The sequence below is a fragment of the Candidatus Enterococcus wittei genome, assembly GCF_002140175.1.
Lineage (GTDB): Bacteria > Bacillota > Bacilli > Lactobacillales > Enterococcaceae > Enterococcus_B > Enterococcus_B wittei.
The window spans coordinates 772857-815252 of record NZ_NGMO01000002.1 but is presented as its reverse complement, the minus strand read 5'-3'; the positions used below and the strand labels follow the sequence as shown (position 1 = coordinate 815252).

The 42396-nt window shown below is 36.6% G+C and carries 35 protein-coding genes and 1 riboswitch; of the genes, 17 read left to right on the top strand and 18 right to left on the bottom strand.

The annotated features are described in order from the left end of the window. A partial coding sequence (locus A5844_RS14250) for a hypothetical protein (protein ID WP_179190561.1) occupies window positions 1-447 on the bottom strand: 447 nt, incomplete at its 3' end. Between the two features lie 1400 nt (window positions 448-1847). Here A5844_RS14250 and A5844_RS07845 point away from each other — a divergent pair. Next, complete coding sequence (locus tag A5844_RS07845; RefSeq protein ID WP_086284643.1) at window positions 1848-3353, top strand: IS1182 family transposase; 1506 nt, start codon at window positions 1848-1850, stop codon at window positions 3351-3353. 464 nt (window positions 3354-3817) lie between these two features. On the opposite strand, the gene A5844_RS07840 is transcribed toward A5844_RS07845, so the two are convergent. Next, complete coding sequence (locus tag A5844_RS07840) at window positions 3818-5356, bottom strand: RICIN domain-containing protein (protein WP_086284642.1); 1539 nt, start codon at window positions 5354-5356, stop codon at window positions 3818-3820. A 507-nt stretch (window positions 5357-5863) separates the two neighbouring features. Here A5844_RS07840 and A5844_RS07835 point away from each other — a divergent pair. From A5844_RS07835 to A5844_RS07800, 7 genes are all read left to right on the top strand, one after another. Then, the gene (locus A5844_RS07835) at window positions 5864-6877 is read left to right on the top strand and encodes an NAD(P)H-dependent glycerol-3-phosphate dehydrogenase (RefSeq protein WP_086284641.1); all 1014 of its coding nucleotides are present in this window, start codon (window positions 5864-5866) and stop codon (window positions 6875-6877) included. A 39-nt stretch (window positions 6878-6916) separates the two neighbouring features. Continuing rightward, entirely contained in the window at window positions 6917-7789 is an 873-nt protein-coding gene (gene galU / locus A5844_RS07830; protein ID WP_086284687.1) for a UTP--glucose-1-phosphate uridylyltransferase GalU, read from the top strand. 89 nt (window positions 7790-7878) lie between these two features. After that, window positions 7879-8238: a hypothetical protein gene (locus A5844_RS07825; protein ID WP_086284640.1), complete on the top strand. Its 360-nt coding sequence runs from the start codon at window positions 7879-7881 to the stop codon at window positions 8236-8238. A 786-nt stretch (window positions 8239-9024) separates the two neighbouring features. After that, window positions 9025-9624 (top strand): SIS domain-containing protein, encoded by a 600-nt coding sequence (locus A5844_RS07815; RefSeq protein WP_086284638.1) that lies wholly within the window; start codon window positions 9025-9027, stop codon window positions 9622-9624. A 611-nt stretch (window positions 9625-10235) separates the two neighbouring features. Next, window positions 10236-11975, top strand: a complete 1740-nt coding sequence (gene yfcC, locus A5844_RS07810) for a putative basic amino acid antiporter YfcC (RefSeq protein ID WP_086284637.1) — start codon at window positions 10236-10238, stop codon at window positions 11973-11975. 94 nt (window positions 11976-12069) lie between these two features. Beyond that, window positions 12070-13269 (top strand): beta-aspartyl-peptidase, encoded by a 1200-nt coding sequence (gene iadA / locus A5844_RS07805; protein WP_086284636.1) that lies wholly within the window; start codon window positions 12070-12072, stop codon window positions 13267-13269. 135 nt (window positions 13270-13404) lie between these two features. Continuing rightward, window positions 13405-13626, top strand: a complete 222-nt coding sequence (locus tag A5844_RS07800; protein WP_086284635.1) for a CsbD family protein — start codon at window positions 13405-13407, stop codon at window positions 13624-13626. 13 nt (window positions 13627-13639) lie between these two features. On the opposite strand, the gene A5844_RS07795 is transcribed toward A5844_RS07800, so the two are convergent. Further along, complete coding sequence (locus A5844_RS07795) at window positions 13640-15193, bottom strand: IS1182 family transposase (protein ID WP_256924535.1); 1554 nt, start codon at window positions 15191-15193, stop codon at window positions 13640-13642. 169 nt (window positions 15194-15362) lie between these two features. Next, window positions 15363-17099: a fibronectin type III domain-containing protein gene (locus A5844_RS07785; RefSeq protein ID WP_086284633.1), complete on the bottom strand. Its 1737-nt coding sequence runs from the start codon at window positions 17097-17099 to the stop codon at window positions 15363-15365. Window positions 17100-17303: 204 nt separating this feature from the next. On the opposite strand from A5844_RS07785, the gene A5844_RS07780 reads away from it, so the two are divergent. The 4 genes from A5844_RS07780 to A5844_RS07765 all read left to right on the top strand — a co-directional run bounded on the left by A5844_RS07780 (window position 17304) and on the right by A5844_RS07765 (window position 23126). Next, window positions 17304-18209: a helix-turn-helix domain-containing protein gene (locus A5844_RS07780; RefSeq protein WP_086284632.1), complete on the top strand. Its 906-nt coding sequence runs from the start codon at window positions 17304-17306 to the stop codon at window positions 18207-18209. A gap of 447 nt (window positions 18210-18656) precedes the next feature. Next, complete coding sequence (locus tag A5844_RS07775; RefSeq protein WP_086284631.1) at window positions 18657-19310, top strand: lytic polysaccharide monooxygenase; 654 nt, start codon at window positions 18657-18659, stop codon at window positions 19308-19310. A gap of 331 nt (window positions 19311-19641) precedes the next feature. Further along, window positions 19642-21357, top strand: a complete 1716-nt coding sequence (locus A5844_RS07770; protein WP_086284630.1) for an ABC transporter ATP-binding protein — start codon at window positions 19642-19644, stop codon at window positions 21355-21357. A 2-nt stretch (window positions 21358-21359) separates the two neighbouring features. Further along, a complete protein-coding gene (locus A5844_RS07765) occupies window positions 21360-23126 on the top strand; it encodes an ABC transporter ATP-binding protein (protein WP_086284629.1) in 1767 nt (588 codons plus the stop codon). A 56-nt stretch (window positions 23127-23182) separates the two neighbouring features. On the opposite strand, the gene A5844_RS07760 is transcribed toward A5844_RS07765, so the two are convergent. Beyond that, window positions 23183-23719, bottom strand: coding sequence for a folate family ECF transporter S component (locus tag A5844_RS07760; protein WP_086284628.1), 537 nt, complete (start codon window positions 23717-23719; stop codon window positions 23183-23185). 36 nt (window positions 23720-23755) lie between these two features. Beyond that, a riboswitch (THF riboswitch) is annotated at window positions 23756-23854 on the bottom strand. 192 nt (window positions 23855-24046) lie between these two features. Then, window positions 24047-24478 carry a methylglyoxal synthase gene (mgsA, locus tag A5844_RS07755; protein ID WP_086284627.1) on the bottom strand — a complete coding sequence of 144 codons (432 nt, stop codon included), beginning with the start codon at window positions 24476-24478 and terminating at the stop codon, window positions 24047-24049. A 183-nt stretch (window positions 24479-24661) separates the two neighbouring features. Here mgsA and A5844_RS07750 point away from each other — a divergent pair, with 183 nt between their 5' ends. Further along, a complete protein-coding gene (locus A5844_RS07750; RefSeq protein ID WP_086284626.1) occupies window positions 24662-25771 on the top strand; it encodes an ABC transporter ATP-binding protein in 1110 nt (369 codons plus the stop codon). 82 nt (window positions 25772-25853) lie between these two features. Here the strand turns inward: A5844_RS07750 and A5844_RS07745 are convergent, their stop codons facing one another. The 5 genes from A5844_RS07745 to A5844_RS07725 form a co-directional block, all read right to left on the bottom strand. After that, entirely contained in the window at window positions 25854-26480 is a 627-nt protein-coding gene (locus A5844_RS07745; RefSeq protein ID WP_086284625.1) for a hypothetical protein, read from the bottom strand. A gap of 259 nt (window positions 26481-26739) precedes the next feature. Beyond that, entirely contained in the window at window positions 26740-27624 is an 885-nt protein-coding gene (gene rsmA, locus A5844_RS07740) for a 16S rRNA (adenine(1518)-N(6)/adenine(1519)-N(6))-dimethyltransferase RsmA (protein ID WP_086284624.1), read from the bottom strand. After that, complete coding sequence (gene rnmV / locus A5844_RS07735) at window positions 27617-28186, bottom strand: ribonuclease M5 (protein WP_086284623.1); 570 nt, start codon at window positions 28184-28186, stop codon at window positions 27617-27619. The genes rsmA and rnmV overlap by 8 nt, the downstream gene beginning before the upstream one ends. Next, window positions 28179-28955: a TatD family hydrolase gene (locus A5844_RS07730; RefSeq protein ID WP_086284622.1), complete on the bottom strand. Its 777-nt coding sequence runs from the start codon at window positions 28953-28955 to the stop codon at window positions 28179-28181. The genes rnmV and A5844_RS07730 overlap by 8 nt, the downstream gene beginning before the upstream one ends. Before the next feature lie 149 nt (window positions 28956-29104). Then, window positions 29105-30421, bottom strand: a complete 1317-nt coding sequence (locus tag A5844_RS07725; RefSeq protein ID WP_086284621.1) for an APC family permease — start codon at window positions 30419-30421, stop codon at window positions 29105-29107. A 169-nt stretch (window positions 30422-30590) separates the two neighbouring features. On the opposite strand from A5844_RS07725, the gene A5844_RS07720 reads away from it, so the two are divergent. Continuing rightward, window positions 30591-31187 carry a hypothetical protein gene (locus A5844_RS07720; RefSeq protein ID WP_086284620.1) on the top strand — a complete coding sequence of 199 codons (597 nt, stop codon included), beginning with the start codon at window positions 30591-30593 and terminating at the stop codon, window positions 31185-31187. A gap of 29 nt (window positions 31188-31216) precedes the next feature. Here A5844_RS07720 and metG read toward each other — a convergent pair whose 3' ends face one another. Then, the gene (metG, locus tag A5844_RS07715) at window positions 31217-33226 is read right to left on the bottom strand and encodes a methionine--tRNA ligase (protein WP_086284619.1); all 2010 of its coding nucleotides are present in this window, start codon (window positions 33224-33226) and stop codon (window positions 31217-31219) included. A gap of 276 nt (window positions 33227-33502) precedes the next feature. Here metG and A5844_RS07710 point away from each other — a divergent pair, with 276 nt between their 5' ends. Both A5844_RS07710 and A5844_RS07705 read left to right on the top strand, forming a co-directional pair. Further along, the gene (locus tag A5844_RS07710) at window positions 33503-33781 is read left to right on the top strand and encodes a hypothetical protein (RefSeq protein ID WP_086284618.1); all 279 of its coding nucleotides are present in this window, start codon (window positions 33503-33505) and stop codon (window positions 33779-33781) included. A gap of 90 nt (window positions 33782-33871) precedes the next feature. Further along, a complete protein-coding gene (locus A5844_RS07705) occupies window positions 33872-34693 on the top strand; it encodes an NUDIX domain-containing protein (RefSeq protein WP_086284617.1) in 822 nt (273 codons plus the stop codon). Between the two features lie 158 nt (window positions 34694-34851). On the opposite strand, the gene A5844_RS07700 is transcribed toward A5844_RS07705, so the two are convergent. The 5 genes from A5844_RS07700 to opp3b are packed head-to-tail and all read right to left on the bottom strand — an operon-like array spanning window position 34852 to window position 39873. Beyond that, a complete protein-coding gene (locus tag A5844_RS07700; protein WP_086284616.1) occupies window positions 34852-35859 on the bottom strand; it encodes an RNA-guided endonuclease TnpB family protein in 1008 nt (335 codons plus the stop codon). 12 nt (window positions 35860-35871) lie between these two features. Further along, window positions 35872-36825: an ABC transporter ATP-binding protein gene (locus A5844_RS07695; RefSeq protein ID WP_086284615.1), complete on the bottom strand. Its 954-nt coding sequence runs from the start codon at window positions 36823-36825 to the stop codon at window positions 35872-35874. After that, window positions 36800-37882 carry an ABC transporter ATP-binding protein gene (locus A5844_RS07690; protein WP_086284614.1) on the bottom strand — a complete coding sequence of 361 codons (1083 nt, stop codon included), beginning with the start codon at window positions 37880-37882 and terminating at the stop codon, window positions 36800-36802. The genes A5844_RS07695 and A5844_RS07690 overlap by 26 nt, the downstream gene beginning before the upstream one ends. A 5-nt stretch (window positions 37883-37887) precedes the next feature. Then, window positions 37888-38931, bottom strand: coding sequence for an ABC transporter permease (locus tag A5844_RS07685; RefSeq protein ID WP_086284613.1), 1044 nt, complete (start codon window positions 38929-38931; stop codon window positions 37888-37890). After that, entirely contained in the window at window positions 38932-39873 is a 942-nt protein-coding gene (gene opp3b, locus A5844_RS07680) for an oligopeptide ABC transporter permease (protein WP_086284612.1), read from the bottom strand. Between the two features lie 80 nt (window positions 39874-39953). Here opp3b and A5844_RS07675 point away from each other — a divergent pair, with 80 nt between their 5' ends. Continuing rightward, window positions 39954-40298: a DUF3899 domain-containing protein gene (locus tag A5844_RS07675; RefSeq protein ID WP_086284611.1), complete on the top strand. Its 345-nt coding sequence runs from the start codon at window positions 39954-39956 to the stop codon at window positions 40296-40298. Window positions 40299-40389: 91 nt separating this feature from the next. Here the strand turns inward: A5844_RS07675 and A5844_RS07670 are convergent, their stop codons facing one another. Further along, window positions 40390-42054, bottom strand: a complete 1665-nt coding sequence (locus A5844_RS07670; protein WP_086284610.1) for a peptide ABC transporter substrate-binding protein — start codon at window positions 42052-42054, stop codon at window positions 40390-40392. Between the last annotated feature and the right edge of the window lie 342 nt (window positions 42055-42396).

The window sequence follows — 42396 nt, the reverse complement described above, 5'->3', positions numbered from 1 at the left end:
GAATGGGATCAAATCGGTTCTACTATTGTACAAGTCTACACTGGCTCCATTACTGAATGGGATCAAATCGGTTCTACTATTGTATAAGTCTATATTGGTTTCATTATTGAATGGGATCAAGTCAGTTCTATTATTTGACAAGTCTGGACCGATTCTTGGATAATGCCCCCCTTCTATTTCTGCAACAGAGTTTTTTAAGTCTCTAAGTTGTCGATTTTGCTGTAAGGCAATGAATAGTAACAAACTCGAATAAAAAAGCGTTGCTATCAAGGGATATTTACCTATTCCTTTGACTGTAGGCCGTTGTCCCACCCCTTGGGCTATACGGTTGATATCGGCTTGATTGATCGGTCTTTGGTTATGATAATTATTCATTTGGTTGTAGTGCTGACCTGATCTTTGTCTATAATTATTTACAAAATAAACCTGTGAAACTCTGTTTGGCATTTTCTCCACTCCTTAACTTAAGATTAAATTTGCATTTGTATTCCCTTAATAACAATGATATACAGAACCGGTACTCGCTAGTTCCTTGAGCTTCGAGCATCAAATACATATTGAGAATTTAATTGAAATGAATGATTGAATCAACCTTTAATCTTCCTTTAAGAATAAGTAATCGATGGGGAATAAATCCCCTTTTTTTCATTTCTTCAATCATCCAAACTAAATCACCCATAATAACTTTGGGTAGTTGCCCTCTAACTCCAAAAAAAGTTTGTTTGCTACCATATTCATATTGTTGGTAAAATCTAGCAATAAAGAAGTCTGTAGCTATTATTCTAAATTGGGAACAATAACTCTAAATTTCTTTTGATAGAAAGTAACATTTGTTGCCTGTCTTTTTTATACAACTCTTGGTTCTATTCTGTCCTTATAATTAGTTGCCCCACTTATCGGAAATACAAATTTCATCTCAAAGTATAGTTTAATTTGACTATAGTAAGTTGTACTATAATTTCCCATATTCAAATAAAAAAACACTTATTCAGTTCAGATGTTATGCTTTTTTCATCGTGTTATTCCAATAGCGTTATGACTTGATTAAGGATTAAAAATTAAGTGGATTTTTTTCTATCTATCTTCTCATCTGTTGTATTATTTATCTTATATTTTTTGTTGATATTCTTTGTATATATTAAATGCTGTGGTTTTTATTATTCTTGTAACCTTTAGTTTCATTTCTTTAGAAAAACAAAGAATATATTTCTAATTTTGATAAAATAATTCTATAATTTCTGATTCTGGTAGGCTCTCCTGACATCTTTTTATTTCAAATTTCCAGTTCCCAAATAAAAAAACACGCATTTGGTTCAGATGTTATGCCTTTTTTTACCATTTTGTTCTAATGGCGTTATGACTTGATTAAGGATTAAAAATTAAAGGGATTTTTTCTATGTATTTTCTCATTCATCATGTTATTTCTATTTTCTTTTTTGTTGAAATACTTTGTATATATTACCTGTTGGAATTTTATTGCCTTTGTGACTATCATTTGCATTTCTTTAGAAAAAATTAAAAAATTGATAGCTTATTTAAAAAAAACGGTTCTATCTTTTCTAACATAAGTGTACTTCAGTGCTATCTGTTTTATGGATCAAAAAAAGAAAAAAACACCATGAAATTCTTTGAAATTAATTTGATAAAGAGCCACAAGATGTCTGACACCGTCCATCAAAGATAAGTCAAATAGCCAATTTATTATCGATTTTCTTACTAAAATAAAAAAAGAACAGAAAGAAAGGTATCCTTTCTTTCAGACTGTAGACAAAGAAAAAAATTTCTTTGTTCTACAGTTTTTTTGTTACAATTAAAGAAAACGTTTGCTTTTCGAGGAGGAATGTATAATGATGTCCAAACAATCAATGGATAGTCGAATGGAAGAAGCCAAAATTTCGCTAGATGCACTTGTTCCTAAAAATCATTTGGTCCGTAAAATTGACAAATCATTGTCATTTGATTTTATTTATCCAATTGTTGAATCAACTTACTCGACCATTGGTCGTCCTAGTGTTGATCCTGTCGTCTTAGTAAAATTAGTATTCATTCAATATTTATTTGGGATTCGTTCGATGCGTCAGACCATTAAAGAAGTTGAAACAAACCTAGCTTATCGTTGGTTTCTTGGGCTTAGTTTAATTGATAAAGTTCCTCATTTTTCGACTTTTGGTAAAAACTATGCACGGCGTTTCAGAGAAACCGATTTGTTTGAACAGATATTTATCGTTATTCTTGAACAAGCAGTTGATGCTAGATTTATTCATGAAGAAATTTTGTATATGGATTCAACTCATATTAAAGCGAATGCGAACAAACGTATTTTTACAAGAGAAATGGCACATAAAGAAGCCATTTTATACCAAAAACAATTGGAAGAAGAAATTAATGAGGCAAGAATTGCCGAAGGCAAACGCCCTTTTGGTTCAATCATTCGTCAGGAGGTGGTAGAAAGGAAAATTAGTGTCGCAGATCCAGAAAGTGGTTATTATGTAAAAACAGAACGAGAAAAACAGTTTGCTTATTCTGCTCATACCGTTTGTGATGAAAATGGTTTTGTATTAGATGTCATGATTACGCCTGGAAATCTACATGACAGCCGAATGCTCGTGCCACAAATTGAACGTGTTAAATCGCGTGGTTTCTCCTTTTATGGTGTAGCTGCTGATGCTGCGTACAAAACACCTTGGAATACCAAGTATTTAATCGACCAAAAACTACGGCCCATTTTTCCTTATACTCGACCCAAAGGAAACAAAGAACGTTTTAAAAAGAAAGATTTTGATTATGATTCCCATTATAATTGGTACTTATGCCCCAATGATCAAACACTTCAGTTTCGCACAACTACTCGAGATGGCTATAAAAAATATGTATCTAAATCTTTTATTTGTGAAACTTGTCCATTATTGAAAAATTGTACAGAAAGCCAGAAACACCAAAAAGAAATACATAGACACATTTGGGAAGATTACTTAGATGAAGCAGAACATTTACGCCATACGGCGTATAATCGCGAAAAATATAAAAAAAGAAAAGAAACGATTGAACGCGTTTTTGCAGACGCAAAGGAAAAGCATGGAATGCGCTACACCAAGTATCGAGGCTTGGAAAAAAATCAGGTGCATACGATGCTTGTTTTTGCCGCAATGAACCTGAAAAAATTGGCCACTTGGCAGTGGAAGCATATGTCTTCATATCTTTTATTATACAAAAATAGACAAAAGTATCAGTCTACACTCTTAGTAAAGAGGAAACTGATGCTTTTGTCTACAGTCTGCAGCAAGCGCAAGCTTGCTGTTTTTTTCGCTATACTTTTTGATGTAGATGAATTCCATCCTTTTCTTTTTTATTGATAAAAAATAGAAAAGGCACCTAGAAGATCTATAAAATTAAATTGGCGAACCAAGTCATAAAGAGAGTTCAAGATATCCATACTCGATTTATGAAGATACCTTAAATATCTAGTTTTAATTCTTTCCTTTGAGATTTGCCTAGTCTACACACTTTGACTATAGACTCTATCAAGATTTACGTTACATAGGTAAAAAACGTGAGTTCGAAACATTTAAAGGATTTTAGAACATAGGGAAAACGTTTCTTTTTAAAAGCTATGATACGATCATTAAAATCTTTAAAAGGTTGCTTCCATACATCGTTATCCTTGCTTGTGGTACATAAATGTTCCCTAAAATAGTTGAATAATCGTATCAGAAGATTAAAATAAAAAGGAGCAAAAAGAAAAGGTTTCTTCCTGCTCACTAATTATTTTAAGATCTCTCTTTACTAATACCCATTGATAAAGGTTCCCTGTGTACTACTAGTCAAGCATAAATTTTTGTAGATCTGTTGTTCCAAAATCAGGTGAAGTAATTAAAGTACCACCGATTCCAGCATCATTCAGCTTTCCGCTATAAGCATTTAAAGTAAGAATTTTGCCACTGCGAACATTTCTAAACTTATATAAAGGAATAGTTCCATATGCACTTCCTGCACTTACTACTCGCCATTGGGCTCGACTATCTGAAGTACTTAGACTTCCTGTTCTCAATTGAGAAAATCCATTCCATTTATTATCTGATTCATACATCAAAAAATTGTTTGCTCTATTTTTGATTGTAAAGCAATTTTTAGTATCAGAAAATACAAATTTCCATTGTTGATTAGTGGCTCCGGTTTCATGAAAATAGATTAAATCATCACTCTCCGCTGAATCATCTAATACTCTGCTGTTATTAAGAGAATTAATGAGGTGATAGGAACTCCCAACCCTATTAACTAAATCTTTTTGCTGTGAGTAATCTGTTGCGTCATTCACAGTAGTAATTCCTCTGGCATTGATTGCAATTGTATCGATCAGTTGTTTGTTTTCCCAAACATTTCCAACCACCTTATATATTTTCATTTCGTTTTTAGAGTGATCTACTTCTGCGGTTAGATAAGATTTCTGTGAGGCACTACCAGAAGAATAAATCGGTACATTGCCAAAATACTCCGGATAGGAAACCTTGCCTAAATTATAATGATAATGTCCTGTGAAAATTGCACGTAGCGTTCCATTATTATAGTATTTTTCTATAATTGATTTGAATTTTCCTTCTGAATCATTTCCCCATTTCCAGTCATTAGGTTTATGTATGTAAAGTATAGCCGGTTGATTTGCATTCTTTGCTTCTTCTAACTGTTTCTCAATATAATTCATTCCCGATGTTAGCCAATAAACGTACTCACCCTTAGTGGATGAATTGCTCATCGTTGGATAGTTGTTCGCTGTAATCATTCTAAAATCACCGATTCTTTGTGAATAATCTAGGCTACCAACAAACTTATATTGGAAAGGATAACTTTCAATCCATGTATCTTTTGAAATCTGATAATATGGATTAAAATTATACATCTTTTTAAATGACAACTGCCAGGCGTTATCAAATAAAGTATCACCATAATTATTTTCAATATCATGATTCCCTAAACCATAAGAATAAGGCATTTTTAGAGTTTGGAATAATTGTTCCATTTTATTCCACTGCCAATCATGTCCGTAGGCTGTCACATCTCCATTGATATGTGTATGTATTACCTTATTTCCGATGCTTCTAGAATAATCGTTAATACTATTATACTGGTTTAAAATCAACCATTGAGATTCAGCATTCTTCTCACTATCTGATTGACTAACTTGAGCATCTGTTTTTGCTGTCCATGGATATTGTGGATCAGATGTAGCAACAAAAGCATAATCGATATCTGCTAATACATTGCTACCTCCCAGCAATGCGCCTACTAAAATACTTGTACTAAAAATAACACTCTTAACATTTTTTTTTATGGATCCTCTAGAATAATTCCTATAGTCCATGATTTACTCCCCTAATTCTCATTTTCTTTGGCATACTCCTTTTTTGTTTTTTATTTACCCGTCTTTACTCCAAACTTTTTGATGAAGAGCCCTTCTACTCCTTCAAAATAGTCGTTGTTTAAGCAATGGAAATAAATAAGAAGGAATATTCAAAATAGACTTATTTTGAGATTCCTTCACTTTCGGGATTGTTTTCTTCAGTTAAAACGGACTTATTCTACTATTAAAGAACTGGTGGTGTGACTTGCCACATAGTACTAACCTCCTTCAAGCATTGCTGTTTTACATGGATAGTATATTTGTCTGGAACCGAAAATGTTCAAAGTGTATAGTATTGCAACATTTTAATTGTTCACCTAGAATGAAAGTAACGTGAGAAAATGTCTGGTTATTTCATTTTTTTGTAGGAGAGTCCTAAATAAACCATTAAAAGAATGAAAATAAGTCCAGTATTTTAGAAAGCTATACTATAATAGGGAATATCAAGTGGAATTTGGAGGAACTTTCATGAAACAAAAAATTGCAGTTCTAGGTCCTGGCTCTTGGGGGACTGCTTTAGCACAAGTATTAGCGGAAAATGGACATGATGTTCGTATTTGGGGAAATATTCCTGAACAAATAGCTGAAATCAATGAGTATCATACCAATCAGCAATATTTGCCAGATTTGCATCTTCCTGAATCGATTGTTGGCTATACAGAGCTAGCAGATGCAATTCAAGATGTAGATGCGGTATTATTTGTGGTCCCAACAAAAGCAATCCGAGTGGTTGCACAAGAATTGATTCGTAAGTTAACGACAAAACCAATCATTATCCATGCGAGTAAAGGTCTTGAACAAGACACGCATAAACGTATTTCTGAAGTGATCGCTGAAGAGATCCCAGAAGAAAAGCGACAAGCAATTGTTGTTCTGTCTGGACCAAGTCATGCAGAAGAAGTCGCTGTTCATGACATTACAACGATTACGGCTGCTAGCTTAGATCAAAAAGCTGCCAGATATGTCCAGTCTTTGTTCATGAACGATTATTTTCGAATTTATACAAATAATGATGTGATTGGGGTAGAAACTGGAGCAGCATTGAAAAACATTATTGCCATCGGCGCAGGAGCAATCCATGGATTAGGCTTTGGAGATAATGCAAAAGCAGCTATCATGACGAGGGGATTGGCAGAAATCAGCCGCTTAGGGGTTGCCATGGGAGCTAATCCATTGACATTCATAGGGTTAAGCGGCGTAGGTGATTTGATCGTTACCTGTACGAGCGTTCACTCACGAAATTGGCGAGCAGGAAATCTACTCGGTCAAGGAAAAAGATTAGACGAAATCTTAGCGAATATGGGGATGGTCGTTGAAGGTGTTTCTACAACAAAAGCAGCGGTCGAATTGGCAGAACAACTAGGGGTTGAAATGCCGATCACGCAAACGATTTATAATGTGTTATATCATGGAGAAGATATTAATAAAGCCGCAAAAGAAATTATGTTGCGTGATGGAAAAATAGAAAACGAATTTCAGTAAACGAATAGGATGGATGGAATGGATAAGTCGAGGAAGAAGATAAAAGTAAAAAAAGCAGTGATTCCTGCCGCTGGTTTGGGTACCCGTTTTTTACCTGCCACGAAAGCAATGGCAAAAGAGATGTTACCGATTGTCGATAAACCGACGATTCAATTTATCGTCGAAGAAGCATTACAATCTGGTATTGAGGATATTCTGATAGTAACTGGGAAAGAGAAACGTCCGATCGAGGACCATTTTGATTCAAACGTTGAGTTGGAAATGAACTTACGAGAAAAAGGGAAAAACGATTTACTTAAACTGGTGGAAGAAACAACGAAAGTCAAGCTTCACTTTATTCGTCAATCTCATCCCAATGGACTAGGTGATGCAGTCCTACAGGCAAAAACCTTTGTAGGAAATGAACCTTTTATCGTTATGTTGGGGGACGACTTGATGGTGGCAGAAACCCCATTGACGGAACAATTGATAAAAGCTTATGAACAAACAGGATCAGCGACAGTTGCTGTCATGGAAGTTCCTCACGAAGATACTTCAAAATACGGGATTATTCATCCGGGAACAGAAGAACAGTCTGGATTATATCAAGTCCAACAGTTTGTTGAAAAACCGGAGCCTGATAAAGCACCAAGTAATTTAGCCATCATTGGTCGTTATTTACTTACACCAGAAATATTTGATATTTTAGAAACACAAAAGCCAGGTGCTGGAAATGAGATCCAACTAACTGATGCGATTGATGAATTAAATAAAAGTCAACGAGTGTATGCCAGAACATTTACAGGAACACGTTATGATGTAGGAGATAAATTTGGTTATATGAAGACAAGTATTGAATACGGCTTAAAACATCCAGAAATTAGTGAACCGCTTAAACAATACCTCATTGATTTAAGTAAGTCCTTCGAATAAAATTATTTCTAGAAAAAATATATAAAGGAACCAAATCATCTGCAGATTTTCTAGAGTAAGAGAATAATAGTAGAGGTGTGTTACACAAGATGGAAATATTAATCTTTATTGCGCAAACTTTCCTTGATGGATTGAAATGGTTGATGGAGGGAAGCAACTGGTTGTTTTTATTGCCGATTTTATTCATTTGTTTGTATATCATGGTGAGTATGGCCAAGAAAAAAGAAACATTATTGATTTTCATTTGGTATCTAGCAGCGATTTCTATTGGTTGTTTACTCATCGTCCTTTTATGGGGGGGATTGGAGGCTTTGTTGTTTGCTTCTATTTTTATCCTTTTATATTTAGTAGTTTATCTCCCTTATGGACTAAATAAACTCCACGTGACTAAAAAAGGAAGACATGCGGCATCGTATCGATCAAGAAAACAAATACGATCAGAAAAATAAACGACGTTCGTCACTTATTGGATAGGCTAGAAAATTGCTTCGTGGTGGAGGAAACCACCTGTTCATAGGATTAGGTGATCAGTATTCAAAAAAATCCGAAAAAATCTCGAAAGTAGGACAAACTACCATCGGATTTTTCGGATTTTTTGAAGAAATTATTTTCAATAAAGTGTTGATCAGAACCACGAAAATAAGGCATTTAATCATCTTTAAAAAATTTACAACTAGTGTTTTTCAAGTTCGCCCTTGAACTTATTAAGAAGATTACTTACAATGAGTGAAGATAGAAACTGCTAAATAAAAAAAGGCTCCTTGGTAGTTAGCGGCAACTAGCTACCAAGGAATGACCAGTCACACGTTTACACCCTGACCGATCATTTTGCCATAGTCAATGCGAGGCATCAACCTTATTCATTGTACCTAATTTTAAGGGAATTTTCTACTTCTAGATGGAATTTTTAAGGGATGCTTGTCATTTAAGTGACTATGCCAAGAAAAGATACTTTTTAACCGTGAACAAGACAGAAACAATTGAGCGTGTTTTTTGTGGATTGCTTGGTCATGGTAAAAAGCTATCGCTTATTTCTGTTACAAGAAAGTAGTCATCAATCAGACTTTTATCAACGCTGCTACGTTTATGAAATTGCATGTTTGAAGAATACCTTTGTATATAGATAAATGGTTTAGGTGAAAGATGAGACTGGGAAGTTATTCCTAGCCTCATCTTTTTTGTATTCTTTTGGTAGCTGTCTCTATTACGAAAGTACAGATAAAGAGGAGAATAATATGAACTTACATTATTTTGATTTCTGTCAACAGCTTGAGAGGAAGCTAAGAATCGAAGAACCACTGATGAATCAAGCAGGACGTTGGATCGCAAAACAAATTAAAGAAGGTGGACATTTACAGATTTTTGCAAGCCGAACACTTCAAGGTGTAGCTTATGAGTTTTGGCAGCAATGTCCAGAATTGGTACCTACCCATTGGATACATCACCCAGCCGCTGGGATTTATGAAATGATTGAAGGAACTGGACAAGCGATTATTGATCAAATTACTTTCAAACCAACCGATATTTTTTTGCTACTATCCAATGAAGGAAGAGCTCCAGCAATCATCGAATTAGCCCAGTGGATCAAAAAACAAGGAAATTTATTAATCGTTATTACGGGATTTGATTTGTCACGAAGTATCAAAGCACAACATAGCAGTGGATTGAGGTTATTTGAGCTGGCAGATTTAGTATTAGATAATTGCGCCAACTTAAATGATGCTGTTCTTACGATACCAGGATTGGATTTGGCAATCTGTGGTACTTCTTCCATCGCTACGATGCTCCTGCTGCAACAAATTCTCTATTTCTCGGTATATCATCTCATCAGCTAGTACGTAAGATAAGTCTTGAAAAAGAGACAAGAAAGAATTTTTTATAAAAATTCTTTCTTGTCTCTTCATACACGTTGATGAAAGAGTCTTCCCCAAAACTCTTTACACCTCAATTATAGTACATTTGTTATCAATTTTGCAATGATGTTACTTAATGAAAATCAAAAATTAAAAAAATATATATATAACCTATGTTATATATAAGTGTCCTTGGAACTTAAAACATATAAATAGTCAATCTATAGTGAAACTTGTTTTTTGAGTAAAAAAGAAAGTAGTAGGATATGGTGTGGTGATTTTTTGTTTAAATTTGTCTTAGTTTAAATGTATAAATATTTGAAGGAGGATTAAAAACGACACTTCGCTTGCATCGATAAATGAAAATTAAACTATCGACTTATCTTTGATTATAAAAGAATAAAAAGAATTCTAATCAAATTATAGATTAGAATTCCTTGATAAAATAGTTTTCTCTATAAAAAATCCTGTTTACATTAGCTAGAATAAAAAAATTTTTTAATTGTTTATTCATGTGAGGAATTTATTTTTACTGTATAATCTATTTGCTTATTCATTATTGTAAAAAATGTACACAGAAAGGAAGACTACTTTTGAAGAAAAAAAATTCTTCGGGAAAAATAAAGCGTGACTTTACAAAAATGACTACTCCACATACCTATGTGATTATTTTTGGTGTAGTTGTTTTTGCTTGGTTGCTGACATTTATTGTTCCAGCTGGTAAATTTAGCACGGAAGATATCAAGTATCAAGATGCAAATGGAGAAACAAGTACCAGAACAGTGTTGCGTCAAGATTCTTTTCGCTATGCTTATGCATTAGATAAATCCTATGTTTTCGATCAACTGGAAGAATTGCAAAATAATCCAAGTGAACGAGAGAAACTTGATGTACCTGAACAAGGATTAAAAGAGGTTATTGATGATGGTGAAAAGAACCTGACACAAGAAAAACTCGATGAAATCTCTTTAACAGATGATGTGCTTTACAATCAATATGGTGAAAGTATTTATGATACATCAAAGAAACTACACAAAACAGCTAAATTATGGGGAACAGATGACACTGGAGGCTTCGGATTTTTAAATTTCGTATTTGAAGGTCTTGTTTCTGGTGATAAATATGGATCTGCTGTCGGAATTGCTGCTCTTATCTTAGTCGTTGGTGGTGCTTTTGGTATCATTATGCGTACAGGGGCTATTGATGCAGGAATTTATGCTTTTATCAGCAAAACCAGAGGGCTTGAACGTTTAGCTTTGCCATTATTATTCTTTGCCTTTTCATTTGGTGGAGCTACATTTGGTATGGCAGAAGAGGTCATCCCATTTTCGATGGTCATGGTACCGTTCGTCATTGCATTAGGCTATGATTCCATTGTGGCAGTCACCGTCACATATGTCGCTTCACAGGTCGGAAATGCGACTTCTTGGATGAGTCCATTTAGTGTTGCTGTGGCTCAAGGGATTGCTGGGATTCCTGTCTTATCTGGTGCAACTTTCCGTTTAATCATGTGGGTGGTTGTTACAGCTTTATCTGCTGGTTATTTGATGGTTTATGGTGAAAGAATTCGTAAAAACCCAGAAAGTTCATTAACCTATAAATCAGATAATTACTTCCGAACACATCTGAAAAAAACTTCTGATGAACAGAAAGAATTCAAACTAGGTCATAAGCTGATCTTAGTTGAGATGCTGTTCGTATTGATCTGGATCGTTTGGGGAGTGACACAAAAAGGTTACTATATTCCAGAAATCGCTTCTCAATTCTTTGTAATGGGGTTAGCAGCTGGGATCATTGCTGTGATTTTTAAATTAGATGATATGAAGGTCAACGATGTTGCTTCTTCTTTCCAATCAGGAGCTGCTGATTTAGCAGGAACTGCGATTGTTGTAGGGATGGCCAAGGGAATCTTACTTGTTTTAGGTGGGTCGGATGCTTCTGTTCCTTCCGCTTTAAATACAATCTTACATGGTATTGGAACCGCATTGACTGGCGTTCCAGCAGTAATCGGTGCTTGGGCAATGTATGTATTCCAAAGTTTATTCAATTTAGTCGTTACATCAAATTCAGGACAAGCGGCCCTAACAATGCCGATCATGGCACCATTAGCAGATCTAGTGGGAGTCTCCCGTCAAGTAGCTGTATTAGCCTATCAATTAGGCTCAGGATTTATGGATGCCTTCACTCCTGTTTCAGCGAGCTTGATTGGTGTGCTAGGTGTGGCACGTATTGAATGGGCGAAATGGGCTAGATTCCAAATCAAGATGCAAGGCTTCTTCTTTGTATTAGGAACTATCTTTATCATGATCGCGATTGCAATTGGATTGGAATAAAGAAATAAAAGCTAAAAAATGAATGAGAAATAAAAATTAAGAAAAAAAGGATGGTGTGAGCAATCGCCTATCCTTTTTTTCGAAGGAGGAAAAAATGAAACTGATTCGACAAATTGAAGTGTATGCCCCTGAATATCTAGGGAAAAAAGATGTACTGATTGCAGGCACAAAAATCATTGCTTTAGAAGACCACTTATCAGGTGGTTATGAGAATGTCAGAGTTGAAGAACTATCGGGAGAAGGGAAAATTCTAACGCCAGGGTTTATCGATGCACATTTCCATATTTTAGGAGGCGGTGGTGAAGGTGGCTATCAAAATCGCACACCGGAAGTAACACTCAGTCAACTGACAACTGCTGGTGTAACCACAGTAGTCGGCTGTATCGGAACAGATGGCGAAGGTCGTGACATGACAGCATTGATCAGTAAAGCAAGAGGGCTGGAAGCAGAAGGGCTTTCCACTTATGTTTATGTGGGATCCTACAGATTACCTGTTAAGACAGTCACTGATTCGTTGATCAAAGACTTTTTGACGATTGATAAAATTATTGGAATTGGCGAAATCGCAGTTTCTGATCATCGTTCTTCTCAACCATCTTTTGACGAGTTTGCTCGAGCAGTCGCTGATGCTCGAGTAGGAGGGATGCTTTCCGGTAAAGCTGGGATTGTCAATGTTCATTTAGGTGGAGGGAAAAGAAAGTTAGAATTACTTCATCGCGTTGTGGATGAAACAGAAATACCGATTAGTCAATTTTATCCTACCCATGCGAACCGTACGGCTGAATTACTTGATGCTTGTATTGAATTTGCTAAAAAAGGTGGAACAATCGACTTTACGGCGAGTGAAGATCCTGATTTCTGGGAAAAAACAGATGGGGAAGTGCGTTTTAGTAAAGCTTTAAAACAATTACTGGAAGCGGGTGTTTCTCTTGATAATTTCACTATGACCTCTGATGGACAAGGCAGCCTTCCATATTTTGATGAAAACAATCATTTCATTGGTCTTGGTGTCGGTAGTGCAAAATCATTACTTGTTGGGATTAAAGAAGCTGTACAAAAGGAAGGTATTCCTTTAGAGATTGCTTTGCGTGCGGTGACTTGTAATCCAGCAAGAGTGCTGAAATTAACACAAAAAGGAATAATTGAAGTAGGTAAGGATGCTGATTTGTGTCTTTTAGATAAGGAAACCTTAGCAATTGATACAGTGATTGCTAATGGCACGATCATGGTCCAAAACAAAGAAGTAAAAGTCTGGGGAACATTTGAACAAAACTTGGCTGAGGCTGGAAAATAAGCTGTTTTCTTTCTTTAAAAGGAAAATGAACTATTGCTAAAACACACCGTGTTCAAGCATACTGTTTGTTTGTTTCTGCCATTGGTGTTACTCTGAATTTAGTGACAGAAAACAAATTTTAGAGGAGGAATTAGAATGGCAGATTTAGAAGGACGCTCTAAAGATTTGAAAGACAAAGTAGCAGGCGAAGGAAAAGAAGCCTATGGTAAAACTACAGGTGATAAAAGCAAAGAACGTGAAGGCAAAGCACAATCTGTAGGTGCGGATATTAAAGAAAAAGCCCGTAATGTCGGTGATGAACTCAAAGAAGGATTTGAAGACGTTAAACATAAGTTTTCTAAAAAAGATAAAAAATAAATTCTATGATGATTTAGATATAGGAATGATACTGAGATAGTACTTCAATAAAAAGAGACTTTTCTATATAGAAATATAAGTGACAAGAAGGCATAGGGGCAATTGGTGAACAGAAAGAAAGGATACCTTTCTTTCTGCAGACTGTAGACAAAAGCATCAGTTTCCTCTTTACTAAGAGTGTAGACTGATACTTTTGTCTATTTTTGTATAATAAAAGATATGAAGACATATGCTTCCACTGCCAAGTGGCCAATTTTTTCAGGTTCATTGCGGCAAAAACAAGCATCGTATGCACCTGATTTTTTTCCAAGCCTCGATACTTGGTGTAGCGCATTCCATGCTTTTCCTTTGCGTCTGCAAAAACGCGTTCAATCGTTTCTTTTCTTTTTTTATATTTTTCGCGATTATACGCCGTATGGCGTAAATGTTCTGCTTCATCTAAGTAATCTTCCCAAATGTGTCTATGTATTTCTTTTTGGTGTTTCTGGCTTTCTGTACAATTTTTCAATAATGGACAAGTTTCACAAATAAAAGATTTAGATACATATTTTTTATAGCCATCTCGAGTAGTTGTGCGAAACTGAAGTGTTTGATCATTGGGGCATAAGTACCAATTATAATGGGAATCATAATCAAAATCTTTCTTTTTAAAACGTTCTTTGTTTCCTTTGGGTCGAGTATAAGGAAAAATGGGCCGTAGTTTTTGGTCGATTAAATACTTGGTATTCCAAGGTGTTTTGTACGCAGCATCAGCAGCTACACCATAAAAGGAGAAACCACGCGATTTAACACGTTCAATTTGTGGCACGAGCATTCGGCTGTCATGTAGATTTCCAGGCGTAATCATGACATCTAATACAAAACCATTTTCATCACAAACGGTATGAGCAGAATAAGCAAACTGTTTTTCTCGTTCTGTTTTTACATAATAACCACTTTCTGGATCTGCGACACTAATTTTCCTTTCTACCACCTCCTGACGAATGATTGAACCAAAAGGGCGTTTGCCTTCGGCAATTCTTGCCTCATTAATTTCTTCTTCCAATTGTTTTTGGTATAAAATGGCTTCTTTATGTGCCATTTCTCTTGTAAAAATACGTTTGTTCGCATTCGCTTTAATATGAGTTGAATCCATATACAAAATTTCTTCATGAATAAATCTAGCATCAACTGCTTGTTCAAGAATAACGATAAATATCTGTTCAAACAAATCGGTTTCTCTGAAACGCCGTGCATAGTTTTTACCAAAAGTCGAAAAATGAGGAACTTTATCAATTAAACTAAGCCCAAGAAACCAACGATAAGCTAGGTTTGTTTCAACTTCTTTAATGGTCTGACGCATCGAACGAATCCCAAATAAATATTGAATGAATACTAATTTTACTAAGACGACAGGATCAACACTAGGACGACCAATGGTCGAGTAAGTTGATTCAACAATTGGATAAATAAAATCAAATGACAATGATTTGTCAATTTTACGGACCAAATGATTTTTAGGAACAAGTGCATCTAGCGAAATTTTGGCTTCTTCCATTCGACTATCCATTGATTGTTTGGACATCATTATACATTCCTCCTCGAAAAGCAAACGTTTTCTTTAATTGTAACAAAAAAACTGTAGAACAAAGAAATTTTTTTCTTTGTCTACAGTCTGCAGCAAGCTTGCGCTTGCTGTCAGACTGTAAACAAATCCCTAGATTTAGAATGTTATTTACAGTTTTTTTCAATATTTTTTAACCAATTAATTGCCATAAGCTCGTTACTAAATCTGGTGCCCAAGTAGCAATAGCTGTATGAGCTTGTAGACAACGATACGTTTTTCCATTGTACGTAACGATATCACCGGTTACATAAGCTTTTCCAATTGTCCATTCTTCGCCTTCTGTTTGCTCATTTGAAGTCGTTGCCATTACCTTTTGTGTAAGTTCTGATGTACCAATTGCATTGACTGCTTTGATTTGGTAGCTATAAGTAGTCGCTACCGTTAAGTTTTTATCTTCAAAAATAGGTGCAACTGATTCAGCCACTTTGACACCATCGCGGTAAACTTCGTAATGTGTGATTTCTTCAGCTTGATCATTAGCTTTCCACTCTAATGAAACGGTCGACTTTGTCACACCTTTCACTGCTAGGTTGTCTGGAACTGAAGGTGCAGGTAATTGAGTCAGTTCATTTGTTTTGATCGTAAAGGCGTCTGAAAGAGTAGATTTATTGCCTGAAGTATCAACTGCTTCAACTTTATAAGTGTAGACCGTATCAGCAAGTAATCCTGAATGAGTGAAGTTAGTCGTATGGCTTGTTCCCACTAATTGATCATTCTCGTAGATGTTGTAAGAAGCAACACTTACATTATCCGTAGATGCTTGCCAAGACAAAGAAACAGATGAGGATGTTGCTGTACCTCTTAAATTAGTTGGTTGAGATGGTTTCTGTGTATCAGGCGTTGGTGTACCAAATAGATCTTGATATGATTTTGCAAATCCACTATTGTACATCACACCTGCTGAATTTCTTCCTTCATCCCAATCGATACTCCATGTCATCAAGCCTTTCAGTGGTGTTTGATCTTTCTTCATTTGTTCAAACACTTGATAGACTTTTGACGGATCCTGAACGAACCCGTTTGCTGCAGCATCTTCATTCGCAGGAATCCCTAAAGCTAAACGATTTGCTGGAATTTTGATAAATCCGTTATTTCCTTCATTAAATGCTTTTGAGATACCATAAAGGAATTCAAATTTCTTACTATCGTTGTTTTGAGCGATCCATTCTGATCCTACACTGATTCCATCCCCTGCTTGATTATATAATTGAGGAGCGATGAAGTCATATTGTTCTTCCAATGCTGTGATATAAGGAACATACTTCCCTTGGGTTCTTAAATAAGGGAATTCTGGAGCCATTGAAATAATAAAATGTTTTTGTTCTTTCTGGTAATGATCACGAACAATTTTCAATGCTTCTGGAATAACTGTTGTGTTGTCTCCTGCAGCAACAGCAGTTTGTTCTAAATCAATATCTAATCCATCGAAACCATAGACTTCTACTAAACGAATAATTTCGTTTGCAAAAGATTGTTCGTCCCCTTTATGTAATTCTATATGGGAATCAGCACCACCAAGTGAAATAAGAACAGCACGTCCTTCAGCATTCAAACTTGCTACTTTAGCTCTAAATTCTTGATCAGACATATTATAAGGTTTAAAAGTTGGGATACCCTCTCCCTTCATAAAAGCCACGGAAATCACGTTGTAAAATGGATTTACTTTTGCTAAATCAATATCCGCCGGTCTTCCGCCTTTATACCCTGCTCCATATTCACTTGCCCAGTTGTGATAATAACCTACGGAAATTTGTTTCGTAGAAATATCTGGCATAGTGTCTGCAGCATCAGCCGCAAATACGTTTGTGCCTCCACCTATCAAGCATCCTAAAAGTCCTACTGAAAATAACAAAGTTTTTCTATTCATTTTTTTCCCTCCTAGTTTTGTATTACAATCCACATTAAAGCATGTAAAAAAACAGGAAATTTATTTTGTATGCTATTACAACAAATCTCCATAAAAATACGCACTTTTTATATAAAACAGCACAGTTATGAAAACATAACATCCGATTTAGTTAATATGTTAATATGTATTTATAAAAAAATTGCCCTTCAGGAGGTATTGAGCATGACAGAACATGCTGCTCTAATTCGAAAATTAAGAAAAGATCGTGGCTTAACACAAGAACAATTAACTGATGGAATCTCTCAAAGAGGTACATTGGCTGCATTTGAAACCAGAGGTACAAAAATTGGCTTTGAACTACTAGTAAGTTATCTTGATCGCATGAACATTTCACTTGAAGAATATCAGTTTCTTTTAAATAGCAACTCTCTTTCAAATAAACAGAAACTAACTAATTACTTAATTACTTCAAAAACGATTACTCCAGCTCAAGAACAAGAATTGTTGAATGAATACGAAAAAACGGGGAATATCTATTACCGCTTGATTTATGCTCAGCGAAAATTAATCGCGAGTTATTTATACAGCGCTTCCTTTACTGCATCAATGACTGAAGAAATCAACGTCATCAAAAAATATCTTGAAAAGATAGATACTTGGGGACATTTCGAACTGACTATTTTTTCAAATTGCTTGTTTATTTTTGAAGATGAGTATATCATTCACTCTTTTCAAAACAGCATTACAAAAATGAAAGCGTATATAGATACCACTTATTATTCTGAAATCTTATCCAATTTCATCTTAAACGGACTACGTCTTTCCTTTGATCGTGAGTCGATAATTCTACGAAAATTATTTTTAGCAACCTTGAAAAAACTCTCTACCGCCCATAAGCAATCTTTAGACTTGGCATACTATAAAGTTTTTACTGCGTTAGACAGATTGGCTGATGGGCAAAAAGTAGCTTGTAAAGATATCGAAGAAGGAATGGCTTTCTTTGGTTGGTTAGAAATGACCAATACGAGAGATTATCTGAATGAGTTAAAAGAAAAACTAATGGTCTCACTGTCAGAACAGGTTGATGCTCGTTCAAAAACAAAGGGAAGCAAAATATTAGTGTCCTAGTAATCTGTTTTCCTGATTACTATTTATCCTAACTAACCAACGAAGCTGGGACAGAAGCATTTATATGTATTTAGAGCGTGGCACAAAAGTAAATAACGCTTTTGTCCCACGCTTGTCTTTTCACGCTAACCTCATAAAGATATTTCATAAAAATAGCGAAAATCATTCTTTGCTTTTTTGCTAATACTCAGAAACATTTATGGCATAATATATTGCTTATTCTTAGTGAAAATACATTTAGCTCAACACTTATCTAACTCCTAAAGATCAACTGATATCTTTCATCTATTTAGTTATAACACTAGAAAAGAAACTTAGATTCTAGTTACAAATTTTTAGATTTGTTGCAATAGTGTACAAATTGTTTTTTTGAGCAAAAACTTCGTTATACTTCATTTTTGTAGAAGAGAAATCTTTTATAATAAAGTATTTATCGGAGGAATGAACATGAAAAAACAGACATTAGTAGGGTTAGGAATGATCTTGGCAACAACTGGCTTAACTGCATTATCATCTGTGGATGTTTCAGCTCATGGTTATGTTTCAGAACCAATCAGTCGTGGCTATCAAGGTAACTTGGATAAAGCGGGTAACTGGAATGCTGCCTTTCAAAAATATGGAAAAGTAATCGATGAGCCACAATCATTAGAAGCCCCTAAAGGTTTTCCTGCCGCTGGACCTGCAGATGGGAAAATTGCTTCTGCAAATGGCGCAGTTGGTGATTTTCTTTTAGATCAACAAACGTCAGCACTCTGGACAAAACAAAATTTAACTACAGGCGCAAATACGTTCACATGGACCTTTACAGCAAATCATGTAACAACTAAATGGCATTACTACATCACAAAAAATGGCTGGGATCAAAACAAACCACTAACACGTGATGAACTAGAACCAATTGGTGAAATACAAGGGAATGGTGCTTTCGCTAGTACTAATCCGACACACACAGTCAATATTCCAAATGATCATTTTGGTTACCACGTTATTTTAGCTGTTTGGGATATTGACGATACCGCTTATGCTTTCTACAATGTGATTGATGCGAATATTCAAAGTAAAACACCTTTAACAGATATCCAAAATACTTTAAAAAAATAATTATAAATCGTTGATAAAACAGCAAAAAAAAGAGTCTCGGAAAAGATTTTTCTGAGTCTCTTTTTTTGTAAAGCCAATAAAGATCGAGGTGTTTCTTAAGAATTTCTAAAAAGCGACATTTATGAAAAGGCTTGTTCTCTTTCCATTCTAAATTTCATAGGCTACAATATGAAGGGACCTACTTAAAATAGCGAACGTTTTCTTAATATGTTATTGATATTGTTTAAGCGATTCGTACTATTTATTTAACATCTACTTCATCATTTAATTTTTTTTACCATTATTAGCAGGATGATAGGGTCTAAATTTTTTATAGGAGGAATGAATATCGATGATTCAGTTATTACGCTACGCAAAAGATTACCGTAAACAAATCATTCTAGGACCCGTCTTCAAATTTTTAGAAGCTGTCTTTGAACTGATTTTGCCTTTATTAATGGCTTCCTTGATAGACAACGGTCTAAAAATGAACAATCGTGGAGTCATCATAGAAATGGGACTGTGGATGATTGCTATCTCCATAATTGGTTTGATCTGTGCCATTATCTGCCAATATTATGCCTCTATCGCTTCGCAAGGTTTTGGAACAGAACTGAGAAATCAACTCATCAAGAAAATCAATGCTTTTTCTCACAGTGAATTGAATCATTTCGGAACAGATACTTTGATTACCCGTATGACTAATGATATCAATCAGCTGCAACTCGCATTGGCAATGGTCATTCGTCTATTGATACGGGCACCTTTTTTAAGTATTGGTTCAGTAGTGATGGCCTTTGTGATCGATTGGCAGATCGGCTTATTTTTCTTAGCACTTTTACCTATTTTTTCTATCATTTTATTTTTCATCATCAAAAAAACGATCCCTCTTTATCAAAAGGTACAAGAAAAACTTGATCGCCTCAATGAAACCGTCAGCCAAAATCTAAGTGGCGTACGCGTTATCCGTGCATTCTCACGGACAAATAAAGAGATCCAGACCTTCGATGAGGATACTGATACCTTAGCAAAAAATTATTTGCGAGTCTCTAACATTTCTGCCTTATTATCTCCAGCCACAACACTGATTATGAATGTTGGGATCATTTGTCTTTTGACTGTTGGTGGAGTGAAAGTCAATATTGGGCATCTCCAACAAGGACAAGTGTTGGCCTTGATCAACTATATGAATCAAATGTTGTTGGCGTTGATCGTTGTTTCAAACCTAGTAGTCATTTTTACTCGCGCCGAAGCATCAGGTAAGCGAGTCAAGGAAGTGTTAGATACTGAAACAACGATCCATGATGCAGCCACTACACATGAACCTATGGCAGATGCTGACTCGATCGTTCAATTTGATCATGTCGATTTTCGTTATACTGCAGATTCTGGGCTTTCCTTACAAGACATCACCTTCCACCTAAAGAAAAATACTGTTTTAGGGATCATCGGTCCAACAGGAAGTGGGAAAACAACCTTGACTCAATTGATTCCTCGATTCTACGATGTCAGTTCCGGCTCAGTATCTTTTGAAGCATTAGATGTTCGTGATTGGAAGTTAGATTCCTTACGAAACCAGATCGCACAAGTTCCACAAACAGCGGTCTTATTTACCGGTACTATTAGAGAAAATCTACAATGGGGCCAAGCGGATGCTACAGATGCCGAATGCTGGGAAGCGTTGAGAATCGCACAAGCAGAAGAATTTGTTCGTCAGTTACCTAAAGGACTAGATACTAAAGTCATGGAAAACGGGAAAAATTTCTCAGGTGGGCAAAAACAACGTTTGACGATTGCTCGAGCATTGATTGCTAAACCTGCCCTACTGATTCTAGATGATTCCTTGAGTGCGTTAGATTATCAAACAGATTTAAACTTACGTAAAGCACTACAGACATCTTTAGATACGACGGTTATCATTATCTCACAACGAGTTCGTTCGATCCAAGAAGCACAGAACATCCTTGTGATGAATCAAGGTCGAATCGTCGCTCAAGGTACACACGATGCTTTACTTCAACAATCCGCTGAATATCGTGAAATCGTCGCATCACAGGAGGAGGAATAACTATGAGAACAAAAAAACTATCCTGGAAGATGTTGAAACGCTTCATTCCTTATTTAACTGCTTATCCTAAAGAAATCCTATTGGCCATCTTATTAGGGATCATCAATGGTGGTGCCACCGTCGTGATGACCTTGCAAATTGGTCAAAGTATTGACCAAATGATTGGAGTTGGGCAAGTAAACTTTACACGGTTGTTCCAACTACTATTACTTTTTGGTACGATCGTGCTAGTAAACGTCGTTAGTCAATGGCTGATCCAAGTATTGAGTAATCGTTTAGCTTATCTTTCTGTGGCAAAATTACGAAAAGATGCCTTTGCGCACTTAAATTTATTGCCACTAAGATATTATGATCAAAATGCCCACGGCAATATCGTCAGCCGCTTTACAAATGATATGGATAACATTTCGATCGCTATCTCTGCTGCGTTTAATCAATTATTTTCTGGTGTGGCAATTATCGTTCTTTCTCTTATCTTTATGCTGAATCTAAGCCCACTACTCACCTTAGTAGTCATTTTCTCTACTCCTATCATTTTTTTAGTTAGTTGGTTAGTAGCAAAAGCTTCTCAGAATGATTTTGACAATCAGCAAAGAATCATCGGAAATATTTCTGGGTTTGTCACTGAACGAATAGGCAATCAAAAAATTATCAAAGCTTTCCAACAAGAAGAAATGAATCAACAACAATTCAGTGCTTTGAATGCTGACCTATATGAAAAGGGCCAGCGAGCACAATTTTCTTCTTCTCTAACCAATCCTTCTTCCAGATTCGTTGACCATTTATCGTATCTTTCGATTGGTTTAGTAGGAGGATTACTTGCTTTAAGAAGTGATTCTGCTATTACAGTAGGTATCATTTCAAGTTTCACGATCTATTCTACTCAGTTTTCTAAACCATTCATTGAACTATCAGGGATCACAACACAAATCCAAACTGCCTTTTCTGGATTAGAACGTGCCTTTGAGTTGATTGATCAACAAGAAGAAACACCAGATGATCCTTATGCTTATCAATTAGATCCGAAAAAAATCAAAGGTGAAGTGGCCTTTAAACATGTTTCATTTTCTTACGAACCTAAGCAACGTTTGATTGAAAATTTTAGTTTTGTGGCTAAGCCTGGTCAAACGATCGCTATCGTTGGTAAAACAGGCGCAGGGAAATCGACTTTAGTCAACTTACTCATGCGTTTTTACGACCCAACTTCTGGTTCGATCACGATCGATGACTATGATATCCGACAAATCACTCGAGATAGTCTCCGGAAGAGTTTTGGAATGGTCTTGCAAGATACGTGGCTCTTTGACAGTAGTCTAAGAGATAATCTCCGCTACGGTAAACCGACTGCTAGTGACGAAGAAATCAATGAGGCACTTAAATCTTCTTATATGTATGAATTCGTCCAACGTTTACCAGAAAAATTAGACACAAGGATTGGTGGTCAGGGCCTGAAAATTTCAGATGGTCAAAGACAGTTACTGACAATTGCACGGACGATGATCAGCAATCCCCCTATGTTGATTCTAGATGAAGCAACTAGCTCAGTGGACACATTGACAGAAAAGAAAATTCAACAAGCATTTCTCGCAATGATGAAAGGAAAAACAAGTTTCGTTATTGCTCACCGCTTGTCGACCATTAAAAATGCCGATCAAATCCTAGTTATGGAACAAGGTGCAATTGTTGAGATGGGTACACACGATGAACTGTTGAAAATCGAAAATGGATACTACCATCAACTGTATAAAGCACAATTCACAAAAAGTTAAACTCTCAATGAATAAAAAAGCAAGCAGTCCTCTGGGATGGGAAGACTGCTTGCTTTTTATTTTGTATGGATAGTTAAACTTTTTAAAATTCTTTTATATGGAATCGTTCGACCAACCACATAAATCGTTGCCGATTGAATGGGTAGCCAAACAACTGCTTTTATCAAACGTGGTAGCCAAAATGCTAAATTGAGCAATGGCACCTGATACATTAGAGCTAACCATAATGGTGTCAATATCAAACTGATAATTACTGTTACGCTCAATGTCGCCAAAATCGAGTTTTTCCATGTGACTTCTTTTCGATAGAAAAAGAAACCATAGATTGCTCCTTCTATAAACGCATTCAAAGTGAATCCAATAAAAAAGAGCGATTTCGGGAATAAGGCCATCCCTACAATATCAGCTAAGACCGAGCCGATCCCTGTCCAAAATGGACCGAATAAGATCCCCATGATCACTTGCGGAACAAATGTCATGCTGACTTTGAGAAATGGTGTCTCAAATGCGACTAATCGGGACAAAGTGACCATCAGTGCGATCAGTAGCCCCATAATAGCAATCATACGTGCATCCAAGCGATTTTTTTTCATTTCTAGCATCTCCTTTAAGAGCTGCTACATCATATATGCAGCGAATGCGGAAATAAAACCGCGAACCAATTGTTCTTCGTCCTAGAGGCAACATCCCATCCTCAAGGCACTTAACGCTTTATTTCCTACTCTGTTTAATTTTGGGAAAACTCCCAGACAAACTATAGCACAAGTAAAGAGAAACTGTAAATAAAAAAACTTACAATGTGATAAAATTAAACAATTAAGTTCGTTCTAACACGTACATTCGCTCATATATACTACTTACTAACACTAAAAAACGAATATTGCTATAGAAATAATCCTATTCAATGAAATAGTTTTTCTTTAATACTCTATACCAAATGGTTTTTTAGTTCCTTCTTCATGAATGAGAGCACGAAAATCCATAAACCCTGCTTCTAATCCTCTCAGCAATACTTCAGCTGTCCCGATATTTGTCGCTAAAGGGATGGCATAAACATCCGATAAACGTATCAAGGCCGTTACATCGGGTTCATGAGGTTGTGCCGCTAATGGATCACGAAGAAAAATCACCAAATCTAATTGATCTTCTGAAATCATTGCACCGATTTGTTGGTCACCTCCTAAAGGCCCAGAATTAAAACGATGGACTTTCAGGCCAGTAGCCTCGGCAATACGTTGTCCCGTTGTCCCTGTAGCAAAAAGCTCATGTTGTTTCAGAATCGTTTTGTAGGCAGTAGTGAGTTTGATCATCAGGTCTTTTTTACGGTCGTGTGCAATTAAAGCAATCTTCATTAAACATCTCTCCTTTTATCAAGTGTAACAAATTTTTATCTTTTTTTACATTTATCAATAGGTAGATTAGACAACATGACAAAACTTTAGAAGAATTCTTGTACACAATGACATTGATTTTGGATAGCGCTTTCAAATATACTAGATTTATCAAATAAATGACAAGAAAGCGTGGTTTGACTCATGGTAGAAATGGCTCTAAAAAATGTGTATAAAAAATATGACAATGCAGAAAATTATTCTGTGACAGATTTCAATTTAGCAATCAAAGATCGTGAATTTATTGTTTTCGTAGGACCTTCAGGTTGTGGAAAATCTACAACGCTTCGAATGATTGCTGGACTTGAAGATATTTCCGAAGGTGAATTAGTCATCGGCGAAAAAATAATGAACGATGTGGCACCAAAAGATAGAGACATCGCAATGGTTTTCCAAAACTACGCCCTTTATCCACATATGACTGTTTTTGACAATATGGCATTTGGTTTGAAATTACGTAAATATGACAAAGAAGAAATCAAAAAACGTGTGGAAAACGCAGCTGAGATTTTAGGACTAACAGAATACTTGAAACGCAAACCTGCAGCACTCTCTGGAGGTCAACGACAACGGGTGGCGCTTGGTCGAGCGATCGTCCGCGATGCCAAAGTGTTCTTGATGGACGAACCATTGTCAAACTTAGATGCCAAGCTACGTGTAGCGATGCGTGCAGAAATCGCTAAGTTACATCAACGATTGGAAACAACAACGATTTACGTAACCCATGATCAAACTGAAGCAATGACGATGGCGGATCGCATCGTTATCATGAAGGATGGCTTCATTCAACAAATCGGGTCACCAAAAGAAGTATACGATACACCAGTCAATATGTTCGTTGCTGGTTTTATTGGTTCCCCTGCCATGAACTTTTTCAATGTCACATTAAATCAAGGTGTGATTTCAGATGGGCATGGACTAAGATTAAGAATACCAGAAGGTAAAAATAAAGTTTTAGTTGAAAAAGGTTATGAAGGAAAAGATGTGATTTTCGGCATCCGTCCTGAAGATATCCATAGTGAACAAGTAGTCTTGGAAGCTTCCCCCGAAGCAGTGGTCAATTCAGAAGTAGTCGTTTCAGAATTATTAGGTGCTGAATCCATGCTTTATACCAAAACTGGAACAACTGAATTCATTTCAAAAGTAGATGCACGAGATTTCCATAAACCTGGTGAAAGGATCGATCTTGCGTTTAACATCAATAAAGGGCATTTCTTCGATAAAGAAACCGAAGAAGTCATCACGATCCCTTAGAATTTAAGAAGAGTTGCGATAGCAGTCAATCCCAAAAATATGGATTGATTCCATCGCAACTTTTTTATTTGATTCTATCAGATCAAATGGTCTTTTTAACTGTTCCTTGAATGATTTCTTTCTTTTGCGCTCGTTTTGCTGCTGTAAATACTGGGATATCAAAGTATTTACTCAAAGTACCGACAATAAAATAGGCGATATTATAATCTACTAAGCTATGGATCAATCCACCGACTCCCATCAAAATAAAGACAGTATAGAAATAGCCTTCAGCGTAATACGTCTCAGGCATATTCCCAATAAAGAAAAAGATACTCACGACAATCATTTCTACCACTGTATGAATGATTCCAATCAAAAAGTTAAATCCTTGAAAACGCCAATTGAATAAAGTGAATTTTCCATCTTTAAGGACAATTCCTGGCCTTTTTTGTAAATACCATGCACCAATAAGAGCAAAAACTAAATGCGAGAATGCACGAAGCGCAATGATGACTGGAGTTGTTAAGAAAAAGCCAAAAGTTGTTCCTAATGCCACTGCTACAGCGACTCCCGGTGAAAAAAACATGGCAATAAATAAAGGAACATGAGAAGCTAAAGTAAAAGAGGCCGGTGGAATGACTATTTTAGGCATAATCATCGGAATAATGACCCCCATACCGATCAGTAAAGCAGAAATAGTCATCTTTCTTACAGAGTTTGTTTTCATTTTTTCTCTCCTAACGTGTCTTGACACTTTTATACTGTCTCAGTTTACGCTTACGACAAGTATGTGTCAAGACATATCAGATTGATCAATCAAACTACAGCAAACTTATTTCTTATTCTTTGGTTTCATATGAACAGAATGATGAAAGTAATTATTAATAATTCACAGTGAAACTAAAAAAGGACAAGAGTTTCCCCCTTATCCTTCTAGAAATCCTTCTAGAAATCATTCACGGTATTCTGCTGTACTGCAACCTTTTTTATACTCGATTTTTCTCCATTGCATTGCTTAAAGCTGCAAATTCTGCTAATGAAAGGGTTTCTCCACGTCGTTTGGGATCGATTTGTGCTTCAGTTAAGCTTTGCAATAACCATTCTTTGGTTGCTTCTTCTTTTCCATAAGCATGTTGAAGATTATTCCACAAAGTTTTTCTTCGTTGTTGAAAAGCCGCTTTTGTTAAACGGAAGAATGCTTTTTCATCCATGACTTCAACAGCTGGTGTCGTTCTTCTGGTTAACTTCAAAATGGCTGAATCTACATTTGGTTGTGGTACAAATACTGTTTTCGGTACAATAAAAGCCAAGGATGCTTCCATGTAATATTGGACAGCAATCGATAATGATCCGTATGCTTTTGTTCCTGGTTTTGCTGAAATACGATCAGCCACTTCTTTTTGCATCATCACTACCATTTCATCGACTACTACATCCGATTCAAGAAAATGCATCATGATCGGAGTGGTGATGTAATAAGGAAGGTTTGCTACCACTTTAAGGGGGAGCTGCTCCTTGAAATACCTATTCATTGCTTCTGAAAGATTTGTTTTCAGGATATCTTGATGGACTACAGTGACATTTGGATAAGGAGACAACGTATCTGCTAAGACCGGAATTAAACGATCATCAATTTCAAATGCCACAACTTCTTTTGCGTGGCGTGCAATTTGTTCCGTTAACGCTCCTATACCTGGGCCAACCTCAATGACATTTGTCTGTTCATTGATTTCCCCTGTTTCAATGATTTTTCTTAGAATATTCGGTTCAGTCAAAAAGTTTTGTCCCAAACTTTTTTTTAATGAGAAACCATGTTTCAATAAAATTTCTTTTGTTCTAGAAGGTGTCGCAATATCACGATATTCACTCATCTTGTTCCTCCACTTTTTTCATTGCTTGTTTAAATTCTTCAAGGGTAATGCGAAACATCTTCAAGCGTTTTTCTAATTGTTTCCCATTCGTATAACCGATACGCAGTTCGTCCCCTAATTTTTCACGTTTTTCTTTGGCTTGTGCTCCAGCAATTAAACCATGTGATACGAGCATTTGTCTAGTAATTTCTGTTGTTTCCTCTTCTTCAGTGACAGGTGTGACAACTTTTCTTAAAGCTTCCAAAATCGCCTCATCACTTGCATGTTCTACGCCAAGACTCCCCTTTTTCTTAGGAGTAGCTTGTTTTCTTGGCAAAAAAGCATGCTTGGCTTGGGGTACTACTTCCATGATGATTTTCCTGATTTTTTCTCCAGAAAAATCTGGATCAGTGAATACAATGACCCCTCTTGTTTCTTGCGCGTGCTCGATTTGTAGCAAAACATCCTCATTGATTGCCGAACCAATCGTCTCAATCGTATCCACATCAAGCACTTCTTGTAACCGCCTTGTGTCGTCTTTGCCCTCAACGACTACGATTTCTTGGATCTTTAATTTAGTCATCTTCTGCTAGACCAAACAAGCGGTGCGCATTTTTCCATGTTTGTTCAGCCACTTCTTCCATTGGAATATTTCGTAATTCAGCAATCTTTTCTACAGTATAGCGTGTATAACCAGGCTCATTACGTTTCCCACGATAAGGAACTGGGGCTAAATATGGGGCATCTGTTTCTACTAACATTCGGTCCATTGGTACATGAATCACTGCTTCTTGAACATCTAGCGCTTTTTTAAAGGTTACAACACCGCTAAAAGAAATATGCATCCCTAAGTCTAGGAAACGTTCTGCCCACTCATAATCCCCACTGAAGCTATGCATGATCCCACCAATATCTCGAACATCTTCTTCTTTTAAAACCTTAAAAGTATCTTCCAAAGCTTCTCTTGTGTGGATACTGATCGGTAAGTGCATCTCTTTAGCGATTGCAATTTGTCTTCTAAATACTTTATCTTGGACTTCTTTTGGATCTTCCATCCAATAGTAATCTAGTCCAATCTCTCCTAAAGCGACAACTTTAGGCATTGTTAGTTGTTCTTGTAATTTATTTTCAATTTCTTTCGTATAACTCCCTGCTTCGGTCGGGTGCCAGCCAATGATACTATAGATATTAGGATAATCGTGACTAAGCTGTAAAGACTTTTCAATCGTTGGTGTATCGAATCCTACTACCGCCATCTTTGTAACACCTAGTGCTTCTGCACGTTTGATCGTTTCAGGGATATCTTCATTAAATTGCTCTGCGTTTAAATGAGTATGAGAATCAAAGATCATCTTTATCGCTCCTTTTCATCATTACTTTAGCATATAAGCAGGCGTTACAGAAGTATCAATGACTAAAATCAGACAAAATTCAACAAAAAAACAGATAGTGGAAGTTTACTTTTTCCACTATCTGACGGTGCTTATTTCAGCCAATACAACTATTTCACTGCTCTCTGTTTATAGTAATAAACTGGAACCCCGATCAATGTAACTACGATTCCAACCATTGCTAAGGTTGTTTGGGTGATCAAAGTCATCCCTAAAATAAAGATGGCTCCAATGATTGCAATGATCGGAATGACAGGATAAAGGGGAACTCTATACGGACGAGGCATATCTGGTTCTTTCTTTCTTAAAATGAATACGCCGATAAAGATCAGTAAACTGAATAACCACATGACAAAAATCAACATATCAGTTAGAAAATCAAAAGATCCTAGACTCATCATGATACATGCGATCACTAATTGGAACAAAGCTGGTACGTAAGGTACAGTGAATTTTTTTGAAAGCTTCGTCAACTGTTTACTAAAAGGTAATTCATTTTCCAGTGCCATAGCGTAAGGGATTCGGATACCTGTCAGCGTATAGCCATTCAAAGCTCCATAAACAGAGATCAAGATCCCTATCGTTACTAGTTTGCCACCAAATTCCCCAAAAATCACACTAGAAGCATCAGAAGCTGCATTTAAATTCCCAGCAATGTGATCAATGGGAAGTGTTTTTAAAAAGACGAAGTTGATCAATAGATAAACCATTGTCACAAAACTTAGTCCTAAAATGATCGCTTTTGGTAAGTCTTTTTCTGGACGCTTCATTTCTCCTGCCATTGCTCCCACACCTAACCAACCATCATAGGCGAATAATGTAGCCAATAGCGCACTACTTAATCCTTCCATCCAAGAGACATCTTTCCCTGCTTCAATGGGAAACAGTTGCACAGCGCCTTGTCCAGGTGTTAATAACCCCCAGATAACAATCACAGCAATCGGAATCAGTTTGACGATTAACGTGATTGATTGGACCGTTGCTCCAACCTTTGTTCCTAAAAGATTCAAACCCGTGATTGAAAATGCTGTGATAATCGCAACTAGTAATAAATAATCAGTAGATAATTGCAATAAATTGATAAATTGTGTCGCAAAGATGATGGACAAGGCAGCAATATTGGCAGGAAAATAAATCAAGCTTTGCGCCCACCCTAATAAAAAGCTCGGCAATTTCCCATATGCTGCTTCAATATATTTAACAGCTCCTCCGGTTTCTGGAATCGCTGTTGCTAATTCCGCCACAGTCAAGCCGGCACAAATCGTCAAAAAACCTCCGACCAACCATGCAAATAAAGTCAAGCTAGTCGATTGTGTACTGGCAACTACAGCTGCTGTTTTGAAAAAAACACCCGCACCGATGACTGTTCCCATGACTGTTGATAATGCCCCAAATAAATTGATTTCACGTTTTAATTTACCCATCATCCTCTTCCTCATTTCTTTTACCTTTTTATTTTTTTCAGTATAACTGAGAAAGCTTCCTTTTACCATTGTTTTCAGAAATTTTTATTGAAAACATCCCTCTAAAGACGGATGTTTTATTGGCATTATTTCAGTTACTATAAGTTTATCTCGAACAATAAGGAGGAATCACATGGATTTTCACTCAGTTGATCCTAAAATCGCTGCATTTCTAAAAAAGAGAATGGCTCATTTCGTTCCTCAAAAAGAATCACAACAATCACGTTGGCATTGGTTATTATTAGTCTTGTTTGGTTGGATGACGATTGCAACTTTTTCCCAACAACTTCTATTATTAGTTGGTTTCCTTCTAATTGTAACTTTGATCAAAGGACCAGGAATGATGGTATGGGGGATCATCTATTCTTTTCTAGTTAGTCTATTCCCACCAATAGGCTTAGTGTTATCACTCATTTTGTTACTTTTGAATATGCAGACTTTGGTAAAGAATTGGCGCGTCTCTATCGTAGGTGGATTTTTTTATGGATACCCCATTTCAATAATGCTTTTACGCCATTTCACCCATTGGGATAACAACTGGTTCTTTTCAATCAGTTTATTGTTTGGCCTGCTTATTTTCCATTACTTATTGATGAATATTTACACTCGTTATGGAAACAGTCGGATGATTTTCTGGTATATTCTCTGTATTCCATTTTCAATCGTGGCTGCCTTATTACCTACTAAAATGAAACAACGAATCAAACTAAAAAAAGTAGGGCGATCATAAAATGATCGCTCTACTTTTTTGTTGATTTTTTATCCTACTTCTGCACCGTTAGGCATTGATTTAGGCGCTTCGATTACTTGAAGTGAACCATCTGGTGCTTCTGCCGAAAGGATCATTCCTTGACTGATCTGACCACGCATTTTACGTGGTTTCAAATTAGCGACGATCACTAATTTTTTACCGATCAATTCACTCGGATCTGGATAGAACTCTGCGATTCCTGATAAGATCTGACGGTCTTGATTATCTCCAGCATCTAGACGGAATTGCAATAATTTATCTGCACCCTCGACTTTTTGACAATTGATGACTTCAGCCACTTTTAGCTCAACTTTTTCAAAAACATCAAATTTGATTTGTTTTTCTTTTGTTGAGATAAGTTCTGTTTCTTCTGGGTCCCATTTAACAGAATCTTCATTTGTTTGTGTGCCTTCAGACATTTTTTCTTGGATATAACTGATTTCTTCTTCCATATCTAATCGCGGGAAGATTGGAGTACCTTTTGACACAACTTTTGTTCCTGATGGGAATTCGCCAAAATGGATTCCTTCTAAATTCATTTCTTCAGGATCTAATCCTAATTGATTGAAAATTTTACCTGGTGTTTCTGTCATGATTGGTTGTAAGAGAATTGCTGTGATTCGTAAAGATTCAGCTAAATGGATCATGACACTATCCAACTCATTTTTCTTCTCTTCGTCTTTTGCTAATACCCAAGGTTCTGTTTCATCGATATATTTGTTTGCTCGAGAAATCAGAATCCAAATTTCTGCTAAAGCAGTATTGAACTCCATTTTTTCCATGGCATCATGATATCGCCCAACTACATTTGCCGCAGTGGTTGATAATTCACTATCGAAAGGTGTAACTAATGAAGCATAATCTGGCACGATACCATCGCAATATTTATTGATCATCGCAATCGTGCGATTCAATAAATTTCCTAGGTCATTAGCTAAGTCATAATTTACACGAGCAATAAAATCTTCTGGTGTGAAGACACCATCCGAACCAAATGGAACAGCCCGCAATAGATAATAACGCAAAGCATCTAAACCATAGCGTTCCACTAACATTTCTGGATAAACGACATTTCCTTTTGACTTAGACATTTTACCGTCTTTCATCAACAACCAGCCATGTCCAAAGACTTTCTTCGGTAATGGGATATCTAACGCCATCAACATGATTGGCCAATAGATCGTATGGAAACGTACGATTTCTTTTCCGACCATATGCACATCTGCTGGCCAGTATTTTTGGAATAGTTGATCATCATCAGAACCATAACCCAAAGCAGTGATATAGTTAGACAATGCATCGATCCACACATACACCACATGTTTAGGATCATTTTTAACATTGATTCCCCAGTTAAAGGTCGTTCTTGATACTGCCAAATCTTCAAGTCCGGGTTTGATAAAGTTATTGATCATTTCATTTTTACGAGATTCAGGTTGAATGAACTCTGGGTGTTCTTCATAATAAGCCAATAAACGATCAGCATATTTACTCATGCGGAAGAAATAAGATTCTTCTTTGACCAACTCTACTTCATGTCCACTTGGTGCTTTACCACCGATGACTTTACCATCTTCATCTTTATATACTTCTGCTAATTGTGTTTCTGTGAAAAATTCTTCATCAGAAACAGAATACCAACCTTCATACTCACCTAAGTAAATGTCGCCTTGTTCAAGCAGACGATCAAAAATTTGTTGAACTGCTGCTTTATGATAATCATCGGTTGTACGAATAAATTTGTCATAGCTGATATCTAAAGTTTTCCATAGTTTTTTGACATCTGCTGCCATTTTATCCACATACTCTTGAGGTTCAACGCCTAATTCTGCTGCTTTTTTTTCGATTTTTTGTCCGTGTTCATCCACCCCAGTTAGATAAAACACATCAAAGCCCATCAAACGTTTATAACGTGCGACAGCATCACATGCAATCGTTGTATAAGAATTGCCGATGTGCAGCTTGCCACTTGGATAATAGATTGGCGTAGTGATATAAAAAGTTTCCTTTTCTGCCACGGGGTACTTCCTCCTTTATCGCATGGTGCGAATTCGTTTCCTTGCTAGTATACCATAAAATGAATACCCTGTTAGCTTTTTTTACTATCAGTAGCCATGTTCTAACAGACTTCTTTCATTGGACCGCTTCTTTAATAACGACCGTTGAACATCTGTTTTGGTCCTTCTCAATGTCAACTCAAGTTATTTATAACTGTCAGCATTCCTACATTTTTTCTTTTGAAAAACATGCTATAATGAACACTATCTATTCTAAAAAAGAGGGATTAAATAAACATGTCAAAAAAACATAAACTATTCATGATCAGTATTGCTATCCTTTCTGTTATCCATCTACTGTTTAGTTATTACTACCTTCATCTGTATGGACACTTCAATTTACAGGGGAATTTAAACAGTTTCTTACTGATTTCATTTATTTTACGTCTCTTGCTCGATTTATATATTGTGACTTGTGGCTTTTTAGCCATTCGGGAAGATAAACAAAAAGTCTTACCTTTTTACTTACTGTTTTTTCTATTTAATTTAGTTTTACCTTTTTTATTTCACATTTGATCGTATTTAGCCTAAGAGAATCTTTGGTTTTCTCTTCGATTCTGCTACAATAAAGTAAAAAGTACTCTACTATTTTCAGGAGGTGATAACGTGTCTGGATTTCATTCTAAAAAAGAAGAAAAAACGTATTATGAACAAGAAGCAAATGAAACAGATTTTCTTGATTGGTACCAAAAACAAGAGCGTCCTGAATATGAAAAACCGTCATTGACTGTGGATATCGTATTATTATGTTATAACAAGGAAGAAGATCAATTAAAAGTCTTACTGATCCAACGTAAGAGTCATCCTTATCGTAATTCATGGGCTTTACCAGGAGGGTTCGTTCAAAAAAATGAATCTACTGGGGAAAGTGTTTTACGGGAAACACAAGAAGAAACCGGTGTGGTCATTTCCAAAGATAACATCGAACAACTGCATACTTTTAGCACTCCTGATCGAGATCCACGAGGATGGGTCGTAACGGTTAGTTACTTAGCTTTTATTGGTGAAGAACCATTGATTGCAGGAGATGATGCGAAAGAAGTCAAATGGTTTTCCCTTGAACGTAGTGGGCATACCCTTCATTTATCAAATGGTGAGGTAGCTATTTCACTCGATTTAAATACGAGTCATTCTTCTGGGAAAGACACCTTGGCTTTTGACCATAGTGAGATCATTGTCAAAGCTTTCAATCGGGTTGTCAATAAGATGGAACATGAACCACAAGTCTTACAAGTATTAGGGAAAGATTTTACGATCACGGAAGCAAGGAAAGTATTTGCAAAATTTTTAGGAATCGACTTCAAGATGATCGATCATTCTAATTTTAAAAAAGCAATGTTACAATATTTTGAGGAAGTCGGTGAACGTCCAGTTGGTATCGGTCGTCCCTCAAAGATCTATCGTTTAAAATCGGTCCATTCTGAATAAAGAGAACAAAAAAAGATGAGCTTGGAGCAAATATCTCCATCTCATCTTTTTGGTTTGTCATAATTAGTGAGCTTGTCTTAGCAAAGAAAATTCCTAGAAACAAAAACAGCAATTGTTTTTTATTAACAAGGCGAACCCTGGCGCTCCTACCAGTTCTTTTACTTAAAAACCACTTCCACACCAATTTTTTCCAAATGGTGACTTTTTTTATTTGTTACTTGTTGCTTTTGCTCGTTCATATCGATCAAAAGCAAGTTTTTATTATACCATTGCGCTTTGTATCGTATTTTTGTAATTAATTTATCCCATAACTGCGTGGAAAAATCAGACTCCTCACAACTTTTTGGTCTTGATTCAATAAATAGATAATCGAAATTACGTACCAAAGCACCAGAGATTTGTTCTAAATAATCTTCTCTTTGATATTTTTGTTTCAAATAGAGATCTTTGATTTTTCTTTTTTGTTTTTGATAATTCTTAGCTTTTTCAACATGGATCTTTCTTTTCTGAGCAGCTTTCCCTTTCACAGCTAACTTCCTTTTAGCCTGGAAAATTTTTTGGTTGATCCGATTAAATTTTGGTACAACAAGGTCGATTGGTGTGGATGTCTCAATCAAAGCGTGCGGGTCATAGGCCACGCCAATCCATCTATTCGAAGCAACTAGTGGTTTTGGAGAAACGTCACAAAGCAAAGACACGTAAAATACTTCATTATAGCGAGAAGAAATCGTGGCCGAACGAATCGTTCCTTCTAAAGGTCGGTGAACATGGATCCGGATTTTTTCTTTTAATTTGGGCAGTTTCAAGTACTTATCTTCCAAATAGATGGTTCCTTTTTGATTATTTGTTGTATAAGACTGCCAAATACTCTTTTTGTTTTTAAGCTTAGGTAAGCTAGTACGTCCTTTAAAATAATTACGAAATGCACGATCTAAGTTTAATTGTGCATTTGCTAAAGCCAAACTATCAGTTTCTTTTAAAAATGGAAACTGCTTCTTTAAAACGGCGGGTGTCAACGTATAATCGATTTCCTTCGTTTCGGCATAATGTGCTTGTCTTGCTTTTAAAAGATGATTATAGGTGAAACGAACACAGCCAAATGTTTGAATCAACCACTGCTTCTGAGCAGGAGTCGGATAAATTCGGAATTTGAAGGCTTTCAACATCCGCCTCTCCTCCTAATTAGCTACAAGCATCGCTTCTTTTTGTCGTTTTAATTTTGCTGCATAGTAAGGTACTTCTTGCTCAGTAGCATAGATAAAATGTTCAGGAGCAATTTCTCTCAAAGTCCGCTCCTGTCCATCTGCAGGTTCTGGTTGATACTTGATACGACGACGTTGGCGTTCATGATCGGGGTCAGGTAACGGAATAGCGGAAAGTAGACTTTCTGTATATGGATGGACACCATGATTGTAAATTTCGTCACTAGTTCCCATCTCAAGCAATAAACCGTTATGCATTACTCCAATCCGGTCACTGATATGTTTGACCATGGATAAATCATGTGCGATAAACAAATACGTCAATCCTTGTTCTTTTTGGAGATCTTGTAAAAGATTGACTACTTGTGCTTGGATCGAGACATCTAAGGCAGAAATCGGTTCGTCGCAAATGATGAATTTTGGCTTGACCGCCAAAGCTCGGGCAATCCCGATCCTCTGACGTTGCCCACCTGAGAATTCATGAGGATAACGTGTCCCATGACTAGGATTCAATCCTACTGTTTTTAGCAGCTCATTGACTTTTTCCGTACGTTCTTCTGGCGTTTTTGCTAATCCATTCACATCGATTCCTTCTGCGATGATATCTCGTACTTTCATCCGTGGGTTCAAAGAGGCATAGGGATCTTGAAAGATCATTTGGACTTCCCGACGAAACTTGGTCATTGCTTCTTTTCCTTTAACTTTCGTCACGTCTTTTCCATCAAACAAGATCTCCCCGCCTGTCGGTTCATTCAAACGAATGATCGTACGTCCAGTAGTGGATTTCCCACTACCTGATTCACCAACTAAACCAAAAGTCTCTCCTTCATAAATATGGAAACTAATATCATTGACTGCATGCACTTCATTTTTCTTACCGATATTGAAGTACTGTTTTAGTCCTTTAACTTCGAGCAACTTTTTTTTCATCTGTTATTCCCCCTTGGCCGCGTGCTTGTTGTTTTTCTTTAAAAATAGCCCAACGACGTTGGATCTCTTCTGGTGGTGTTACTTTTGGTGCTTGAGGGGCTAAAAGCCAAGTGGCTGCTTGATGTGTTTTCGAAAGCTCAAAAAACGGTGGCGTTTGTTCCGCATCGATTTTTAAAGCAAACTCATTTCTCGGATAAAAAGCATCTCCCTTAGGTGGATTCAATAAATCTGGTGGTGACCCAGGAATGGCATAAAGGCGTTCATTACCACTGTCCAATGTAGGCATTGAACCAAGCAAGCCCCAAGTATATGGATGCTGTGGGTTGTAAAAGATTTCTTCTGCTGTCCCTACTTCAATGATTTTGCCACCGTACATTACTGCTACTCGATCCGCCACATTTGCTACTACGCCAAGGTCATGCGTGATAAAGATAATCGATGTGTCGATTTTCGTTTGGATCTCTTTTAATAATTCTAAAATCTGTGCTTGGATCGTTACATCTAAAGCAGTTGTAGGTTCATCAGCAATCAGGATCTTTGGATAACAAATCAAAGCAATCGCAATCACGATCCGCTGTCTTTGTCCACCTGAAAATTGATGGGGATAGCTTTTGATCCGCTTTTCAGCTTCTGGGATTCCTACAAGCTTCAACAGTTCTAATGCTGCTTTTTCTCCCTCTTTTTTCGTCACTTTATTGTGCTTACGCAGTGATTCTGCTACTTGCTTTCCAATTGGCATCGTCGGATCTAAAGAAGTCATCGGATCTTGAAAAATCATTGCAATCTCTTTTCCACGGATCTTTTGCATTTCCTTTTCTGATTTTCCTACGATGTTTTCACCATTAAATAAAATTTCTCCTGAATCGATTGAAGCATTGCTTGACAATAACCGCATGATACTTCTAGTAGTAACTGATTTCCCACTACCGGATTCGCCAACGATCGCTAATGTCTCACCTTTGTTCAAATGAAAATCAACGCCTCGAATCGCCTGTACTTTGCCAGCATACGTATCAAAGGAGATTTCTAAGTTCTTTACTTCAAGAATTTTCGTCATCTTACTCACTCTTTCATTTTAGGGTCAAAGGCATCACGTAAACCATCTGCTAATAAGTTGAAGCCGATCATGATAACCGATAATGTTGCTGCCGGTATCCATAGTAGATACGGCAAGTATAAGAATGTTTTGTATCCGTCACTTAGCATCGTTCCTAATGAAGCAGAAGGCGGTGTCAAACCAAGTCCGATAAAGCTTAAGAATGCTTCAAAGAAAATAGCCGTAGGAATACTGAACATCATTTGTATGATGATCACACTCGAAATATTTGGTAAGATATGTTTAAAGGCGATTTTTAATTTTGATTCACCTAGCGTCATTCCCGCTAGTACATATTCTTGATCTTTCAATTTCAATGTCTGTGCTCGAACGATCCGCGCCATCGGAATCCAGTTCGTGATTGCCATAGCTGCCACAATCGAGAAGATCCCTGGTTCAAATACAACTAACATCAAGATCATTACTACTAAATTGGGAATCCCTGATAAAATTTCTAAGAAACGTTGCATCACATTATCCACACGTCCACCTAGTAAGCCAGAGATCAGCCCATAAGCTACCCCGATGGTCACATCAAGCAATGCAGCGATGAACGCAATCAATAAAGAGATACGCGTTCCCATGAATAGACGACTCAAGACATCTCTTCCTAATCCATCTGTTCCTAAAAAGAAGTTGACATTGGCTGGAACATTGGCTTGTGCATATTTATCAACTAATTCTCCACCGACCATGGCTTTTCCATTCAATCCATCGATATTGATTCCTGGGATACGTGGCGGTAAATTGATATAATCAATATTTTGTGCAGTAGGGTTATGTGGTGAAACAAAGATCGTCACAATTGAGATCAAGATAATCATTGATAACAAGATCATTGAAATAACTGCCGCTTTGTTTTTCTTCAATCGGCGCCAAGAATCTTGGATAAAATTCAATGAAGGAGCTTCAATTTTCTCACGTTCTGCTTCAGTATTTTTCTGTAATGGTAAGAACTCATCTGCAGGTATCTCTGCAATTGTTTCATAACGTTTTGGTATCCATTCCATCTAGCTTCGACTCCCTTCAGAAACTCGGATTCTTGGGTCAACTAATCCATATAATAAGTCAACAATCAGAATCACAAAAATCAACATAAATGAATACAAGATCGTGACTGCCATGATCGTCGGGTAATCATTTGTCGTGATCGATTTAACGAATTGTTCCCCGATTCCTGGAATAGCAAAGATGTTCTCAACAACTAACGATCCGGTCATCAAAGCAACGGCTAAAGGTCCCAATAATGTCAGCAACGGGATCAAACTATTACGAAGACCATGTTTAAAGGCAATCTCCCAACGACTTAACCCTTTCGCTCTGGCTAATTCAACATAGTCACTATGCAATACTTCTACCATTTCTGTCCGAATAAAACGAGCGGAATCTGCCAATGGTGACATGGCTAATGCAATCGTCGGTAAGATCGTATACACAAATCCATCCCACTTTGCAATTGGCAAAAGATGCAATTTCATTGCAAAAATGTATTGCAATAACACGGCAAAAACGAAGTTAGGAATGGAGCGTCCTAAGATAGCGACAAGAGTAGATGAAGTATCGACCCATGTATTTTGCTTCATCGCAGAAATTGTCCCTAAAATCGTACCGAAAATGGTACCAAAGAGAATCGCTTGTATTCCGAGTTGTAATGAAGGCCCAATCCTTCCAGCTAATAAATTCGCTACAGGCTGATTTTTAAATTGGAATGAGATCCCAAAATCGCCTTGGACCAAATTAGAAAGGTAAATACCGTATTGTACGATTACTGGCTTGTCTAGACCTACTTGTTTATTCAACATTTCAATTGTTTCTGGACTTAATCTTTCCTGATTTGTATAAGGTGTTCCTGGTAATAATTGCATTAAAAAGAAGGTAATCGTTGCAATCAACCACAGCGTGATGATCATAAAAAAGACACGTTGTAATACATATTTTATATAACTATTCACTAATGTTTCCCCCTAGCTTTTGACTTCTGGTCAATGTTTCGCTACATTATTTAATGAACCATAGATAAAGGAGTTTAATGATGAAAAAAAAATATCGTCCTTATTTGTTTGCTGGTGCGTTGATCTTATTTGTTTTTCTTAAAAATGCAGTGACCAATCAGCTAACAACCGTCCAGTTATCCAATGATTTATTTTTATGTGCGTTGCCGTTTTTGATTATCGGCGGTTTTTTATGGGTTTTTTCCTCAGGTTTCTTTGATCACTTTCATCGATCGGTCCATCTGGCTCGAACAAGAAACCGCAAGAAAAAACTAGAATTTACTTCACTATCGTCTGCCAGCTACGGTATGTATAGCTTTTGGCTGATCATCGCTGGAATTTTACTTATTGTTTCACTTATATTTACGCTTTTATCATTGTTATAAGTAATTCATTTGAACTAGCGTTCTTTAGAAAAGGGAGAGGTCTGAGATGTTAACTATATCTCAGACTCTCTTTTTTCATTTTTTTCAGGACTTATTCTTCAATATAAGTCCATTTATAATCCCATGACGCACCTGCAGCATGGTGAACGATTCCTTTTACTTTTTCATTTACTAAGTGACCTTCAGCTTTTTGATAAACGGGTACGACACCCATGTCATCTGCGATGATTTTATTCGCTTCTTGCAAGTCTTTCCAACGTGCATTTTCATCACCAGCATCTTTTGAAGCAGAGGCTTCAACTACTTTGTCATAGTCAGCATTGCTCCATTGTCCACGGTTATAAGAATTACCTGTGACAAATAGATCAGTGAAGCTACTTGGATCCGCATAATCTGCGCCCCATCCACCTAGGACTGTATCAAAATCACCAGAAGATGAACGATCTAAACGAACAGAAAATGGTACAGGTGTTGGTTTTACTTTGACACCATCAAGATTTTCTTGGATTGAGTTTTGGATATATTCAATGACTTTTTTCGTTGAATCATCATCAGAGGCCATCAAGCTAAATTCAAGAGAGTCAATCCCTAATTCACTTTTTGCTTTGTCCCAATATTCTTTTGCTTTGTCTTTATCGTAAGAAACTAATTCGCCAGCTTCTGCTGCAAAATCTTCATTTGTTTCAGGATTTTTCGTCATATCTGCTGGGATCAATCCAGTGGAAGCAACCGAACCATCTCCCATGACTTGTTTCACTAGAGCATCACGGTTGATTGAATAAGAAATAGCTTTTCTCAAGTTAGCATTTTTAAATGGAGATTTATCATCTCTTTGATTAAATTCAATGTAGCTTGTACGTGCTTCTTTTACAGAAGTATAAGCTGGATCATTGGCATTTTGTTGCGCTAATTCACCGGATAAAATCACATCATCTGCTTGGCCATCTTTAAATAGATTTAAAGCAGTTGAAGATTCTTTTACAACGCTTACTTTGATTTCTGATAATTTAACCGCATCTTTATCCCAATACTGATCGTTTTTCTTATAGGTCCATTCTGTATCAGTTCCTGGTCCATCAAAATCTGCTAATGTAAATGGGCCATTGTAAACAGCTTTATCACTTTTAGAAGCATAAGCATCTCCATTTTTTTCTACAACCGCTTGATTTTGTGGGAAGAATGATGGAAAGGCAAGTAAGTATTGGAAGTAAGGTGTTTGTTTTGTTAAAGTAATCTCCAACTCATGATCTCCAACTGCCTTGATTCCTAATTCAGATTTATCTTTCTTGCCAGCAGTGATGTCTTCTGCATTTGCTACTGGTGCAAATAGATAAGCATATTCAGAAGCTGTTGCCGGATCAACTGTTCGTTGCCAACCATAAACATAATCAGCAGCAGTTACAGGATCCCCATTAGACCACTTTGCATCCTCACGCAATTTGATTTTATAGGTCAAACCATCTTCACTGACTTCAGCTAGCTCCGTAGCGCCTGCCGGTTGTGGTTTGCTGTCTTCATCTAAGCGATAAATCCCTTCATACACATTATTCAAAGCAGTAAAGCTGATTGTGTCTGTCGCTACAGATAAATCTGCTGTTGGCATTTCTTGAGGTACTACTAAATTAAAAACGCCTCCCCCATCAGCTTTGCCACTACTTGCTGAGCCACTATCTTTTGTATCTGCACTGCCACCATAACAACCAGCAAGTACAAGACCGCATACGGCTATAACACCAAACGTTAATTTCTTTTTCATCTTCCGTACCCCTTTTTCGCAATTTTCAGAATAATTAATATTTTCTGAAGTTGTTTAAGAGTTTAATGAATAATTATTAAAATTGCAACACTTTTTTTTACTTTTTCTTAAAAATAAACATTCTATTATGAAGGATTTATTATTTTTTTCTGAAAAAAGGTATATTTAATAAGGTTTTTCCATAGCTTAATTTCTTTTTAAAATAATGTACAAAAAGTAGACAAAAAAATTAAAACACAGGTTAATGTTCGTGTTTTAGGCATAAAATTCAGTAATTCCTCTTCAATCAACCTATCTACAACTTTAATTATTTTCTTACCTAAGTAACAACTGTTCCATAAA

What these genes read in the sequence shown, in the direction of transcription:
- A5844_RS07845 (WP_086284643.1), top strand. Translation starts at nt 1,848, where the DNA reads ATGATGTCCAAACAATCAATGGATAGTCGAATGGAAGAAGCCAAAATT.
- A5844_RS07840 (WP_086284642.1), bottom strand. Translation starts at nt 5,356, where the DNA reads ATGGACTATAGGAATTATTCTAGAGGATCCATAAAAAAAAATGTTAAG.
- A5844_RS07835 (WP_086284641.1), top strand. Translation starts at nt 5,864, where the DNA reads ATGAAACAAAAAATTGCAGTTCTAGGTCCTGGCTCTTGGGGGACTGCT.
- A5844_RS07825 (WP_086284640.1), top strand. Translation starts at nt 7,879, where the DNA reads ATGGAAATATTAATCTTTATTGCGCAAACTTTCCTTGATGGATTGAAA.
- A5844_RS07815 (WP_086284638.1), top strand. Translation starts at nt 9,025, where the DNA reads ATGAACTTACATTATTTTGATTTCTGTCAACAGCTTGAGAGGAAGCTA.
- iadA (WP_086284636.1), top strand. Translation starts at nt 12,070, where the DNA reads ATGAAACTGATTCGACAAATTGAAGTGTATGCCCCTGAATATCTAGGG.
- A5844_RS07800 (WP_086284635.1), top strand. Translation starts at nt 13,405, where the DNA reads ATGGCAGATTTAGAAGGACGCTCTAAAGATTTGAAAGACAAAGTAGCA.
- A5844_RS07795 (WP_256924535.1), bottom strand. Translation starts at nt 15,193, where the DNA reads ATGATGTCCAAACAATCAATGGATAGTCGAATGGAAGAAGCCAAAATT.
- A5844_RS07785 (WP_086284633.1), bottom strand. Translation starts at nt 17,099, where the DNA reads ATGAATAGAAAAACTTTGTTATTTTCAGTAGGACTTTTAGGATGCTTG.
- A5844_RS07780 (WP_086284632.1), top strand. Translation starts at nt 17,304, where the DNA reads ATGACAGAACATGCTGCTCTAATTCGAAAATTAAGAAAAGATCGTGGC.
- A5844_RS07775 (WP_086284631.1), top strand. Translation starts at nt 18,657, where the DNA reads ATGAAAAAACAGACATTAGTAGGGTTAGGAATGATCTTGGCAACAACT.
- A5844_RS07770 (WP_086284630.1), top strand. Translation starts at nt 19,642, where the DNA reads ATGATTCAGTTATTACGCTACGCAAAAGATTACCGTAAACAAATCATT.
- A5844_RS07765 (WP_086284629.1), top strand. Translation starts at nt 21,360, where the DNA reads ATGAGAACAAAAAAACTATCCTGGAAGATGTTGAAACGCTTCATTCCT.
- A5844_RS07760 (WP_086284628.1), bottom strand. Translation starts at nt 23,719, where the DNA reads ATGAAAAAAAATCGCTTGGATGCACGTATGATTGCTATTATGGGGCTA.
- mgsA (WP_086284627.1), bottom strand. Translation starts at nt 24,478, where the DNA reads ATGAAGATTGCTTTAATTGCACACGACCGTAAAAAAGACCTGATGATC.
- A5844_RS07750 (WP_086284626.1), top strand. Translation starts at nt 24,662, where the DNA reads ATGGTAGAAATGGCTCTAAAAAATGTGTATAAAAAATATGACAATGCA.
- A5844_RS07745 (WP_086284625.1), bottom strand. Translation starts at nt 26,480, where the DNA reads ATGAAAACAAACTCTGTAAGAAAGATGACTATTTCTGCTTTACTGATC.
- rsmA (WP_086284624.1), bottom strand. Translation starts at nt 27,624, where the DNA reads ATGAGTGAATATCGTGATATTGCGACACCTTCTAGAACAAAAGAAATT.
- rnmV (WP_086284623.1), bottom strand. Translation starts at nt 28,186, where the DNA reads ATGACTAAATTAAAGATCCAAGAAATCGTAGTCGTTGAGGGCAAAGAC.
- A5844_RS07730 (WP_086284622.1), bottom strand. Translation starts at nt 28,955, where the DNA reads ATGATCTTTGATTCTCATACTCATTTAAACGCAGAGCAATTTAATGAA.
- A5844_RS07725 (WP_086284621.1), bottom strand. Translation starts at nt 30,421, where the DNA reads ATGATGGGTAAATTAAAACGTGAAATCAATTTATTTGGGGCATTATCA.
- A5844_RS07720 (WP_086284620.1), top strand. Translation starts at nt 30,591, where the DNA reads ATGGATTTTCACTCAGTTGATCCTAAAATCGCTGCATTTCTAAAAAAG.
- A5844_RS07710 (WP_086284618.1), top strand. Translation starts at nt 33,503, where the DNA reads ATGTCAAAAAAACATAAACTATTCATGATCAGTATTGCTATCCTTTCT.
- A5844_RS07700 (WP_086284616.1), bottom strand. Translation starts at nt 35,859, where the DNA reads ATGTTGAAAGCCTTCAAATTCCGAATTTATCCGACTCCTGCTCAGAAG.
- A5844_RS07695 (WP_086284615.1), bottom strand. Translation starts at nt 36,825, where the DNA reads ATGAAAAAAAAGTTGCTCGAAGTTAAAGGACTAAAACAGTACTTCAAT.
- A5844_RS07690 (WP_086284614.1), bottom strand. Translation starts at nt 37,882, where the DNA reads ATGACGAAAATTCTTGAAGTAAAGAACTTAGAAATCTCCTTTGATACG.
- A5844_RS07685 (WP_086284613.1), bottom strand. Translation starts at nt 38,931, where the DNA reads ATGGAATGGATACCAAAACGTTATGAAACAATTGCAGAGATACCTGCA.
- A5844_RS07675 (WP_086284611.1), top strand. Translation starts at nt 39,954, where the DNA reads ATGAAAAAAAAATATCGTCCTTATTTGTTTGCTGGTGCGTTGATCTTA.
- A5844_RS07670 (WP_086284610.1), bottom strand. Translation starts at nt 42,054, where the DNA reads ATGAAAAAGAAATTAACGTTTGGTGTTATAGCCGTATGCGGTCTTGTA.